Genomic DNA, 57,671 nt, shown 5'->3' on the forward strand with positions numbered 1-57,671 from the left:
GAGGTCACGTCGCACCAGCGGCGCGCGGCGGCGAGGGTGGCATTGCCGTTACCGGCGGCGACATCGAGCACGCGGCTGCCTGCGCGCAGATCGAGTGCTTCGCACAACTGCTCACCGACGATCTGCAGGGTGGTTCCGACGACCGCATAGTTGCCTGTGGACCAGGCGGCTTGCTGGCGGGTCTTGACTGCGGCGAGATCGACAACGGGTGAGGAAACGGATGCGAGTTCGGACATGACTGTACTCCTGGTGGATTTGGACGGGAACCTGCTTTTCGTACGGCAGCGCGGCACCTTTGTCCGTCCTGCTGGCTATGGCCTGCAAAGAAGAGCCGGCAGGACGGCAACTGGGGCCGCTCGGACAATGGCCCTTGATGCGTCAAATGGGCTATTCGGCTGCCGTGATACCCGAGCCACCCAGTTCTTTCGAAACGTCCTTCATCTTCGGCAGGCCGTCCTTCATTCGAAGTTTCGTCTGCTGATAGTGGACATGGACGGCGGCGTCGTAAGGGAAGTCTGGAATAGCCGCTGCATACATGTCCGTTGACAGGTCCCGCCGACCAGCTCCGACATGAATCGCAATGGCAATCGCCCATTGCGGCTGGCTCACCACTGACCGTGAGTTGAACCGCGCCACAAAAGCAACCGCCTTTGTAAGTGCTCTCGTTACTCACGATGTGTCGTCCTGGTGGTTTGCAGTGAATCGTCCGCTTCCGTCGTCGAAACCCTGAAAGGGATTTGTTATGCGATCACGTGGGTGCTAGTATCAGCTCGTAAGTCATATCGATGAATGCCCAGGCGTCCAGATCTCTTGTGTAGGACGCCGGGATTTGCGGACGCTGTTAATGGATGCCCTTTCCGACGTCCTTCGGGTTGTGCGGCTAAGCGGTGCCGTGTACCTCAACGGAGACTTCACCACACCTTGGTGCCTGTTTGGCCAGGCGGATGCGGCCCTTTGCGCTGCCTTTCTGCCAGGATCAGAACGCGTGGTTTCGTACCATCTGATCACCGAAGGCAGTTGTTCAGCGCGACTGGCAGATGAACCCGGCTCGGCTATTCACCTCAATGCTGGCGAACTGCTGGTGGTGCCACAGGGCGAACCACATATTTTCGGAAGCGCATTAGACCTTTCCCCTGCGCTCGCGGGCCCCCTTCTGGCCATTCAGATGGAGACGGCACCAGGCCAGGTGATGACACTCTCCTATGGCGGGGGCGGGCCACCAACGCGTGTGGTGTGCGGCTTTCTGGCCTGCGACGGTACGTTGGGGAACCCGTTGCTGTCCTCGCTGCCGCGGCTCTTCAAGATCGATATGCGCAACGATCCTCAATCGGCATGGCTTGAATCATCACTTCGATTCGCTGTCGCCGAAGCGGCGCGGTGGCGCGCTGGCAGTGCGATTGTTCTTGCCAGGCTATCCGAACTACTCTTTGTCGAGGCGGTGCGCCGCTGTATCGATACGTTGCCCGCAGACCGGAAGGGATGGCTAGCGGGCGTGCGCGATCGCTTTGTCGGGCCTGCGCTATCGATGCTTCACGCTCAGCCAGCACACTCCTGGACCGTTGATGAACTCGCGCGAAAAGTGGGACTATCACGCTCGGCGTTAGCGCAACGGTTCACTGACCTGTTAGGACAGCCCCCAATGCAGTACCTGGCGCGGTGGCGTCTGCAACTCGCCTCGCATGAACTCCTGATCGGGAGCAAGTCGCTTGCCGCGCTAGCGGAGCAGGTCGGCTACGATTCGGAGCCGGCGTTCAATCGGGCATTCAAGCGCGAATTCGGGATGCCGCCGGCTGCATGGCGAAAGAGTCATATGGCGCAAATCGATACCGCGTCCGCGAATGCGGCGGGACCCAATGGCGAGATGACGTCTGTTTAGCTCGCGAAAATTCGGGCCATTCGTGTGCGTTGGCAGACGTCAACGCGTGAGAGAGAGCAGGTGATTTTCGCCAGTGACCGCTTCGCTCGCCTTGAGACTCTGTCAAAGTTCAACAACGGCCGTTGTACGCCGTTGCGCTGAATGCCCTGACGTTGCGATCGTGACGATGCACCGCGCTGCGCTGTCTTCGCGGTTCGTTGGCGAACGGTTGCACGAAGTTGAATCGCTGGGCGCGGTCGCCGAAGAACATGGCGCCGGCGCACCGGCGTTCCTCTTCTATTTGCTCGCCGCGCCTCGCGGCGCAAGCGGCAGGCGGACCTGGAACGTCGTGTGGCCCGGACGCGAATCGACGCGGATCTCGCCGCTGTGCCGCTGGACCACCGTCTGGTATGAGATGTCGAGACCCAGTCCCGTGCCCTGGCCCAACGGCTTGGTCGTGAAAAACGGCTCGAACAGGTGCGGCATCACTTGCGGCGCGATGCCAGGCCCGTTGTCGGTGATTTCGATCACGGCTTCGTTCGCGTCGCGGCCAGTGCGGATGACGATCTCTCCCTTGCCCTCCATCGCGTCGATGGCGTTGTCGATCAGGTTGGTCCATACCTGGTTCAGCTCGCTGCCATACACCACCAGCCGCGGCAGGCTACGGTCGTATTCCCTGCGCACGGTGACCCCGTGCTTGAGCCGGTGGTGCATGATGGTAAGCGTATCTTCGATGCCGTCGTGGAGATCGACCGCCTGCTGCGGCGCCTGGTCCATGTACGAGTAGGACTTCATCGCTTTGACGATCTCAGAGATGCGTACCGCGCCGCGCCGCGTTTCCTCCACCAGCGAACGCAGCTCCAGAGTTGTCGCGAGCCACCGGATGCCGGCCGCAAACTGTTCCTCGTTCAGGCGGGCCGCAAGCGGTTCGAGGTCCGCGGGCCCGATCCCGATTCGTGCGAGGCACGGCGCCATCAGCCATGGCTTCGCGATGCCGAGCTTCGCCAGCCAGTCGAGAAGCGCGTCCTCGGCCTGGCTCTGCTGCAGCGCGTCGGCGGCGGGGCCGTTCCCCGGTCCCTTGCGCGCGCCGAGGCTGTCGAGCGCGCTCATCGCGTCCGGCGGAATGTCGCTGTGACTGAGCGCGACCGCCGCATCCTTCAGCATCGCGAGTGTTTCGACCGCGCAATCCGCCGTGCGCGCCACTGCCGCCGACGGATTGTTCAGCTCATGCGCGAGCCCGGCCGCGAGGGTGCCTAATGCGGCCAGTTTCTCCCGGTTGCGCACGGCCGCCTCCAGGGTGGTGAGACGATCGAGGGAGCTACGGAAAATCGACCGGCTGAAGGCCTCGGAGGCCACCAGCAGTTCCTTGAATGCGCGTTCCGGAAGCAGCGCCAGGTGGCCGTCGGTCACGGCGGCGATCGTGCCCGGAGAAGGCGTACCCGCGAGCAGGGATGCGCCCCCAAAGAAGCTTGGCGCGATGAAACGGTTAGTGGGAATCTGCTTCGCTCCAGAAAACTTCGTGGCCTGGCACTCTCCTTCGAGCACGACGAAAAAGACGTGCTTCGTATCGCCTTCACGTGCGAGAAGCTCCCCCGCTTTGACGTCGACTTCCGTCAGGTGTTCGGCCAGCCAGCGCAACTGTTCGTCCGCCAGATCCGCGAAGGGCGGCACTTCGCGCAGTTTTGCAAGGTCGATCATAGGGTGGCCAGGTATTGATGAACCAGATGCACGGTGATCGAGCCTTCGCCCACGGCTGCCGCGACGCGCTTGATCGAGCCGGCGCGCACGTCACCCGCTGCAAAGATGCCGGGCACGCTCGTCTCCAGCAGGAAGGGGTCGCGAGCCAGCGGCCAGCCCCTCGGGCGCTTGCCGTCCGTGAGCAACGCGCGCCCGGTCACCACGAAGCCGTAGTCGTCGCGCTCCACGACATTGCCGAGCCATTCGGTGCAAGGCTCGGCACCAATGCAGATGAACAGGGCGCCAGCCGGGACGACTTCGATCGCGCTTGTGTTGACATCGCGCAACGCAATTTCCGATAGATGGCCTTGTCCGTCGACGCTGTCCACCAGGGTATGAGGGCGCACGCTGATGTTCGGCGTCTCGTCGATCTCGTCGATCAGGTAGCGCGAGACCCCGGCACTGAGCGACGGGCCACGGCACACGATCACCACATTGCGCGCGTACTTGCAGAGGAACATCGCGGCCTGGCCGGCCGAATTGCTCGCGCCAACCACGTAGATGCCCTGATTCGCGCAGCAGACCGCTTCGGTCATCGCCGCGCCGTAGTAAACGCCCGCTCCCGTGAGACGCGCCACGCCGGGGGCGTCGAGCTTTCGGTACGACACACCGCTCGCCACCACGAGCGCGTGGCAACTCACCTCCGAGCCGTCGGAAAGGGTGACGAACTTGTAGGGACCTTCCACCCGTGTGCCGACCGCCCGCTGGGTCAGGATGATCTCGGCGCCGAAGCGCTTCGCCTGGGTGAGGGCGCGCCGCGACAGCTCCGCGCCGCTCACGCCGGCGGGGAACCCGAGGTAGTTCTCGATGCGGGAGCTGGTCCCCGCCTGTCCGCCCGGCGCTTCGTGCTCGATGATGGCCGACTTCAAGCCCTCCGACGCACCGTACACGGCAGCCGCCAGTCCCGCCGGTCCGCCGCCCACGATCAGCATGTCGTAAAAGGGCATGGTCGAATGGGTGACGAGTCCGACCTTGTCGGCGATCTGCGCAATCGTCGGGCGGCTCAGCGCCGAGCCGTCTTCGAAAATCAGCACCGGAAGCTGGCTCGCGGCGGCATCGAGTGAACTCAGCAAGACGTCAGCCTCGCCGCCGCTCGCCACGTCCAGCCATTTGTATGGAATATGGTTGCGCGCCATGAAGTCGCGCAGCTGGTGGCCCAGCGGCGACCAGGGATGGTCGATCAGGCGGATCCCCTTAAAAGTGCTGCGCCACGCGGTCTGCCAGGCTTCGAGCAGATCGTCGAGCACCGGGTAGAAAGTGAGCTCCGGCGGGTGCCAGGGCTTCAGCAGGTAATAGTCGAGCCGTACCTTGTTGATCGCGCGGATCGCGACGTCGGTGTCGGCGTACGCCGTCAGCAGCACCCGCTTGGCTTCGGGAAATAGCGCGATCGCCTGCTCGAGGAACTCGATGCCGCTCATTTGCGGCATGCGCTGGTCGACGAGGAACAGGGCGACCGAGCGGTTCAGCAAGCGCAGCTGATGAGCCGCTTCGAGCGCTGCCTGCCCCGATCCGGCACGCACGATCAGATAGTGCTCGCCGTATCCGAGCCGCAGGTCGCGCGCGACTGCGTCAACCACTTCCGGGTCGTCGTCGACCGCGATGATGACTGGCTTGTCCATGTTGTTTGCGGACTCGATAGCGGCGCCGGCCAACGGACTGGACATGATCGGATGCGGGGTCGGCCGGGGAACGGCTGATCTCATGCGGCCCGCCGCAGTGTACTTATGACTCTACAAGCCTAGCACTTTGGCCCGGCGTTGCCAGATCGGTCTTTGCGGCGTGCTTTACCGCCTGCATCACGGCCCGCCTTGCGGCCGGCACTTCCCGCCGGCTTTTGCGGGTTTCCGCCCGATTCGGAATCGAAGAGCAAGTATTTGAACATGCATGCAGCGATTGATTGATGCACTGCACACCGCCGAAACCTGCATCAATCCAAGGCCTGCCTGCGCGCGCCGGATCGAACGACGTCTGATGTGAACCGAATATCTGGCATCACCCGGAATGCATATGATAGGTATAGGCGGGTGGCTTCCAACACCCAATCATGGGAACAATACACGGGACCATTCGCCTGCTGTTTCGCCGCGATGCGCAGTCAATGGGGCTGACCGGGCAGATGTCGTCCTGGCTGGAGGCCGCGGCCGTGCGCTCGCGGGAAACGACCGGATGACGGCACCGCTTCCTCGCCTGTATTGACTCGCGAGGCGGGAGCGAATCATGATCGAACTCGACGAGCTTGGCAGGATGCCGGTCTTTGCGGACCTTCCGCGTGAGCGTCTGCAATGGCTGTGCGACAACCTGACCGAATTCGCCGCCAAGGCGGGGGACGTGCTCCTCGAGGAAAGTGAGATGAGCACCAGTCTGCTTCTTCTGCTTGAAGGAGAGGTCAGGACGACGAGACGCGCCGAAGGCGAGCTTTCCACCGAACGCTTCGTCGCACCCGAAATCTTCGGCACACCATGCCTGGTTGCTTCGATTCCCTATCCGGCAACGCTCAGGGCTGCGACCGATTGCCGGGTTGCGCGGCTTCCGGAAGCGGCCTTCCGCGATTTGTTCGTGTCGTGCGGCTCCTTCACGCGCGTCGTCGCCCGCGTGATGACCGACTGGCTTACCGCGCTCGAAACGGCTGGACGCAATCGTGAGAAGCTGGCCGCCCTGGGGAAGCTCTCGGCGGGGCTCGCGCACGAGCTGAACAATCCCGCGTCAGCCATGACACGGGCACTCGACCACATGCTTGGCGGACTTGCGGCGATCGAGGATTCTGCTCTGGCGCTTGGCTTGCGCGCAGTCCCTCGCGAGGCCGTCGATGAACTGAGAGCCCTGGCCGCGCGCGGCGCAAAGCAGGCCGGCGTGAGTGCCGCGGATGCGCTGCGGCAAGGCGAAGCGGAGTCGCTGCTCGGTGACTGGCTTGCTACCCATGGCGTGGCCAAGCCGTGGCTGGCGGCTCCCTGCCTTGTCGCGCATGGGATCACCTCCGATGCGCTCGGGCAACTGGCTGCCCGCCTGAACGCGGAGCAACTCGATGCGGCCGTTTCGTGGATCGCCCAGGTCCTGGAGCTTCGCTCGGTGATCCACGAGGCGATGCGCGGCGCGGCCCGGATCTCCGATATTGTGAAGGCCGTGAAGTCCTACTCGTACATGGATCAGGGACCGCGGCAGGAAGTCGACATTCACGACGGCATCGAAGATACCCTGACCGTGATGGCGCATGAACTCAACCCTGGCATTGTGACTGTGCGCGACTACGACCGCAGCCTGCCGCGTCTTCCGGTGTATGGCAGCGAACTCAACCAGGTGTGGACCCGGATCATCGAAAATGCCGTCGAGGCGATGAACGGGCACGGCGAACTGACTGTTCGCACGCGCCGCCATGCGGACCATGCGATGGTCGAGATCATCGACACTGGGCCCGGTATTCCGCGGGAAGTCGTACCGCACCTGTTCGAGCCTTTCTTTACGTCGAAGCAGGCCAGTCAGGCGCAGGGGCATAGCCTGGGGATGGGGCTGCACGTCGCCTATCGTATCGTGGTCAACCGGCATGGCGGTACGATCGAAGCCTGCTCACGTCCGGCCGAAACAGTTTTCCGCGTGACATTGCCGCTGGGGAAGAAGGGGACAGACATCATTTGAGCCGACGAAGGAGTTCTGCTCTTTGATTAGCGGAAGACCGTTTGACATCGAAACCTGCGGTTGCCGCTACGATCCCTCAAGGGGCCGCTCGGGGTCCCGCAGCCGCCCTTCAACAAGGCGAAACGAATGACCGAAGTTCGTCTAGCATCTGACGGTCGCCCGGCGCGCCCTGGCTAAACGCTCTTCGGTCGTGGCGGGTCGCATCATCCCTATTCGATACCAGGAAAGCGACCTCCGTTCTCAGCGTCGGCGATCAACCTACTCGACAAACAGATTTCGCGCCGGCGCATGCGTACGTTGCTGCGTCTCCCACCCCTCGGCAAAGCCCACGTCGGCGGTGGACGGCGGCAACATGGAAACGCCGCGTACCAGATCCGAAGCTCGCTCCGCGAGCATGATAGTCGGTGCATTGAGGTTGCCGTTGGGCTCGGTCGGGAATACCGACGAATCGATCACCCGCAAGCCTGCGATGCCATGCACTCGCAACTCGGAATCGACCACCGCCATGCCGTCCTCTCCCATGCGGCACGATCCACATGGATGCATCGTACTTTCAAGATTTGCTCTGACGAAGACGTCGATCTGTTCGTCCGTTTGAACGTCCGGACCGGGAGCGAGTTCGACATCGCGGTAGCGATCCATCGCCGGCTGTCCGATGATTTCTCTCGTCAAGCGGACGCAGCGTCGAAATCCCTCGCGATCCTCTTCGCGATCCAGATAGTTGAAGCGGATCTCCGGATGCGTATAGGGATCGGCCGATATCGACCGTACGTAGCCTCGGCTCTTCGGCTTGTTCGGTCCGGTCAGCACCATGAACCCATGTCCCTTGAACGGCTTGTCGCCGTCATAGCGCATGGCGGCGGGCAAGAAATGGAACTGAATGTCCGGCCAGCGCAAACCCGCCTCTGACCGGATAAATCCGCCGGCCTCAAAGTGGTTACTGGCTCCCAGACCATCCTTGAACAACAGCCACCGCAGCCCGATCATGAATTTGCTGAACGGGTCCATTTTCGCATTGAGGGTGACGGGCTCCTTGCAGGCATACTGAATATAAATTTCCGCATGATCCTGCAGATTCTCCCCCACGCCGGGTAAGTGATGCCTGACCTCGATCCCCGCTTTGCGCAACACCTCAGCCGGCCCGATTCCAGAGCGTTGCAGCAGGTGAGGCGAACCGATCGGGCCGGAGGCGACCAATACTTCAGCACGGCATCGCGCGATGTGCGTGCTCCCGCCCTGATCGTACTCGACCCCAACGGCGCGCTTGCCCTCGAGAATCACGCGGCGTGTCATCGCATTCGTCACCACGGTCAGATTGGGCCGCTTCATCGCGGGGCGTAGGTAAGCGTTGGCGGTGGACCAGCGCACACCATCCTTGACAGTCATGTGCATTGCGCCAAAGCCCTCCTGCATATGACCGTTGCAGTCTTCTGTCTTGATGTATCCGGCCTCCGCCCCCGCCTCGATCCAGGCGCCGTACAGCGGATTCGCCATGTTGTTTCCGTTGTTGGTGCACAGCGGCCCGGCTGCGCCCCGGTACTCGTCGCCTCCAAACTTGTAGGTCTCCGCACGCCGGAAATAAGGCAAGCAGTTGCGATAGCCCCAGCCTCGAGCACCCAATTCCTCCCATTCGTCGAAGTCGCAAGCGTGCCCGCGAATATAAACGAGGCCATTGATGGACGACGATCCACCCAGCACCTTGCCGCGCGGGCAATGCAGCTGGCGACCATTCAGATGAGCTTCGGGGGCCGTCTGATAGCGCCAGTTGTACTTGGACGTATTCATCGGCATCGAAAACGCGCTCGGCATCTGAATGATGACGCTGCGATCGCTTCCGCCGTATTCCAGCACCAGAACGCGGACCGCTGGGTCCTCGGTAAGCCGGTTGGCCAATACACACCCGGCCGATCCAGCACCAACTATGATGTAATCGAATTTCTCGGTAGCCATGATATTTGCCTGCTTCCTGTATCTTGACGGGGTCGTCTGTGGTTCAGTAGCGACCTTTGTCGCCGGTGGTGTATTGCGGTGACGTCTTCTCGATAGACGTGATGACAGACTCTTCGTGCTTCAGGTCGAGCGAGCGCGACAATGCGTAGTACGCAATGCCCGAGACGAACAGACCGACCAGCCAGGCCAGATCGACGCCGCCCATCGCGCGGGAAAGCGGCCCGACATACACCTCGTTAGCGCCGTCGAGCACGCAGAAGAACGGAATCATCGAGACGAAGCCGATCGCGTAGGCAATCAGACCACGCGCGCCCCATTTTCCATACAGGTTGTTGTGAGGCAGGAAGAAGTGTGGAATGGCATAGCGACCCTTGCGAACGAAAAAGTAGTCCGTCAGATTCACAGCCGTCCAGGGGACCAGAAAATACAGCATGACGATCAGGTAAATGTTCAGGACGGAAAGACCCTTACCTGAGGTATAGATGCTGATGGCCACGCCGAGCTGAAGGATCACTACAAAGAGAATCGCCAGAATCCGAGTCCTGGGAGTCGTTTGGACTTTCCGGAACGAATCAACTGCCGTGATAGTCGTCAGTTTTGCGCTGTATATATTCATCGCGATGACCGGTAGAAACGCCAGAATCGTGACGCCAACCACAACGCTTCCCATCCCCGGTGAGAAGTCGCTACCCACCTGATTCAACGCAACTAGCACATCGGTCGCGTGCAGATGGTCCGCCAGCCAGCCGCCAATCGCGATCATCCACGCCCCCGACAGCGATGCGCCGAGGAACACGGCGGCAATCAGTTTGCCGCTCGGCGTGTTTTTCGGCAGGTAGCGCGAATAGTCGGATACATAGGGTGCGTAGGCGATGTTGTAGCTGGCGGCTGCTGCGAACTGCGCAATGAAAGCGATCCAGCCGAAGCCCAGCGGTGGCGTGGGCGCAGCGCCCGGCGCGACTGCGGCGAGTGGCACGTCATGCACCCAGTGCATCAGAACAGCTACCGTGACGAGTCCGTAAAGGGGTAACGACAGATACAAAGCCCATTTGAAACTCCGGTGCATCCAGTCGTGGCCGAGAATCGCCAGAATCGAAGCCGGTAAGGTCACAGCCAGTGCCACCTTGACGGGGTCCCAGTTGAACAGTGCTTTGAGGCCCTGCATCATCAGCACGAGGTTGACGATGTTGAACCCAGCGAACACGAATAGTGTCGCCAACAGGACGACGATAACTCCGCGATAGCCGAACTGCGCTCGCGACTGAATCATCTGCGGTAAGCCAAGGTGAGGACCCTGCGATCCGTGAAAGGCCATGAACAATGTGCCGAACATGATGCCCAGCGTGCCGGCTACAGTGGTCCATAGCGCGCTCAGTCCAATGCTGGGGCCGACAAAGCCAATCGTCATGGTGAAGAAAGTAAAATTGCCCAGAAACCAGAATGGTCCTTGTCTGGATAACTTGTCGGTTCGTTCGTTATCCGGAATAAAATCTATCGAATGACCCTCGATGGCGCCGTGCTCAACCGCGGCTACGGTGCCATTCACTGTTTCGTCTGCTGCTTGCATCATGTACCCCTGGCTCGAATGAGAGGTTGATGGAACGAGGATAGAGCGGTCATGCATGCCGGCCGCGACACCCACTCGTCACGCGGCGCTGGCTCACGTTCGTTTGGGGCGTCGCCGGCGGATTGACGGCTCAGTGCAGCGTGATCCAGACCGCCTTGCTCTCCATCAGATGATCGAGTTGTTCGGGACCGAGGTCTTTGCCAAAGCCGGATTCCTTGAATCCACCGAATGGCATCGACGGGTCGATAGTGCTGTGCGCATTGACGTAGACCGTGCCGGCGCGCAAAGCTGGAATCAGCCTATGCACGCGGTTCAGGTCATTGGAGTAAATCGCGGCGGCAAGGCCGTATGGCGAGTCGTTCGCCAGCGACAACGCATCGCTTATATCGTCAAAGGGCGCCGTCACCAGTACCGGACCGAAGATTTCTTCGCGGACTATCGTCATTTCGCTGCGGCAATGCGTAAAGATGGTCGGTTCGACGAAGTAGCCTGGCCGGTCCAGTGCATGGCCGCCATATGCAACTTCCGCGCCTTCGCGCCGCCCGGCTTCAATATAGGATTCGACACGATCCTTCTGGAGCGCAGATACGAGCGGGCTGATGAAGCAATCCCGATCAAGGCCAGGCGCGATCTTCATCTTGCGCGTATGTTCGATCAACGCGCCAATGAACCTGTCGTGGATGCCGCGCTGGATGTAAACCCGTGCCCCCGCATCGCACACCTGTCCGGAATTGAAGAAGATGCCGTTTGCTACCGCTTGGGCAGCCGCCTCGATGTCGGCGTCTTCCAGCACCAGCACCGGCGATTTTCCGCCCAGTTCGAGCGTGACGCGTTTGATGCCGCCCACGGCCGCGCGCCCGACAGTGCGGCCCACTTCGGTGGAACCGGTGAATGTGGTCTTGTCGATACCTGGATGGGCCGCCATTGCCGCGCCAATGTCGCGCCCTCGTCCCGTGATGACGTTAACGACGCCGTCTGGGATCCCCGCCTCGTGCACTAACTCCGCGAAGCGAAGCGTGGACAGTGACGTGAGTTCGGCCGGCTTGATGACGGTGGTGCAACCCGCGGCGAGCGCGGCCGCCACCTTCCACGCCATCGTTTGCAGCGGGAAGTTCCAGGGGACGATGACGCCGATGACACCGACCGGTTCCTTGCGCGTGTAGGCAACGTAGTCGCCAGGCAGGGAGGGTTCTACCGTGCGGCCGTGGAGCTTTGAGGCCCAGCCGGCAAAATAACGGAAGGTGTCGATCGTGCCTTGAACGTCGACGTCACGCGCATTGGCGACAGACTTGCCTACGTCGATCGACTCGATCTCGGCCAACTCCGTTGCATTCGCCTCGATCAGATCGGCGAGACGATGGAGAAGCCGTTCGCGCTCGAGGGGCTTGAGCCTTCGCCACGGTCCCCCGTCGAACTGCTTTCGGGCAGCTTCGACCGCGCGATCCAGATCGGCGGCCGTGCCTAAGGGAATGTGCGTGATCACGCCTGCGGTGGACGGTTCGAGCACCGCGCAGGACTCCCGGTCTCCTTGCGCAACCCAGGCACCCCCGATAAACATCCTCTGCGGCCTGGTGAGAAAGCGTTGTGTCTCTTCCCGGATACCGAATTTCTCCAGGTAATTTTGTACGACCTTATCCATCATTGTCTCCTGTGTTACGGATTAACTGCTGCATGGCCTCTGGTGAGCCAGTTTCGTGCGCGTGGGTGCGTCTGATCCTGCAACGCTTTGACGAGCCCCTGACGAGATCGACGGGAGTCTCATCAGTTCACAACCCATCGGAGCCATCGATATAAATGCGGCTTGTGGCAGCGCGGCCTTTTGAGAGACTATGGACGACATCGCCGCGGGTAAAAATCACGTGGTTCAGATGTTCATATCGGAAATATCGAAGCAAACGGCGCAAAGGGAGCGACGACGGTGATCCAGTTGCAGGACGTGGACCTCAAGCTACTGAGGGTTTTTATGACAGTGGTGCGGTGCGGCGGCTTTTCAGCCGCCCAGGCGACCCTGAACGTCAGCCAGTCGACCATCAGCGAACAGATGACGACGCTTGAAACGCGCCTGGGGCTCAAGCTTTGCGAGCGGGGGCGTGGCGGCTTCCGTCTCACCGAACACGGCGTGGCGACTTACGAGGCGGCGCAGCGGTTGCAACTGGCGGTTGAAAACTTCTGTGTGGATACCGATGCATTAAAAAAGTACGTCTCGGGGAGGCTGTACCTCGGCATCATCGACAACACGGTGACCGACTCGGCTTCGCCCCTGCCGCAGGCATTGCAAGCGTTCGTATCGAGGGGGCACGACGTGCATCTGGATGTCTACGTCGGCACGCCTGCCGAACTGGAGGAACGTGTGCTGGATGGCCGGTTGCACATCGCAGTCGGGCATTTTCCGCTGCACGTGCCGGGGCTGACCTACACGGACCTCTATTGCGAACCGGATGGACTTTATTGTGGGGAGGCTCACGCGCTCGCCGGCCGATCGCCAGGCGACGTCGCGCTCGACGAAGCCATCGCATCCAGCCGTGTAGTAGCGCGGGGGTACCTGCAGCAGCACGACCTGCGAATGCTCAAGGTCAGTAAAGCTGCAGCAACCGTCGACAATATCGAGGCGCAGGCGATCCTTATTCTATCGGGCGCTTACATTGGATTTTTGCCGATTCACTACGCTATGCGATGGGTCGCGCGCGGCGAGATGCGTCAGATATGCCCGGAGCAGTTCGGTACCCATTGGCCATTTTGCGCGATCACACGGCGGGCCGCCGTGCCCCCGACCATCCTGCAGGTATTCATGATCGACTTGATGGAAAGCTACCGTATGGTCCAGCGGACAGCGCACACGGTGTAAGGCTGTCGCAGCGTCCGTGCCATACCGCAGGGCCATCACCTAGGGGGCGTGACAGGGACGGCGGCAAGACGCCTCACGCACCCCACGCTGCGCATGACGCGGCTGCAACTGCAGCAGTGTCATGCATCGCGATCCCTCGCCCGGGTTGGGCGACATAAGCCTAGGGCTGTGAAGATGCCAGCGGCGTCGGCTCACCATTGCGATAGGTATAAATCGTGATTGGCGAGTCCGTCAGGTCGCGGTTCCTGTCAAACCGGTAGTGTCCTGAAACGCCGTGAGCATCGATGCCAGCCAGCGCACCACGATACTGGGCCGGTTCGATCGAATCGGCTTTCTGCATTGCCTGCGCAACGATATTCACGCCATCATATAGGGACGCGCTGTAGGTCAACGGGTCGGTATGAAAGCGTTGCTTGTAGTCCGCCTTGAACTGTCGGCCTTGTGGCGTCTGATCGAGCACGGGGCCGCCTTGCGGGCAATATACGCGTGTATCGACCGCATCGCCGCCGAGTTTCGCCAGTTCGGCATTGCACATGGCATCGCCGCCGAGCAGATAGCCGTTCATCGCAAGGCGCTTCATCTGTTTGCGCAGCGCACCGGCCTGCGCGTAGTAACCGCCGTAGAAAATGCCTTCCGCGTTCGCACCCTTGACGTGTGTGAGGATCGAGACGAAGTCGGTCGCCTTGTCGGTTGTATATTCCCGATCGACAATCTCGATGCCGCTGGCTTTAGCGGCATTGATAAATTCATCGGCGACGCCCTGGCCATATGCGGTGCGATCGTCAATCACCGCAATGCGCTTGACCTTCAGTTCCTTTGCCGCAAATTCACCCATGCGGCTGCCAAGTTGCGTGTCACTGGCGGAAATGCGAAACACGAACGAATATCCGTGCTGCGTGATCGATGGATTCGACGCGACGGTCGCCATCACGATTCCCGAAACATTCACCAGATTAGAAATTGGAATCGCGACCCCCGAATTGAACGGCCCAAAGATGACCTTTACGTTGGCGTCGACAAGGCTTTGCGCGACCGTCACGCCGGTACGCGGATCAGCGGCGTCATCCTGCGAAACCAGTTCGAAACGGATCTTCTGGCCGCCGATCACGAGCCTCTCGGCATTCAGATGCTCGATCGCCATCCTGACGCCGTTTTCGTCGTCCTTGCCGATCGCGGCCTGCGGGCCGGTTAAGGGTCCGGTTAAACCGATTTTGACAACCTGCTCGCCCGCCGTCGCGCCCACAGACAGCATGCTCAAAGCGACGGCTGCCAACCAGCTTGCACCTGCATACGGCTTTTTCATCGTGCTCTCCTCACATCGTGACGTGCCAGATTGCCCTGCCGCCGGAAGTGGCGAACTCGTTGCGCTTCGGCACAGAAAACATCGCTTTGGGACCCCGCTGTCCGCCTGCCTTCACCGAACTTCTGGCAGTGGGGTTGACAGCAATTCTGGGTGGCCAGATTCCCCAATAAAATGCACCATTGATGAAATAAGCTTCGGTCATTTCCGAAGTGATCGAGAGGCGGCGCGATGCAAGTTCAGGACACGGATCTCAAGCTGTTGCGGATCTTCGAAACCATCGTGCAATGCGGTGGCTTCGCCGCAGCGCAACCGATTCTCAACATCGGCGCATCGAGCATTAGCGAATACATGTCGCAACTGGAGACACGCCTCGGACTGCGACTGTGCGAACGCGGACGGGCGGGTTTCCGCCTTACAGAAGAAGGTGCGGAGCTGCACGCCGCCGCGCAGCGTCTGCTTGGTGCGGTCGACACGTTTCAAATGGAAGCCGGCGCGTTGCGCAATCAGCTTTCCGGCGTGTTGCGCTTCGGCATGATCGAGGCGACGTTGACTGACAAAAACTCGCCGCTGCCGGCAGCGATTCGCGAGTTCGGCCAGATGGCGCCCGAAGTCCGCCTGCATGTGCAGATCGAAACGCCAGGCAGCATGGAGCAGCACGTGCTGGACGGGCGCCTGCATCTGGCCGTGGGTCCATTTCCCGCGCGGATTCCCGGTCTCGACTACATGCCGCTCTATCGGGAGGAGCAGGGGCTTTACTGCGCATCGACCCACCCGTTATACGAGAGGGCGAGTGGCCGTGTTCCCGTTTCGGTACTCAGCAAGCAGCGCCTGGCTGCGCGCGCTTACCTCGGCAGCCAGGAGCTCAAGCTGCTGCACACTGTGCAGGCCGCGGCCTCGGTCGACAACGTCGAAGGCCGCGCGATGCTGATCCTGTCGGGCAACTACATCGGCTTTCTGCCGCCTCACTACGCGCAGCCCTGGGTGGAACGCGGTCTATTGGCCCGCATCGATCCCGAGCACTACGTGACACATCTGGACTTTCAGATCATCACGCGCAAAGGCGGCGAATCGGCGCGGGTCGTGCAGGCCTTTTGCAAACAGCTGCGGGCTGCGGGCAGGGAAGTGAGCCGCGCCGCGCGAAGCGGCAAATAGTTAGCGGGAAAGATTCCGTTTGACTTTGCGCTGATGCATCACCCGGCCAATCGTGTTCAGCAGCAATTGCGCCGCCAGGATCGAAGTCGAACCCGAATGGTCGTAGTCAGGCGCGACTTCCACGAGGTCGATGCCGATCACGTCACCTTGTTGCGCAAGGCCAGCGAACAGTTCGAGTCCTTCGTAGTACAGCAGGCCGCCGTGGCTCGGCGTGCCCGTGCCGGGCGCAATCGACGGATCGAAGCCATCGATATCGATGGTCAGGTAATAGCGCACGCCCTTCGGGATGCGGTCGAGTACGCCCTGGATGCCGAGGCGCCGAAGGTCGCGCACCGAGATAATGTCCGAGCCCATCTCGCGTGCCTGTGCATAACCCTCGCGCGCAGTAGACGATACGTTGCGAATGCCGATTTGCGTCATGCCCGATACAACGCTTTTTTCCGCCGCACGCCGCAGCGGATTACCGTGGCCATGACGCACGCCATGGCGCTCGTCGACGAAATCAAGGTGGGCGTCGATATGGACGATATGAAACGGCTCCTGGCCTTCGAACGCGTTGATGCACGGAATGTTGATCGAGTGATCGCCTCCCATCACCACCGGCAACGCGCCCGTCGCGAGGATCTTGCGCACGCCGTACTCAATATTGGCGTGACTCTTCTCCGTGTTGGTGTGCACCATGTCCGCATCACCGATATCAACAATGCGCACTTCGTCGCTCGGCAGATAGACGACGTCGTCTTCGAAATCGTATGCGCCGCCGTGTCCGAATGAGAATAGCGTCGACGCATCGCGAATCGAGCGCGGACCGAACCTTGCGCCCGCGCGCCACTGCGTACCGCAGTCGAATGGAGCGCCCATCACCGCGACGTCCGCGTCGATCTTGTCCCAGTCAAGACACAGCGGAGACTTCGCGAACGTGCAGATTCCCACAAACGGCAAATTGAGCCGGCCGGTTTCGTAGCTGTTTTCAGACATGATTGCCTTCGTCCTGTTATGGGTTCAGATAGGTGCGGCGCACCGGGCGCCCTCTTCGCTGCTGCAGCGGCGTCCGTTGTGACGGGCCAGCGGTGCATCTGAAACGGAGTCTAGGCAAACAAATTCAACGGAAAAATGCCAATGATCCGATATACACATCGGGAGAGTCCGAAGCAATCCCTGGACGGCGCCAGACCGTGATTGAGCCTGTCACGCATGCGAGGGGAAAGTTGACTTCGTCTATTTGAAAATACTTGCCGTCGTTTCTTTGAACGAGTAGCCTTGCGCTGTTCTACAACGAAGTACGGGAGAGATCGTCCACCCGCGACGACGCCGACGGAGCAACCGCCCCGGAAACTCTCAGGCAAAAGGACCGTGCGGCGAGAACATCTGGAGAGCGGCGCATGCGCGCCCACCGAAGGGGAGCCAATACCGTAACCGGTAGTGGCGAAACTCTCAGGTACATGGACAGATGGGGCATTGGTGCCGGTCAACATCGGCCGGCAATGCTCAACGAACACTGGACCATGTCATGTCCCACATTGCCATCATTGGCGCCGGAATTACGGGCGTCACCACTGCTTACGCCCTCGCTCGGCGCGGTCACCGCGTCATCGTTCTCGAACGTCATCGCTATGCGGCAATGGAAACGTCATTTGCCAACGGCGGACAACTCTCAGCCAGCAACGCCGAGGTCTGGAACAGTCGCGCTACCGTATTGAAAGGCCTGCGCTGGATGTTTAGCCGCGACGCGCCGCTCCTCATGAACCCGCGCCCGAGTTGGCACAAGTACAGTTGGATCGGCGAGTTCCTGCGCCAGATTCCGAACTATCGCAGCAACACGATCGAAACAGTGCGGTTAGCCATCGCGGCACGCCAGCATATGTTCTCGATTGCTGAGCGGGAACAGATCGATTTCGACCTTGAACGACGCGGCATCCTGCATTTCTATGCCACCCGTAAGGAGTTCGATGCGGCGACGAAGGTCAATGCATTGCTACGTGAAGGCGGCCTCGATCGACGCCCGGTGACGCCTGACGAGATTCGCGCCCTTGAGCCGGCGCTTCAGGGGCGGTTCCACGGGGGCTTCTTCACCGAGTCAGATTCGACCGGCGACATTCATAAGTTCACGCGTGGTCTTGCAGAAGCCTGCGTGCGTTTGGGTGTCGAGTTCCGCTATGACACGAGCGTGCAGTCCATCTCTGAGACTGCGGATGGCGAATTAAGGATTGCGTTCGCGCGCGACGGTCAACCTGACACGGATAGCTTCGACCAGGTGGTGATTTGTGCGGGCGTCGGAAGCCGTGCTCTGGCCGCGTATGTAGGAGACCACGTGAACGTCTATCCGGTGAAGGGTTATTCGATCACGGTCTGCCTGGACGATACAGGAAGCCAGCAAGCTGCGCCCTGGGTCAGCCTGCTTGATGACAACGCGAAGATTGTCACCAGCCGTCTCGGCGCCGATCGCTTCCGTGTTGCCGGAACGGCCGAACTGAACGGTATGAACCGTGACATCCGCTCGGATCGAATCCAACCCCTCGTCAACTGGACGCGCAATCATTTCCCGGATATGTCCACGGCGCGCGTCATTCCGTGGGCTGGCCTGCGCCCCATGCTTCCGGGCATGTTGCCCAAGGTTGGCTCCGGTCGTCGACGCAACATTTTCTACAATACCGGTCACGGGCATTTAGGGTGGACGCTCTCGGCAGCGACTGCAGAAGCTGTTGCGGAACTTGTGGTCGGCAGTATGCGCAATTCAGCGAGCGCGAAGCCCGCGACGAAGCGAAAAGACCTTCCGGTCAACGTCTGATAAGCGTTTAAAAGACGACATCACAGACCCTGCGCTGCAGGGTCTCGAGACTCCAGAAGCCTTCTCTCTCCAGAGATCGTCAAAACTTCCAGGTTCTTTGCGGCATCGAATAACGCCGTGCCTCCGAAGCGAAGCAAAGCGCGTTGAGGCGTGACGAGGTGAACCCGCTAGGGGCGCGCAGTTGAAATGTCGCGACGCAATTCCACGCAAAGCACTGGCTGGTTGCGGCGACTGAAAAAGGGTGGGGACTTTCGGCGCGGTCAGTTATTGCGCAGGATGGCGCGTCGAGGCGACGTGCGGTCCGCGCCATCGCACCGGATGAGGACGCGATCTTTCAATCACGGTATACGTCGGTGCGTGACGCCGTCGAGCGGGTCACTCATGCGCCCGACCACCAAAGTTAAACGGCGACGCGGGCACGCAAGGCGGCGCATACGCAACCGCCGCCCGGCAGGTGACTGATTTAGAACAGTCCGCGGCGCGACTCAGCGATCAATTCGCAGGTACGCAGATGGATTGCCCATGCATGTGCGCAGTGGGCGCGAAAACGTGCAAACCAGTTGGATTGGGTACGTACTGCGGCAGCGGCGGTATTCATGACAGGCCTCCCGGGTAATTGCCTAGGTATAAACCCTATTATACCGGTGCCATACTGCGGCGCAACGTGCCAAAATTGTCCAAGGGCCGAGTTGACCGCCCATTTACGGATAAAGCTTGCCGAAGCGCTGCTCGACATACTGGGGGATGTTGACCGGCGTCACGACGACCACCGACGACGAGAGACCGACGGCCGAAGCAGGCAGCAGCTTATGGAAATGCATGATGTGATGGCAGGCGGTTCGCATGTCTTGCCGGAGGTCGTGATGCAGGACCGCACTGATCTTCCCCTCGCGCAGCAGGTGAACGTTGTCCCTGTCGAGGTCGTGTCCGATGAAGCACTCCGGCATCTGGCCTATCGACTGCAGCGCGCGAAGTATCGCGACGTTGCCGCCGCCCATCGAATAGACGGCTGCGATTTTCTTCCTTCGGCCTACGGCGCGTTTTACGCGTTCTTCTGTTTGCGTGTCGAGACCGTGCCCGCCGCTAGCATCGACGAGTTTCAACTTCGGAAAGCGTCGGCGTAATTCCTCGCGAAAACTGACTTCACGCTCTTCCTCGCCTTTGAAGCGTTCGTTGCTCATCGTAACGAGAACGTTGCCCTCCGGGTGCACGAGCCATTGGCCAATGAGATACGCCGCCGTCGCCCCTGCCATCCGGTTGTCGAGTCCCGCATAGGCGATTCGCCCGGACTGTGGAATGTCAGTGAAGATGGTAATGACGGGGGTGCCGCGCTGCTGCAGTTCCGCGATAGCGTGCGAAATCTCGGGGACATCCCGCGCCTTCAGGAATATCCCGTGGCTGCCTCTGCGGCCGATCGCTTTCAAAGCATCGATGACCTCGGTGGTCGTCATGGTGTCGCGCATCAGAAAGCGCGGCCTGAACACCGCGGGATGCAGACCCGGCAGCTCCGACTCCAGCGCTTCGCGTATCTCGTCGGAAAACCTGGGCGGCGCCTCGACAACGACATCGACAACCAGCTTGCGTCCGCTGGTTGCCAACTGGAACTGCTGTTTCTCCAGTTCCTTGATCGCGTGTTCGACGCGCTGACGCGTGTGCTCGCGAACATGTTTCCGCCCGTTCAGCACCCGGTCGACCGTGGCTAGCCCAAGGCCTGCCTGGAGGGCGATTTCCTTCATCAGAAATCGATGAGCCACGGTTGGCGCCTCCCTGATTGATGTGTTTTTGAGGTGTTTATGGTACCGCAAGCGCCCGCTGGAGGACTATTGTCGATACCAGATAAGGAGGAGGCGCCATGAACAGCACCGACGAGCGCAACGATGCGCCGGCACGCCGTGGGTATCGCGAGCAGGATTGTTCGCTGCGGGACTTTGTCGCCGTGCTGAAGGCCCGGCCGGAAGACGGCGATCTGAAGTTCGCCGCCGACATATGCGAGCACGTTCCGATCTACGACTGCCGCGAGCCTCGCAATGACCTGGAAGACCCGTTGTGTCGCGCTGACCTGCAAGCGGAGTGGGCAAACGTATTCAATCGTGGGGCGGGCGTGCTGGTGCTGAAGCGGGTCTATGCCGACACCACGCCCGTTGATGACGCTACAAAAGTCTTCGAATCGATCATCCGCGAAGAGCGCGAAGCGGGTGCCGCGGCCGCTGACCACTTTGCGAAAGCGGGAGCAAATGACCGGATCTGGAACGCGCAGGAGAAGCTGTGTCTGCGTGCTCCATCGGTGTTTGCCCGCTACTATTCGAGCGCGGCGATTCTCGCCGTGGCCGAGGCGTGGCTCGGTCCTCGCTTTCAGGTCACGTCGCAGGTCAATGTCGTGCGTCCCGGCGGCGAGGCGCAGCAGGCCCATCGGGACTACCATCTCGGCTTTCAGACCGTAGCGGAAGCCGAACGTTACCCAGCCCATGTGCACGCGATGTCGGCCTTTCTCACGCTGCAAGGCGCGATCGCCCATAGCGACATGCCGGTGGAAAGCGGGCCAACCAAGCTTCTGCCGTTCTCGCAACGATATGCCGAAGGCTATCTTGCGTGGCGTCGCCAGGACTTCCGCGATTACTTCGAGACGCACTTCGTGCAATTGCCGCTCGCGAAAGGCGATGCGCTTTTCTTCAATCCGGCGCTCTTTCACGCAGCCGGTTCAAACCGGACGGCGTCGGTGCAGCGGATGGCGAACCTGTTGCAGATTTCATCGGCCTATGGCCGTGCAATGGAGTCGCTGAATCGCGCGAGGATGTGCGAGGCGCTGTACCCGGTCCTGCTGGAGTGCCTCGGGACATCGAGCATGACAAGAGCTGAAGCCGATGCCGTGGTTGCTTCGTGCGCGGAGGGCTACCCCTTTCCGACGAACCTCGACCGGGACCCACCGCTCGGCGGCCTTGCGCCGGAGAGCCAACAGGGCTTGTTCTCCCGCGCACTCGATGAATCGTGGACCGTTGACAGATTTCGCGCGGCAATCCGCGAACAGGTTTTGCGCCGCGAAGCCTAGACGCCGCGAGCAGGCCGTCGCCTGACGGTTCGGTTCCAATGGGCGGAAAAGAGGTTCATCACCGGACCAGGTTCGAGACGGTTCGAGAGATTCGACACAGCCGCTGGGATCATCGACAATCGGCAAACAAACACCGGATCGCGATCCTCATCGAGAGAACGGTCAATTGCCCGTCAGCTTCTTTGACGACCTCGAACGGGATACGGGTTGGGACCGACGCGCGCCCACGCCGCCAGTCCAACTGCCCGGCGTGGGCGCACACGAACGCGTGGGCTGTTACTGCGCGACCGGTTGAGTCACGTCGGTGCCGAACCAATGAAGGGATATCTTTTTCAGCGTACCGTCCTGCTTCAGCTCGGTCAGCGCATCATTGATCGCTTTCGCAAACTTGGGATTGTTCTGGCGGAACGGGATGCCCATTTCCTGATCCGCTCCCTTGAGCACTGCGCCCGGACGAAGCGGCAGTTGTGAGGTCTTGATCATATACGGCAACATCAGCCGGTCGTCGATCGTCGCATCAATACGTTTGCTTGAGAGATCACGCAGCTTTTCCGGCGCACCGGGGTAGGTCTGCACGTTGATGCCCGGCACGGCTCGTGCCATCTGGTCATAGTTGGTGCCGAGCGTCACGCCCAGCTTCTTGTCGCCCTTGAATTCATCTAGCGACTTGAACTCGCGCTTGTCGTCTGCCCGCTGGATCAATTGCGCAGCCGAGTACGTGTACGGCTGGCTGAAGTCGAGAGACTGCTTGCGTTGCGGCGTGATGGTGACCTGGTTGACGATCACGTCGAATTTTCCGGCCTGAAGCGCCGCGATGATGCCGCTCCACTCAGTGGGAATGAATTGCGGCTTGACGCCGAGCTTGGCCGCCACAGCCTTCGCGACGTCGACGTCGAAACCTTCGAGTTCACCCGCGGTATTGCGGGAATCGAATGGAGGATAGGTGCCCTCCAGGCCAATCCTGAGTACTCCAGCCTGCTTGACGCTGTCCAGCAGATCTTCAGCATGCGCGGCAACAGAAGTCAAGCCAATGGCCGATAAGGCAAACACGTTCGCGAGCAGGAGCTTCGACAATTTCATTTGATGTCTCCTCTTTGATTGAGTGTCGGGCTGCGCAACTATTCCACCGCCCGGGAAGGGATTCCGGCCGTTCTTGCAGGTTGCTTATTCCGGCAAGAAGTCTCCCATGAGGATCAGCAACCCAGGCGGTGCTTTGCGAAAAAGACTACGCTTCGCAGGCGTCATCCTAGCACTCGCGGTGTCATCTGAAGACGGTTTCAAAAAATCGCAGCTACCGGCACTGGACGTGGCACTGGCGCCTACCTGCTCACGTTTTGACCGGTTCCGCGAAAACCATTCCACAAACGCTTCTTTGCTCTTCGCCGCGTCGACGGCTAGATTCAATAAGGATGAATCGAATCGATGGAGGCCGCATGATGGCAAATTCAGCGCTGGCTATCTGGGACGGACTTCGGCACACCCGTACTTTTCTTGTGGACCGGATAACGCGAGGACGCGCCCCGTCCGCGCGCGCGCCGCAAGCCGGGCCGCCGCCACAATCCGCATGCAATTCGCCCGACAGGCTTGAACGCATTGCGGCCTACGCGCAATCCGGCTACTTTCATACGGAATACACCGCCGGCATGTTCGTCGTGCCGCTCGATATTCCGTCCGACTGACGCTGGTGATGGGTGGTGGGGCGGCCACGCAAGCACGCAGTCGTTCCGACGCGCGCACGCCACGCCCGAGCGAAGAACCCGATGCCGCCACGCGTCGCGTGCCGCGGCTGTGGGCAATGGAGATTCCGATGACCGAACCCCAAGAGCAGAAACACGAGCCCACGCGTGTTGCGTGGATAGCCGGTGTCGGCGCGAGCGCCGGACTGGGCGCGGCGCTCGCGCGACGCTTCGCGCGCGAGGGCCTGACCGTTGCCGTGACCGGCCGTTCGCGCGAGCGGCTCGACGCGCTGGCCGACGAAATTCGCGGCGCTGGCGGCAACGTGATCGCATTGCCCGGCGATGTCACCAGTGAAAGCGATCTCGCCGCGATCACGCGGCAGTTGGCCAGCATAGGCACACTCGAAGTTGCCGTTTTCAATGCCGCCGCCGCGACTCGCGCGGCGACGCTCGAACTGACCGCCGAGCAGTTTGAAGCCGCGTGGCGTGTCACGACGCTCGGCGGTTTCCTGTTCGCCCGGGCGGCGTTGCAGCCGCTGCTGGCGAGCGGGCGCGGCTCGTTGTTCTTCACCGGCGCCACGGCGTCGCTGCGGGGGCGTCCGCCTTTTGCAGCATTCGCGTCGGCGAAAGCCGGCTTGCGTTCTCTCACGCAGAGCCTCGCGCGCGAATTCGGGCCGCGCAATATCCACGTTGCGCATGTCGTGGTCGACGGCGGGATCGACGGGGAGCGTCTGCGCACGTCCGCGCCGCAACGTGTTGCCGAGCGTGGACCAGACGGCCTGCTGAATCCCGACGATATCGCCGACGCTTATTGGTTTCTGCATCGGCAGGGCCGTAGTGCATGGTCGCAGGAAATCGATCTGCGCCCCTTCAATGAATCGTTTTAACGTGATGAGGACTTGAACATGAGCGATGTCGTCATCGATACACCTGCAACGGCCACGGCGGTCGAAGCCGAACTGAATTACCTTGAATTTACCGGCGAGAAGCCCGTCTCTTACCAGTACGAACCGCCGCCGGGCGTGCCGAAACGCAGCGGGGTGTACCGGCCGCATCGCGTGAAGATTTCGAATGCGCGCGTGGCGCCGCCGCCTGGCCGCTTGTCGCTCGATCGCAACGGCTTTGAACTGCATCGGCATGCGAGTGCGCTCAGCGATTTCTCGCACCCGGCGCAGATCGAAGCCGTCTACTACCCGGAGGCGGAAGCACTGCTCAAGCAGGCGACCGGAGCGAAGAGGGTGGTCGTGTTCGATCACACGCTGCGCGACGGCAAGCCTGAGCGCGGTGAAGGCGTGAGGGAGCCGGTCAAGTACATCCATAACGACCAGACGTTCGTGTCGGGGCCGCGCCGGGTGCGAGATCATCTGCCAGCGGGAGAAGCCGAGCGGTTGTTGCAAGGCCGCGTGGCGATCGTCAACCTGTGGCGGCCCATTGGCGAGACAGTGCAATCGTCGCCGCTGGCGTTATGCGACTCGCGCAGCATCGCGCTCAACGATCTGGTCGCCTCGGACCTCGTCTATCCGGACAAGGTTGGTGAGACCTACGCGCTCGTGTTCAACCCGCGGCACCACTGGTACTACTTTCCGCACATGACGCCGGACGAATTCCTGCTGCTGAAAATCTACGATTCGGCGGGCGATCCGATTGCACGGATGACAGCCCATTCCGCGTTTGACGATCCCACTTCCGCGCCGGACGCGCCAGCACGCCGAAGCATCGAATTGCGATCGCTGCTGTTTTTTTAAAGGTCCGCCTCTTCGTTATGCGCCCGACTGCTAAGCATAGCTAAAACGCTCGCTTATCCGCGCGAACCGGCATTGCTACGATGGCATATTCATCGTAGTTCACAGACCGGAATATCAAGCCGTGACACTTTCTCTCTTTCGCTTGCTCGCGCGCGCGATGCTGACTTCACTGCTCGTCGTCGGTGTTGCTCACGCGCAAACCGCTGCCAGTGCTTCGGCGCCGGTGAAACTGCGTATCGGCTATCAAAAGTCGTCGACGCTCATCACGATTCTGAGAGCACGTGGCTCGCTCGAGCAGGCACTAGCGCCGCTGGGCGTGAGCATTACGTGGAATGAGTTTGCAAGCGGCTTGCCGCTGACCGAAGCGCTCAATGCGGACGCAGTCGATTTCAGTGCCGATGTCGCCGATACGGTCCCGGTTTTTGCGCAGGCCGCTCACGCACGCTTCGTGTATGTCGCACAGGAAGCACCGTCGCCTGGCGCTCAGGCCATCATCGTGAAACGCGACGGACCGCTGCATACACTCGCAGACCTGAAAGGCCAGCGCATCGCCGTGACCAAGGCCGCAGGCAGTCACTATCTGCTGCTAGCCGCGCTCGCCAAAGCGGGGCTGACGCCGGCCGACGTGCGCATCAGCTATCTGACGCCTGCCGATGGACGGGCCGCATTCGAGCGCGGCAGCGTGGATGCGTGGATCACGTGGGACCCGTATGTCGCGGCGGTCGACCAGGCACCGCACGTGCGCATTCTGGCCAATGGCGAAGGGCTCGCTTCCTATCAACGGTACTACCTGGCGTCCAGCAACTTTGCCGCGGCCCACGTTGACGTGATCAATACCGTGTTCGCGCAGTTGACGGCGGCGGGCGTATGGGCTCGAGCCCATCCGGACGATGCGGCGAAGCTGCTGGGGCCGATTTGGGGATTGGACGCGGCGACGATCGAGCGCGCAAATGGACGCCGCAGTTATGTCGTGCGCGCGGTGGACGCGCAGAATTTCGGTGAGCAGCAAAAGATTGCCGATACGTTCTATCGCGCGGGTCTTTTGCCGGCGCCGGTCGATACAGGCTCGGCGCAACGCTGGAACTTCAGCACGAAGCGGGCTCAAGCCGTGCTCACGTCGACTAGCGCTTCTGGCGGATAGGACGGTGGCAGCAGGCTAGTCATCGGGCGCGGTCCGATCTTCAAAAATAGGCAATGGGCACCGAGATGCCGCCGCGTTGATGCCCAATGATCGACGAAAGCAGCAGCGTGCATGCCGGCGCGCTGCCACGCCACCCGCGCCGCCGCCTGGCAATCAACTACCGATCGAAACATACAACAACACCATCGGCGCCTTCGATCCACCCGGGGTCGGCGCGCGCAGCGGCACGCCATAAGTGCAGCGAAAGTCGACGAATCGCGACCACTGAAACCGCACGCCCGCGCCGACGCTGGCGAGTGAACCGCTACTGGTTTCCGCGGGCTGATCGATGCGATTCCACACATGCCCGGCATCGAAAAAAACAAAAGCTTGAACGATCGCGCTGCTTGCGCCGAACGGCAGTCCGGGCGCGCGCAATTCGGTCTGCACGTTCCAGCCGCGATCGCCGAGCGCGACGTACGGGGTGTACCCTCGCACGCTGGACTCTCCGCCGAGTCCCATTTCTTCGCTGGGCAACAACGTGTTCGGTGTCCACTGGAATGCGCCGCTTGCGCTCAGCGTGACGCCAGCGCCGAGCGCGAACGTGCGCAGCGCGGACAGTTGCAGATACATGTAGCGAGGGGTCGCGCCTTGTCGCGCGGCGTTGAACGCGGCGTCGTCGTTCGCGCTATCCAGTGCCCCCGGACTGCCGACGAGCGTCGCCGATGCGTGCGCGGCTCCCACATCGGTCGGCTTGCTGATGTCGTAGGTCAACAGGAATTGATGCACGTGGGTGTTCGAGTTGAACACCTGAAAGCCGCCGAATTCCAGATCGTTGTTGCTGCGCTTGAAGTCGTAGCCGAACTGGATCTGCTGCGCCGTGTCGGTCGTGCCCGGCAGACGCCAGTCGTAGCGCACACTCATCTGCGCGGAGATACCGGTCTGCCCATAGCTCTCGGGCAGCCGTGGCGTGCTTTGCGCATAGACCCCGAACAGTTCGATGCTGTCGCCCCACGGCAATGGCGCGACGTAGTTCAGCGCATGCGCGGTGAAGCGCGCGCGATCAGGCCGCCCTTCGATGTCCGGATTGCCGCTGAAGAAGTCGTTGCTCGCGGTGAATTGATAGGCAATCTGCTGGTCGAGCCCGAACAGGTTGCCGTAGCCGATGCCCGCGAAGAAGCGATCGCGGCCGAGATCGGGCACGCCGGCGTTGTCGTAACCCGCGTTCACGCGCAGCGGCAGGCGATCTTCCGTCTGCAGGATCACGTCAGTCGAGTTCGCCGCATCGCCGGGTGTAAAGACCGCGTCCACCCGCCGATACGGGTTCGCGTTGAGCACGGTCAGTCCCGCCGACACCTCCGACTGCAGGATCGCGCCGCCGGGTTCGAGCGGCATTTCGCGTTCGAGCAACGCGTCGGAAAAGTAGCGGTTGCCGCGAGCGCGAACCTGGCCCAGCCGGAATTCGGCGACGGCGATATGCACCACGCCCGCGCTCACGTCCTGCTCGGGCACGTAGACATCCACCAGCGGTTTGCCCGCCGCGCGATAACGCTCGACTACCGCGCGGCGGATCTCGGCAAGGCGCGCGAAGCTCAGCGGCTTGCCGAGATCGGCCTCGAAGGCGTTTAGAAATTGGGCGTCGAGTACCGGCAGATCGTTGGCGGCGATGCGTTGCGACGGCGCCAGCGCTGCTGGCGCATTGGTACCCGCGGGTTCAAAGATCAACCCTTCGAGCCTGCTAACGGCGATCTGCGCGGCTTCCGTGTCGGCTTCGGGAGACTGCTGGGGCGGCGCGCGGCGCGGCGTCGGCGGGGCAGGCTGCGGCGCGAGGTCCCGCCACGCCTGCGCCGATGCCGGAGAACACTGAACGGCGGCTGCAATACCTAGCGCGATCAGTGGACGATGCAGAGGCACGAACACGCGTCGCGTTACGCGCGCCGGTTCGGCGGCGGACGACCCGACTCGCCTAGTGCGCAAGCTGCCAGCGCAGTACGGGGTGGGTGGCGCCGGCCGGCATCGCCCATACGCCATTCGGACCCAGGTCGTAGCCGGCAAAGCTCGCGGGGTTGCTCATCTGCGCGGTGGTGAGCCCGTTCGACAGCGGCAGCGTCCCGCCGCTCAAAGGCTGCCCCGTCGTTTGCGTGTTCCAGTAGACATCCGGCGCGAGGGTGCCGGAACCAAAGGCGATCACGCCGTGGGTCGCCATCAGGCGAGTCTGAACCGCACCCGTGGCGAACGACTGGCTGATCTTTCCATCGTTGATGCCGGCCAGCCCGCCGCCGAAGCCCGTCGAATAGGTCGGGCTGACGCTGCCCGTCGCATACGACTGCATGATCGAACCCAGGTTGTAGCCCACGAGCCCGCCGTTCGCGTCGGAACCCGAGACTGTGGCGCTGCTCCACGAGCGCTCGACGGTGTTCTCGTTTCGCCCCACCAGGCCGCCGAACGTGGTGCCTTCCTGCGTCGCTTCCGCGGCCACGCCTGTCGTGTGCGCGGAGGTGATCAAGCCCTGGTTGACGCCGGCCAGAATGCCGCTGCCCAGAAAGCTCGTGCTGACCGAGCCATTCTCAACGCCCACATCACGCAGCACGCCCGCCTGTCCAACCACACCGAACAAGCCGGCCGAGTAGTCGTGACTGAAATCGGCGATCTGGATCGTGGCGTTAAGCACGCTATGCCACATGCCGTCGAACTGGCCCGTGAAGGGCGTCGCGTGATTGCCGATCGGCGTGAGCGCGACACCCGCCGCGTCGACATCCTTGCCGAGCGCGTAGTTGCCCGCCAGGTCCTGCGAAATGTTTTCCAGGTCGGTGACGTTGTTGATCAGCTTGTACGCGGTGATCTGCGTGATCTGGCCACTGCCCGGCGCGCGGGTCCACGCCGAATTGGCAAGCAGCGTGCCCGCGCTGTAGGTCCCGTTCATGTCGTATAGCGCATCGACGATCCCGGTGCTGCGCGACCAGTCAACGACGCCGTGGTTGACGACGCCGCCGCCGTTGTCGAGGCTCGCGGCGTCCGCGCGCAACGTCAGATTGCCGCTGCCCTGATTGCCGATGGTTGCGCCTTGTCTGACTGTCAGCGTGTGATAGGCCGCGAGTGTCAACGACGCGCTGCCTCGCCAGGTGATCCCCGAATTCACGTTGAGGTCGCCGCTATTGCCGCTCGCGCCCGTCGTTTGCACATCGACTGACGTGCCGTTGCCGAGGCTCGCCGAAAGCGCGCGTGCCGCCTTGCCGTCGACCGTGAACCCCGCTGTCGAGATGTTCCATTGGCCGGCCTTCACCGACGTGCCGCCTCTGGGGAAGGTCACGGTGTCCGCGCTCATGTCGACGGTGCCGCCGGTCGCCTCGATCGAACCGCCGGGCCGTACCAGACCATGGCCGGCGACCAGCCAGACGTGACCGTCGCGCGTGGCCGTGCCGGTTGCGCGGATGGCTTCGTGATTGCCGGCGAGCGCGTAGATGTTGCCGTCCATCGCTTGCAGATTGACCTGCGCGGCCCGAATCATGCCGCTATTCGACAGCAACCCGCCCGTGCCCGCCCGAACGAACACCTGCTTGCCCGACGAGGAATCCTGCAGCAGCACCTGCTGCGCGACGGCCAGTTCCGCCGTGCCGTTGGGCGCACGGACGGTGCCCGCGTTGGTCACGTCGCTTCGCGCGATGAGGAAGACGTCGCCCCCGCTCGACGCGATGGTGCCGAGATTGACGATGCCCGCGCTCGAGTTGCCGGACAGTGTCAGAGGTCCGCCGTTCATGAAGGCGGTGGTGCTGTCCACGTCGAGTGTCGATGCGACGAAGCGTCCATTGGTGGAAATCACGCCCTTCGGTCCGACCAGGACGCCTTGCGGGTTGATCAGGTAGACGCTGCCGCTGGCGGTGAGGGTGCCGAGAATCGCCGAGGGCGAGCCGCCCGTCACGCGATTGAGCGTGGCGCCATTGGCGTTAGCGAAGACGACGTGATTGTTGCCGCCGATCGAAAAGCTGTCCCAGTCGACCACGCCGCGGCCGGAGCTCTGGTTGATCGTCAAGGTGGCGCCGCTGCCGCCGATCGACCCTGTTCCGCCGACGAAGTGTCCACCGGCCGGCAACGGTCCGGCCGCTCGCGCATGCAGTGGCGTGACGCAGCAAAGGACGGCGGCGGCAACGGGAAGCAGCGCGACGAGCGCGTTGCGGCGACGTACATCAGGTCCAGCATCTGATACCGGCGAAACATGGTTCATCACGTCTCCTTGTCGCCTGTAGATCGCGTCGCTTGCCACGCTGGACGTGCAAAGCGCGGCGCTTCCTGCTTCCCGCTCACGTTGCTCCAACCGGCTGCACGTTCACGGGATTATCTACGACCAATCCGGACATCACAGGGTGTGATGCGGATCCAATACCAACGTTTTCGGCCTAAACATCTGCGGAATAGGACATGAGCCGGCATCGTTGCCGGACCTTGGGGAAAGCCCGCAGCCGTTCGGTGATTGCGGACATCGCCGTTCACGGGACGCAGCGTAGCATTTGCGGAGCCGATGTTGACGGAGCCTGTCATATCGGCACAGACATAAAGTTGTCCGCAAGTTTGTCGATAGCACGACAGAGAGCATGCCGCGTGCGCTGACCTGGCACGCCGCAGGACAAACAGTCACACAAGACTGCTACAGAACAAGCGAGAGGGCCGATGACTGGTGTCTATAACCCGCTGCTGGTCTGCCTGTCGCTGGTAGTCGCATTCCTCGCGTCCTGTACGGCCGTGGAACTGTCCGCCGGACTGAATGCGCTCGCGAGCGCGAAACGGCGGCCGCTTTGGCTTGCCGGCGGCGCCCGAGGCGTCGTCCGCCGAAGCGCTTGCCGCTGGTGCGCTGCGGCGGCTGAGCGAGGAGATCGTCGTCGATGGCTTGCCGCTGCGGGTGAGTGCAAGCATCGGCATCGCGTTTCACCCTCGCGACGGCGGCAATGCCGACGAACTGCTGCATAGCGCGGACGCGGCGATGTACGCGGCCAAGCAAAGTGGGCGCAACACGTTCTGCGTGTTCGAGGCGCAGATGAACCAGAGCGCGCTCAAGTCGCTGATCCTGCAACGCGACCTGCATCGGGCGTTGAGCGACGGCGAACTCAGCATGTCGTTCCAGCCGAAGTTCAGCGTCGCATCGCAATCAGTGACCGGTGTCGAGGCGCTGATCCGCTGGCGTCATCCCGAACTCGGCGAGATTGCTCCGCTCGAATTCATCCCTCTCGCGGAACGGCCGTTGCCTGCGTCGGAGTTTCTGGCGTTTCTGCGTTGCTCCGCGGACCGGATCGTGGGCGCCGGGAGTGCCTGCGCAGCGCCCGCGGGATGACGAGCGCGCCGCCAGAACAATCGGATGGGGGTTCGAATTACTTCAATCCGCCCAATGACCGATGCGCACCGGCATGCGTATTCGTGGTTTGCCGGCCGCGAGCCATCAGCATCAACATCAGCGCGGAGAACGCGGCAGGCACCGCGACCGCCATGAACAGATCGGCATTGGGCCAGTTCATCCGGATCAACTCGCCGCCGATCACCGGCCCCACGATGGAGCCGATGCGCCCGATGCCCAGGCTCCAGCCGATGCCGGTGGAGCGCAGCGAAGTGGGATAGTAGGTGGCCGCGAGCGCATTGACCGCCGGTTGCGCGCCGATGATCGACAAGCCCGTCACACCCACGACGGCGATCAGCACCCCCAGCGGAAGCCCCGGCCGGCCGATGGTCGCGATGGACACCGCGGCCAGCAGGAACGCAGGGATGAGAACCTTGAAGAAGCCGACACGATCGATGATCGGCCCCATCACCACCGTGCCGGCCACACCGCCTAGCTGAAGCGCGGTGCCCACCAGGATCGCCGTCGAAGTCGACAGGCCTGCGCTCCTGGCGATCGTCGGCAGCCAGTTGGACAGGAAGTACAGATTCAGCAGATTCATGAAGTTGACGGCCCACAACAGCAACGTGGTCTTCGCACGTCCCGCGTGGAACAGCTCGACGACGGGTGCCTGGTTCGGGCGCGACTCAGGCACTACGTAGCGCGTATCTCGCGTCACGGTCATGGCCGGATCGATGCGGAGCAACGTTGCTGCCACGCGTTCGAGTCGCACGCCGCGCACCACTGAGAACACCATGGATTCCGGCAGATACAGGAACATCAGAATCGCAAGCACGAGCGGCACGATGCCGCCGACGATGAACACCGACTGCCATCCCCACAACGGAATCAGGTTCGCGGCGATCAGTCCGCCCAGCACTGCGCCGAGAGTAAAGCCGCATGACACCCACATCATCAGCGTGACGCGCTTGCGCTTCGGGCTGAATTCGCCGGCGAGCGCCATTGCATTGGGCATGATGGCGCCAAGGCCCAGCCCGGTGACGAAGCGGATGATCAGCAATTCAGTCATCGTGCTCACCTGCGATGTCGCGAGCATGCAGACCGAAAACGCGAGCGTCGCGCCGATCAACACCGGACGCCGTCCCACCTTGTCTGCGACGACGCTCAAGGCCAGTGAGCCGAACAGCATGCCCAGCAGACCGGCGCCAAATACCGGCCCGAACGCGGCCTTGTTCACGCCCCACGACTGGATGATGGCGGGCGCGACGAAGCCCATCGATTGAACGTCGAACCCGTCAATGACCACCGTCAGGCCGAGCAGTATCAGAAGCCCGATCTGAAAGCGGCTCACACGGTTCGCATCGATAAAGGCGGGGAGGTCTATGGCCTCTCGCTGAGTGTCCATTGCTGCGTCTCCTGAGAATGCATATTGGAACTGTCGAAGCGGGCCTCGCGGCTGCTTCAATTCTGCGGTGGTCTCTCACTGTTTGACAGGCACCTCGCGCACACGCGAAGAGCCAGGTTGTTGCCACGTACTCTAAGAGAGGATCGCGTTTGTCAGGAAGCTGTCCGGCGGCATTTCATTTATGCCGCCACGGCACAAATGCGCGTATGGTGACGGTGAACGTTTCTCGTGCGGGAAACGGGACGGCAAGCCGCACGGACGGGCGTGTCTGTCGATCGGTGACAAGAGGGGACGCAACGCATGAAGAATTCAGGCCTGGACCAGCTGCATGCGATCGAGTTGTTCTGTGCCGCAGCGAAAGCTCAGAGTTTCACTGCGGGCGCGACGGCGTTGGGAGTGACACCTTCCGCTATCAGCAAAGCCGTGCAGCGGCTCGAAAACCGGCTGGGACTCAAGCTCTTTCAGCGCACGACCCGTGCGATTCGCCTGACCGAAGACGGTCTCGCCTACTACAAGACCTGCCAGGCGGCGTTGGAGAGCATTCAACAGGCGGAACGGGTGCTGACGCGGCATGGAATGCCGCGCGGGGAATTGCGGATCAGTCTGCCATACAGCTACGGCATCAAACGGGTGATTCCGTTGATACCGAAGTACGTCAAGCGCTACCTGGGGCAGGTGAACGTCGTCGTCTCGCTCAGCAATGCGCTGGCGGATTTCGTCACGCAGAACTTCGACCTCGCGATCCGGTTGGGACACGTCGCCGATTCACGACTTGTCGCGCGGACGTTGCACGAGGCGCGCTATCGTGTAGTCGCCTCGCCGGCCTATTTGCGCGGGCGCGACGTACCCATGCGGCCGGAGCAATTGCGCGACTACGATTGCCTCGGTCTGCTCATGCCCGACACCGGACGCGTGCTGTCGTGGACTTTTTCCGCAAACGCAGGCGCTGCGTATGAAGTTCCGATCCGGCCGAAGATCGCATTCGATCACCCGCTGGCGACACTGGCCGGTGTGCTGAACGACGGGGGCTTCGCGCAACTGCTCGATTTCACGGTCGACGACGAACTACGCAGCGGGCGTCTCGTCGAAGTGTTGACTGATTGTGGGCCGCCACCGCAGGCGGTGTCGGTCGTCTATCCGAGCAATCGACATACGTCGACGAAGGTGCGGACGTTTGTGGATTTTCTGGTGGAGGCGGGCGGCGCGGGGCAGGGTTGAAACGGAAGTCACCGCGATGGCGCAAACGCAACCTCAACCCTGTAGAACGCCTGAAAAAGTGCCGGACAGACGTTCGCCTCATACGCAGCCCGTCACTGCGACGATCAGCCAAGCCGATACACCTTACTCACGGTGCCTCGGAACAACGCTTCGCGCTCATCGGGACTCGCCTGCGCAGTCAGGCGTTTGAACGCATTCCAGCCGTTGCTGTACGGGTATGAGCCCTTGTCGACCGGGAAATTGCTCTCGAACATGCAACGGCCGGCGCCGAACATTTCGATGCAACTGTGCATCCACGGTTTCCAGGCCTCGGCGAGTTGGACGGACGAGGGCGGTAGTTCACCCTTCTCGAAGTCGAAGCCGTTGATTCGCATCCCCAACCCACCGACCTTCACATACACATTAGGCAACTGCGCCAACTCGCTCATGGATCGTGACCAGCTTTCGAATACTTCCTTGTGTTGATCCGCGTAGCTGGCGATACGCACGACGCCGCCGCAGTGATTGATGATGACGGGTGTGTCCGGGTAAGCCTTGGCAAGATCGAACAGCTCCGGGAGTTGCGGGAAGAAAAGCCAGGCGTCGTAAGAAAGACCCAGCGGCCCCAACTGCGCCACACCCGCGCGATAGTTCCGATCGAGCAGCAATCCGCGCGGCGCGGCCGAGACCGGATTCACGAGGGTCTGGTCAGCGTCCCAGGTCACGAGATGCCGCACGCCGCGGAACCGGCCCTGTCCGGCCTGGAGATGCGTTTCGAGGACAGCGCGCGCCGCCGCACCGCGACGAAGGTCCGCATAGCCGACAATGCCCTTTGCGACCTGCGGCTTATCGCGCTGTATCGGCGCCGTCGCACCGGCAACATATTCAACTTCACCGACCGGCCGCAATTCGTCAGGCCCTGACTGCCGGTAACGGGTCAGTGCCTGCATATAGACCGACGCCGTGATGTTATGTCCGGAGTGTGCGTCGCGAAGATATTCGTCGAGCAGATAGGTCCAACCCGGCCGATCGTAGAAGTGATGATGGGCGTCGATGATCGGAATCTCCGGTTCAAGCGCGGCTTCGGTCCCGGAGGCGAGCCAGTCGGAGCGAACGGGCAGATAGTTGCTGGTCGGATTCATGGGACGCGCTTCTTCCTTGGCGAATGCCTGCGTGGCGGTGATGGCGGGAATGGCGATCGACGCTGCGGCGGCGCGCAGAAGCTGGCGGCGCATCGGCGAATGAATCGGTCCTGTCATTTTGCCCCCCGATTGAAGGCGTAAAGGGAGAGCGTCAACAGCGTCGTGATGACGAGCACGACAGCCAGACCGAACATACCGGCAGTGTATGTACCGAAGCTGTCCTTCAGGTGGCCGACGAGATAGGGGCCGGCGAACCCGCCAAGTGCCCCGATCGAATTGATCAATGCCAGTCCGCCAGCGGCTGCCTGGCCGGAGAGGAAGCGGGCGGGCAGCGTATAGAAAATCGTGCGTCCCGCAATCGTGCCGATCAGTGCCAGCGTAATGCCGACCATCGCGGGCAATAGTTGATTGAAGTACGTTGAAGCACCGAGCGCGACAGCGCCAATCAGAAGGCCTGCGGCGAGGTTTGCAATGGGTCCGCCGCGACGATCGACACGTCTGGCCCACCAGAGCAGGGCGATAGTGGCGAAGAAGTACGGCACCGCAGACATCCAGCCGGTCTGCATCACGCTCATGCCGTGGGCTTTGAGCATCTGGGGCAACCAGATGCCGATACCGTAAGAGCCCATCGTGAAGCCAAACGAGATCATCGCCAGAAGATACACACGGACGTCCTTGAGCACGGCACCAAAATGTTTCTCTTTCTGACTCGACGAATTCTCGCGGTCGAACGCGCCCTGCAGGGCCTGACGCTCGACTGGCGACAACCAGCTGGCGTCGGCGGGCTTATCTGCAAGCATCCGGAGCACGAGGTAGCCGATCACGCACGCTGGCAACCCCTGGATGATGAACATCCATCTCCAGCCCGCTAATCCGAATGTGCCATCGAGTTGGAGCAGCCACGTGGAAAACGGGCCACCGATCAAAGAAGACAGCGGCGTCGAGACGGTGAACCACGCAAGCACGCGAGTGCGATATTGAGCTGGGAACCAGAGGGCGAGGAAAAAGATCACGCCGGGAAAGAAACCGGCTTCGGCGATGCCTAGCAGGAGCCGGATCGCATAGAAGCTGTTAGGTCCGACGGCAGCCGCAGTCAACGCAGCCATCATGCCCCACGAAATCATGATCCGCGCGAGCCACCGTCGCGCGCCGAAGCGGTAAAGCGCAAGATTGCTCGGCACTTCGAACACGCAATATCCCGCGAACATGATGCCGGCGCCCCAACCAAACTGGGTCGCGGTCAATCCGAGGTCATGGTTCATCGTCAATGCGGCAAAGCCGACGCTGGTGCGATCCAGGTAGTTGAAGAAATATGCAAGGGCAAGCAGCGGAATGAAGCGCCACGCCGCTTTTCGCACCGCCTGCTGTTCGAGGCTGGAATCGGCAGACCTATCGGCCGTCATTCCCGGGGAAATGGATGTCATTGTCGTCTCCAAACATGGGCTGACCGAACCGGCGCTCGCCGATCGGTTCAGCGTTTTTCGCATTGCGTTCCGGCGTCAGGCGCTCGCAAGCTCATTGGCCGAAGGACTCGACTGACCGCCCGACTGCCGGTTCTGGCATCTGACGACGCCGGCATCGATCAACTGCGAGAGTTCGTCATGGGTGTAGCCGAGCTGCGAAAGCAGCTCCTGCGTGTTCTGCCCGAGTGCGGGCGGTGCCGCGCGCAGACGTAACCGCTCGCCGTCTAGCGTCAGAGGGAGCAATGCGGTGCGCGTGGAGACCGGCTGACCCGCGCCACTGGCATCGGGCGGCAAGGTCACGTCGGCCAGCCCGCCGGTAGCGAGCAGGTGCGGATCGTCAAACAGATCTTGCGGCCTGGTGATCGGCGCGTACGGCAAGCCGATGCGTTCGAAGGTCGCGCTGATTTCCGCCGCGGTGAACGCTTCCATGTGCTGGCGCAGTTGCGGCAGAAGCCAGTCGCGCGCCTGGACTCGCTGGTTGTTGGTGGCAATGCGCTCATCCGACTTCAGCCCGGTCAGACCGAACGCGTCACAGAACAAGGCCCACTGCGTGTCCGACACAACCGCCAGGAAAATCTGTTCGCCGTTCTTGACGGAGAAGACGTCGTACACGGCCCATGCGGAGATGCGGCTTGGCATCGGTGCTGCAGCCTTACCCGTCACGGCGTACTGCATCATGTGCTGTGCTACGAGGAACACGTTGTTTTCAAACAGTGCACTCTGGACTTCCTGACCTTTGCCCGTGCGCTCGCGCTGGGCCAGTGCGGCCATCGCGCCGATGGCGCCGAACATGCCGCCCATGATGTCGTTGACGCTGGTGCCGGCTCGCAGCGGCCGTCCTTCTGGCCCTGTCATATAGGCGAGGCCGCCCATCATCTGCACCACTTCATCCAGCGCGGTCCGATGGTCATAAGGGCCCGGAAGAAATCCCTTGTGGGAGACATACACGAGACGAGGGTTGAGCTTCGACAGCGCCGCGTATCCCAGCCCGAGCTTGTCCATCGTTCCGCTCTTGAAGTTCTCGCTGAAAATGTCAGCGCCGGCGAGCAGCTTGTGAACGATCTCGATACCGCGAGGATCTTTCACGTCGACGGCAATGCTTTTCTTGTTCCGGTTGAAGGTGCTAAAAAAGCCCGCGCCCGATCCACGCAGCGCTCGCGTGCTGTCGCCGGAAATCGGCTCGATCTTGATGACTTCAGCGCCGAGGTCTGCCAGCACCATGCCGCAGGTCGGCCCCATGACCATGTGCGTCATTTCGATCACACGCACGCCGCTGTACGGCAGGGCTTGATTCGACCGAACTTCACTCATTGCGCCACTCCCAATAAACACCCTTCCGGTTGCGGCGCACTCGGCGCACGCCCATCCGCATACCGGAACCCTTTTGGCAGACCGGCGTCCTGGACATGTCCGTACAGCGCTTCGCCCGGAAGCGCTTCGGCAAGAATCGCGCGTGCAGCGATGAGAGCGTCAATGTCGATGCCCGTGTCATAACCCATTGCTTCGAGCAGGAACGCGAGGTCTTCGGTAACGATGTTGCCGGTCGCGCCTGGCGCGTAAGGACAGCCGCCAAGACCCGCCTGGCTGGCGTCGATGGTCGTGACGCCTGCTTCGAGGGCCGCGACGACATTCGCCAGGCCCTGACCGCGCGTGTTGTGGAAGTGCGCGCCGCCTGCCTTGCTACCGAGTTCGGTCTGCAAACGACGGAACAGGCGGCGGACCTGGGTTGGGTTTGCATAGCCGCTGGTGTCGGACAGTCCAACTTCGTCCGCACCGGACTCGGCCATCGCCAGACACATGCGCATCGTCTGGTCGTCGCTGACCGTGCCCGCGATCGTGCACCCGAATGCGACGGAGACGCCCGCTTCGATCTGCACGCCGGGGAACTGCGCATTGCGCAAGGCAACGATCTCGCGCACTTCGTCGATCATCTGCGCGGTCGTCTTGCGGATGTTCGCCATCGAGTGCTCATCGGTCACCGATACCGGCAATGTGATCTTGTGCACGCCTGCTTCAAAGGCGCTTTGTGAACCACGCAGGTTCGGCGCGAGCACTGCCACGTGGAGACCGGGGATCGTCAATGCATGGGCTACCACCTCACGAATGTCGGCCATCTGCGGCAGCAGCTTTGCGGGCACGAAGGAGCCGACCTCGATCTCCTTCAGCCCCGCAGCGGCAAGAGCGGAAATCCAGCGAAGCTTGGCCGGCGTGGGCATGACGGTCTTGATGCTTTGAAGGCCGTCACGCGGGCCGACTTCACTGACAAGAACCTTGGGTGTTGGAGAAATATTCAAGGGGAACTCCTTCATGTGTTCTATCGGAGAGAATGATGTTCTGTCGAATAGAACTATAGAAGCAAAAATCGTTGAGTTAAAGTTGGGTAAACCCGTCTTTTGGAAGAATTTTAGAACTTGTGTTCTGCGTGATAGAACGGTACAGTCACCGCTAGGGAAACTTGATAGGGAAAATGGCCGTGGTCAGCGAGATGCAGGAATCGACGTCTTCGGAGTCGGCGCGGCCGAATGAGGGGTCTAGCGGCGTCGCGGTGCTCGATCGCGCGTTCGCGATTCTCAATGCATTCGGGCCGACCGACGATCACTTGTCGCTGGCTGAACTGTCGCGTCGTACCGATCTGTACAAGAGCACGGTGCTGCGCTTGCTGGGTGCCCTCGAACACGGCGGATTTATCCGCAAGCTGAGTGACGGGCAGTACGCAATCGGACCGCAACCACTGCGCCTCGCTGCGCTCTACCAGCGGTCGTTCCAGGTGGGGCCAGTGATCGAGCCGATCTTGCAGCAACTGAGTCGCGACCTCGGCGAAACTGCATCGCTGTATGTGCGGCAGGGCAGCCAGCGACTGGTGCTGTTTCGGGTCGAACCCGCTCGGGCCGTGCGTGTTTCCATCCGTATCGGCGAAGAATTTCCGATCGACAAGGGCGCGTCAGGCAAGGTGCTGCTGGCGTTTACGGAGACTCAGGACCCTCGCTGGGACGAGGTGCGCGAACGATTGTGGGCTGTGTCGCATGGCGAGCGCGATCCGGAAACAGCGTCGGTATCCGTGCCGATTTTCGGCGCGACGGGTGAACTGGTGGGAGCGCTCGCCCTGTCGGGGCCGAAGGCCAGATTTGACATGACGTCGACAATCACAGCCGCGCTGACCACTTTGCTCCAATGCGCAAAACGGGCGACCGTCGCGCTTGGCGGCATGGGCGCGCGATTCGATGCCAGCATCGCGAGCATCGTCGAGAAAGGATTCCCTGCGAATGGGAATCCGGATGCACAGAATCCAGCGTAAGAGTACGCGAACACGCCACCGCGCTCGCTTTCGGCGCTGAGCACGGCGCTTGCCTCACCACAGGCTGATAGCGGCACTCCAAACATGCACACGTTCGACCTGAAGTCCGGCGCACTCCGGCGCACAATGTAGCCTGCCGGGCGCATTGCTCGCGCCGCGTGCGAGTACCGCGAGCACAACGAGCCAGCAATATTCACTTAGCCCTTTGCAACAGGTCCGGCGCTAACCTATCTTGAATCACTGAGCCGAATTTGCCGGCCGGCTCATCACAAAGGCCAGCAAGGACTTCACCTTTCGAGTACCAACGGCAAGCGTCGAGAACCCCAATGCCCGCATCGCACTCGAAAAGCCAAGGCTCGCCACCCGTTGCGGCCGGTCCTCATAAGCGACTTTTTCAGGTTCAAAACAGCACGGAGGCGCGGCTATGACGACACCGCTGCATGGACAGATGATGGACGTGCCGCTGACGGTTTCTTCGTTGCTGGCTCATGCGTCACGCTACTTCGGCGCGACGGAGATCGTGTCGAAGCGCATCGAGGGCGACGTGCATCGCTACACGTATCGCGACTGCGAGAAGCGCGCGAAGCAACTCGCGCAGGCGCTGATCGCGCTGGGCGTCGAGCCGGGCGACCGGATCGGTACGCTCGCATGGAACGGCTACCGGCACCTGGAAACGTACTACGGCACGACCGGCTTCGGCGCCGTCTGCCACACGATCAACCCGCGTCTCTTTCCCGATCAGATCGCCTACATCGTCAATCACGCCGACGACAGCTACGTGTTGTTCGACATCACGTTCGCGTCGCTGGTCGACGTGCTCGCGCCGCAATGTCCGAACGTGCGCGGCTGGATTGCGATGACGGATGACATGCACATGCCGCCTATGTCGACGGCGGCATCGAGCTACGAAGCGCTGCTCGCAAAGCACGACGGCAACTTCGACTGGCCGCTGCTCGACGAGCGCAGCGCGTCGAATCTATGCTACACGTCGGGCACGACCGGCAATCCGAAGGGGGTGCTGTACTCGCATCGCTCCACTGTGCTGCATGCGCTCGGCGCGTCGCTTCCTGGCGCGATGGGGCTGTCCGCGCGCGATTCCGTGCTGCCCGTCGTGCCGATGTTCCATGTGAACGCGTGGGGCATTCCGCACGCCGCGCCATTGACCGGCGCGAAGCTGGTGTTCCCCGGCAAGGACCTCGACGGCAAGTCGCTCTACGCGCTGATGGAAGCCGAGCGCGTCACGTGTTCCGCGGGTGTGCCGACGGTGTGGCTTGGGCTGCTCAGCTATGTGCGCGAAGCGGGTGTGCGCTTTTCGTCGCTGGAGCGCACGGTGATTGGCGGTTCGGCGTGCCCGCCTGCGATGCTCAGGATGTTCAAGGAGGACTACGGCGTCGAGGCTATCCACGGCTGGGGCATGACTGAGATGTCGCCGCTCGGCACGCTGGCAAGACTCAACTGGGAGCAGACGCAGCGCTCGCCGGACGAACAGCGCAGGCTGCTGGAGAAGCAGGGACATGTGGTCTATGGCGTCGACATGAAAATCGTCGGCGCGGACGGGCAGGAATTGCCGTGGGACGGCGTCGCGTTCGGCGATCTGCACGTGCGCGGGCCGTGGGTGATCGACCGGTATTTCCGCAAGGACGACTCGCCGCTCGCGGACGGCTGGTTTCCGACCGGTGACGTCGCCACCATCGACCGCGATGGCTTCATGCGCATCACTGATCGCAGCAAAGACCTGATCAAGTCCGGCTGTGAATGGATCAGTTCAATCGACATCGAGAACATCGCGATCGCGCATCCTGCGGTGGCGGAAGCGGCGTGCATTGCATGCGCGCATCCGTTATGGGTCGAGCGGCCGTTGCTGGTGGTCGTCAAGCGTGCCGGCCTGGATGTCACGCGCGAGGAACTGCTCGCGTTCTACGAAGGCAAGGTCGCCAAATGGTGGATTCCCGACGACGCCGTTTTCGTCGACCAGTTGCTGCACACCGCGACCGGAAAACTGCACAAGCTGAAGCTGCGCGAGCAGTTCCGTGATCACGTTTTGCCTTCCGCGCGCGATGTTGAGAACTGTCCGCTTACCGATCGAATGACGGCGGGATCCGGGCCAACACCTGCGCCAGAATGATTGGAACAGACTACGGAAGGACCGGTACGGCGATGCAAGTTTGCATGGTTGATTGACCGTGGCCGGCTTTTGGAATTTGATGACCGGTTGCGCAGGGTGCCAGCGAGCACTAGTCGGACGAGCAGAAATCGGGCACGGCAATCTGATTCGTTTCGGCGCCAAGGCGGACTTCGGATACGCCCGCATTCGAACTGATCGACAACGGCAGCGCCGACAGTCTGTTCAGAACTTACAAAACCTGGTTTGATCGGCTATTCACGAGCGCGACGCCGGTATAGCGATTCCCGTTGCCGGAGATTTTCTTCGACTGATCGGATCACGATCCATCCCGACAACGGGAGATGGGACGTGGCCCAATGGTTTCGGCCGCTGAAGAACTGCGATACCGCCCAGTTGCATCAGCATCGCGCGACCGTCAGAAGTCCACTCGCGCATTAATGGAAACAGTCCGCGGTTCGCCCGGCTGAATATAGTCGGCGTACTGGAATGCCCAGTAGCGGCGGTTCGTCACGTTATCGAGCGCTGCGCGCACGCCGACGTTATGACCCGCGATGCGCGTCGTGTAAGTCGCGCCGAGGTTGAAGATCATATAGCCCGGCACGTTCAGATCGCCGGACGGGCGCAAGTTCGTATTGCCGGTGAATTTCGCATCTGCGCCGACGGTCAGGCCTGGCATGGCTGGCACCGAGTAGTTCACGTGCGCCGCGGCGACGAAACCCGGTGCGCCCGCGACACGATTGCCGTCGTTGCTCGAGCCTTTCTCGTAGTGCGTGGCGATCCACATGATGTCACCGCCGACCGTCCAGTTGTTGCCAAGCCGCACGTCCGTGCCGGCCTCGATGCCCTGGAAGATCGATTCGCCATCCTCGACGAACACGTTGTCGCTGTTCGCATACTGCGCGCCCCGTTCGATGCGAAAGAGCGCTGCGGTCGCGCTCCAGCGATCGTTCTGGCTTTTCACGCCGAATTCGTACTGCTTGCTGCGCAGCGGCTTGAGTACCGCGCCGGCGTTGGCATAGCTTTCACTGACGACATTGCCCGCTTCGAGCGATTCGACATAGCTCGCATAGAGCGTCGTGGTCGGCGCGAGCTTGTACATCAGCGCGACGCTCGGCGTCACCACGCCGTTTTGCGTGTAGGTCGAAGTGGTCGCGCCGTCGAGGTCGTAGCCGTGCTGTTCGTAATTCGTATAACGCACGCCGCCGAGTACCGACCAGCGCTGCGTGAGCGCAATGGTATCGCTCGCAAAGAGCGCCTTCTGCGTGATGTCGGCGTTGCGGTAGGTGTAGAAGCCTTGACTGTCGTAACGATTGACGTTCGGCTGATAGATGTTGCCCGTGCCGATCTGACCGTAGAAGCTGTTCGCGGTGTAGTCGTTGGTCTGCTTCTGATACGCGGCGCCGAATACGAGCTGATGCTGCAAGGGGCCGGTCTTCACGAGGCCTTCTGCCATCACCTGCCACGTGTTGAGCTGATGGCCTTCCTTGCCTTCGAAGCGCGTGTCGTTGTAGTCGCCTGCCGGATTGAGCAGATAGAACGTACTCTCATTGCGATAGCGCGTGCTTTTGCTGAAGCTGTACGTCGTGCTCAGCGTCCAGTCCTGGTTGAGGTCGTAGCGCAGACCGGCAGTGTAGATCTGCAGGTTGGTGTCCAGATGCTGGTCCGGCGTGACGAGCGTGCTGCTCCCGCCGCTCAAGGTCGGTGGCAGTGAGGTGCCGGTGTATTGTGCCGTCGAGATTGCGGTGGTGATACCCGACGCATGACGATCCTGATACAGCGCGCCGAAGGTCGCGGTGAGGTCTCGCGTAATCCGGGCATCGGCGGCAAGCGAGAACGAATTGCGGCGCACGTTGCCGCCGTTATAGGTCGTGCCTTCCTCATGCGTCGCGTTGAAGCGATAGCCGAACATGCTGTCCGGACCCACGCGGCCGCCGAGATCGACGTGGCTCATCCAGACCGCGGTCGATGCGTAACCGACATCGACGCTGGCGATCTGCTTGTCCGTCACGGGCGGCTTCTTCGTCACGTAGTTCACGATGCCGCCTGGCGAGCCGAAGCCGTACATGAAGCCCGACAAGCCCTTCAAAAGCTGGACGCTCTCGAGCTGTTCGTAAGGCATGGTGATGCCGTAGGCGTTGAAGGGCTGACCGTCGATCCGGAAGCTGTTTTGCCAGTCGAGCTGCATGCCGCGCACGGTGATATAGCTCGCCCATGCGTTATACGGATTGCTGTTGTCGGACACCGACGCATCTTGCGCAAAGACGTCGCCCAGTTTCTTGACCTGGCGGTCTTCGAGTTCCTCGCCGCTAACCACGGTGGTGGAGTAGGGCGTTTCGAGTTGCGTGCGGGTACCGAGTGCGCCGCTCGACACGTCCTCGTGCAGATGCTGCAACGGGTCCTTTGACGCGGTGACGGAAACCGCAGGCAGTGTCGCGTCCTGGGACGCTTTGTCCGTCGTGGTTTGATCAAGAGCTGGCGTCTGTCCGGCGGAGTTTTGCTGTGCCAGCGCGGGTTGGCCCATCGAAAGCAGCAATATTGCAGCACACGCCATGGGCCGCATCCGGAAACCGCCACCGGTTCCGCGGCTGCATGTACTTGATTTCATACGTTTTTCTCAGTCTTGTGTAAATGCGAACTATTCGCATTTAGCCGCGCGCATTCTGCACGATAGTTAGTGACTTGTAAACTTGCGAATAGTCTTGCTATTGCTTGGCCGCGTCGGTGGGCGACGGGGTGAAGATGCTGTCCGCGGCCTTCAGGTTCATCCGACTGGTGCAGGAAAGATCTGCGGTGCTGCACGTGAACACACCGTCTGTCGCCGTTAGTGAATCCGGTCCCGCGCCGCAGGCATTACTCGACGTGCTGCTGGCTTGCAAAGTCGTAGTGGTCGCCGGAGCAGGCGTTTCGGTGCTGCAACCTTCCAATTTGCTTGAGCGGCCGGTTCATCCGAACTGAGCCCGTCGTTCAGGGGAAGACAGCGCATTCCTCGACTTTACGTTGACCGATTTCATATCTCTGACTAAAGTCAGAGATATGAGCGCATCCGACATTCTCCAGATCCGTAGCTTTAACCGCATCGTCGCCGAAAGCATTGGCGCTATCGATGACCATTTCCTCGGACGGGGCCGCCCGATGGGTGAATCACGCCTGCTATGGGAGATCGGAGTCGAAGGTGCGGATATTCGTACTCTTCGCGCGCGGCTAAATCTTGATTCGGGCTATGTCAGCCGGACGTTGGCGTCGCTTGAACGGCAAAAACTCGTCGCTGTCCTCACTCATTCGAGCGACCGCCGGGTACGCCGGGTTTGCCTGACTCAGGAGGGCCTCATGGAACGGGCCGAACTCGAACGGCTCTCTGACGCGGTCGCTTTACGCGCGCTCGAACCGCTCGGCGATGAGCAGCGTCGGAGGCTGGTCGCAGCCATGTCTGAGGTTGAGCGTTTGCTGCAGGCATCCCTTGTGAATTTCGCGCTCGAGGATCCAGATAGTGATGACGCGCGATGGTGCTTTGAACAGTATTTTGGCGAGCTTGATAAGCGCTTTGAAGCAGGATTCGACCCGTCCAGCAGCCTGTCGGCGGATGCGCATGAACTGAAGGCACCGCAGGGCGCGTTGATCGTCGCGAGACTCCGTGGAAGCCCGATCGGCTGCGTTGCGCTGAAGTTTCATAAGAAGTCCCCGGCCGAACTCAAAAGAATGTGGGTGAGCCCTTCCGCTCGCGGTATGGGTGTAGGCCGCCGATTGATGGTCGAGGCGGAGAAACGTGCTCGGCAAGCCAAAGTGCGCATTATTCGCCTGGAGACAAATCGAACTCTGGGCGAGGCGATTTCGCTATACCGGCAATCTGGTTACGTCGAAGTCGATGCGTTCAGCGCGGAACCGTATGCGCACCACTGGTTTGAAAAGCGACTGGTCTGAACGGCCGTAACTCTTTGCTCCACGGACTTTCGAATGTCGCTGATGATCGTCTCATGCGGGTCGATCGAAGCCCGTTGTCGTCGGGCTCAGTCCGGCCAGAAGTGTTCATTGGACATCAGTACCTGGATGGTCGACAATCGGCGAACGTGCACCGGCGATCTGACCGAGCCTGGACTACGTAAGTTGCCCAAGAAAGGAGCGCACCATGGCGACCCTATCCCTTTCGAGCGGTACAACAATCGACGAGATTGCGCAACGCATCTATCGCATCTCGACTCCAGTCGTGACCCCTGGTGGTGGCGGATTCTCGTTCAACCAGTACCTGATCGACGACGACGAGCCGCTGCTATTTCATACCGGTCTGCGCAGGCTGTTTCCGGTCGTCCGGGAAGCAGTCGAGCGGATAATACCAATTGATCGTTTGCGTTATGTCGGTTTCTCGCATTTCGAGGCCGACGAATGCGGCGCACTCAATGAGTTTCTCGCGGCCGCGCCGCGTGCGGAGCCACTGTGCGGCCAGATCGCGGCCATGGTCTCGGTTAGTGATTATGCCGACCGGCCGCCACGCGCGCTGGATGATGACGAGACGATCTCGCTCGGACAGCACAGCGTGCGCTGGCTTTATACGCCGCATCTACCGCACGCGTGGGAATGTGGATTCCTCATGGAGACCGCGTCGGCAACGCTGCTTTGTGGCGATTTGTTTACCCAAGGCGGTTCGCATCACCCGCCACTTACCGAGGGCGACATCCTCGAACCGAGCGAGGCGTACCGTCACAAGATGGACTACTTCTCACACACCAGGGGCGCCCGCGCAATGCTGGAACGCCTTGCTGCATTGCAGCCGACAACGCTGGCCTGCATGCACGGCAGCGCTTGGCGCGGTGATGGCGCGGCCTTGTTGCGCGCGCTCGCCGAAAGCGTCGAACGCGCCTAGGCTCTATGCTGATGGGTATGGGACAGCAGTCGGCCAGTTTTCGCCATTCGCGACCGTCCGCTATCGAGCCGACATTGATGCGGGAAAACGATTCTGGCTAGGCTGCGCTTCGTGCACTAGTCTTTTGCATACAGAGTAGGCGCCTCACTTCCACAGGCCGCTCTTGTGCGGGGCTCATCGAGCCTATCGCCACGCGCCAACGGCTCCGATCGGCAGTCGTCATTCGCGACGGCTGAACAGCCATTGAAAGCGGCCCACGCCTAGTAATTGGAACTGGCCACGCGGTCACGCGCAGAGGCTGCACAGATCCAGCAATACCATTTCGGGCCGGGAAGAGCGACCGATGTACGGGCCAGCGCAGAACTCAACCGTTGGAGATACTGGTATGAACGGTAAAGCTCTCGTTACCAGCGTATTGCTACTGGTCGGATTATTCTGCCCCGCGTCGCCTGCATTTTCTCAGTCATCTCCCCCGACGTCCGAGACAGCAAAACAAACCGAAGCACTGGTCGACAGAGCCGCGGCGTTGATCGGCAGTAAAGGCAAGGTCGCGTTTTCCGAGTTCAGAATCAAAGGCAGCGAGTGGTTCCACGGCGACACCTATCTGTTCGTTTACGATCTGAAGGAAAATGTCTTGTTGAATCCGGCCTTCCCTGCCCGTGAGGGAACCAACGTCAGCGGTCAGAAAGATACCAACGGCAAGCCGTTTCATGACGCCATGATCCAGACGGTTGAAACGAAGGGATCGGGCTGGGTTGACTACATGTTCCTGAGACCGGGGCAGAGTCAGCCATCGCATAAATGGACCTATGTGAAGGCAGTCAAGATCGACGGAGTTCCAGGCCTGGTGGGTTCGGGCTTCTATTCGGAGTAGGTTCTGGCTAGCCTCGGTTGATCGCCGCTCAACCATGGCAGAACCCGTTTTGGCAACTGGTGTCGAGCGACCGCTTTCGGCCTTCGAATTCCACAGCTTGTCATTCCGCTTTGGGTCGGTTTTTCCCTTTTGCATGGGTTACGCGCTTGAGACGATCGTCGGGCCCGGTCGTGGGACGCTGTGACATGAAGAGACAGTCAACGGCTATGCCTGCATGATTGACGATACACGCTAAGGTATGGATCACGCTTTGTCTGCAAATTGGAGAAGACTCGTGTCAAATTCCTGGAAAGGGCGTTGTCTCTGTGGCGCTGTGCAATACCAGGCTGACGGCGCGTCGCTGGCTCAACTCATCTGTCATTGCAGGGATTGCCAGCGTGCGTCGGGCTCAGCAGGTTTGCCTGTCGTCGTCGTGAGTGCTTCGGCGTTTTCGTTCAAAGGTGAAACCAGGACGTATACGAAAACCGGCGGCAGCGGGATGCCAACAACCCGGAATTTCTGCGCACATTGCGGCAGCCTGCTGTTTGGAACACCAGCTCATGCGTCGGAAATAGTGACGATCTATGCGGGCACCCTTGATGAGCCTTGGCGATTCAGTGCCGAATTCATTCAATTTTCCTCTGGTCGGCATCGACTCGACGGACATGAGCCCGGGGTAACGCAACATGCGGGAAGGGCACCCTGAGAACCCCGCTTTCTTGCTCCCCAGTCAGAGATGTCGGGTTTCTGCAGGGAGACTGCCCAAGTCGTTCGACAAACCATTCTGATAATGAATCGGCGCATCCAGAGCTTCGTTCAAATCGAGTTCGTCGTTGCACATACTGTTCACGTTGATATAGGGGTATCCCGTTCCATTCGGCAAATTCACACGGTCAAATACGTGAACACCACATCGCTTGCAGAAAGGAAGGCGAGCGACGGGTTATCGCCCTGATATTGCGTCAGTGCGCTTTCATCGGAAAGAAGGACGAAGTTTTCCGGTCGGACAACAATCAGCACCGACTTGGAATGAGCGACACGCCGAGCGTCGTCCGGCGCTTTCGGAAATCGGGTCACTATCGCGCCATGCAGGCGGCTGGCAGTTTGATCGTCAATCTAGGCAATCGTGAAAAAGACAACCAAACCATCGTGGATTGATATCAAGGGACATCAATCGGCATTCGATCGCGCGGGTTGACTTGCGCTCGTTCAAGACCTGTACGCAACTCACGAACGGCGATGCAGGAAGTCGACGACCACGTCTGTCGTCGCCTGCGGCTGCTCTTCCGTGATCCAGTGCCCGCAATCCGGGATGATCACATGTCCGACGTTATCGGCGACACACTGCATCACCGCGCCGATCATGGGGCCGAATGTAGCTTCGCCACCGAGGGCCAAGACCGGCATCTGAAGCTTGCCCTGCGCAAGGAACGTCCCGTTGTCGGCGGCATCCTGGCTGAACGCCAGGAACTGGGCAAAGCTCGCTCGCATTGCGCCGGGTCGCGCATAGAGCGCCGCATAATGCTGGCGCTTCGCTTCATCAAACCGTTTATGGTCCCGGGAAAGTTCGTTCCAGAAGCGGTCGAGATAAATGCGCTCTCGGCCGGCGACCAGGCGTTCCATGTCCCGACCACCGAAGCCAAAGTGCCACATGGCCGGATCCTTTGTGATCTGATCCCAGGGGCCGATGCCGGGCAGCGGCGCATCGATCGCCACCCACCGGCTCACGCGCTCGGGGTGAGTGGCGGCGACTGCGAAGCCGACCATGATGCCGATGTCGTGCGTCACCAATTCGGCCGTACGCACACCCAAGGCGTCCAGCACGCCCACCAAGTCTGCCGCCTGATTCTTCTTGTCGTAGCCGCCATCAGGCTTCGACGAGAGGCCCAACCCACGCAGGTCGGGCGCGACAACCATGTGGTCTTCGATGAGTCGGCTCGCCAGATGACCCCACATGTCGCCCGTTGTGCCGAAGCCGTGCAGCATGACCACTGCCGGGCCATGACCACCGACCCGCACATGGAGGGATGTGCCGTTGGTTTCGATCGTCCGCGTCTGCGTCACAGCCGGGAAGGGATAAACCCCATCTACGTGTGCATGCTCGCTCATCTGTGTACTCCAGGTTTGCTGCCAGTTGGGGGCGGCTCGTTGCGCGGGGGCGAACCACCCGGTTAGTGGTTATAACAACGTAAAAATGCAGTCTGACGCCTGCGATTAAGTCAGGACTGGTTGTTATCGCTTTCGTAGTATTGCTGTTTGCAAGTCATAAGAACTGCCTTATGAATTAGGCAACGGGACACTGTCAACCTCTCCTGGACAAACACCAGCGACGGCAACTCGAATGACCGCACATCGATGAGGATCCGCCGGGGCGCGACCATCAGACCCCGCCCGACTCTGATCCAGTTTTACTCCGTGGGAACACATAGCAATCGCCCGACGAACCTGCGCACCAGTGCCGCTACCTCATCAGTATTCTCATTCAATGCAAAATGGCCTGCATTCATGCGGTTATCCTATCCGGGTGACTTGACGACGACAAGTGAAAAGGTTCCTTATTCTTTTTCCACCAGCGCAACAATGTTGACTAGGTGTAGAGGCCCGATAACATAGATAGTTCGGCCCGATTAAATCGGTTTGAAATCACATTCAGCGCGAATGCTGGAGCGGCACTCCGGCGGCTGCAACTGGTCCTGCCACGTAGCTGAGTTAAGTCCGGCGGGAATCGGCAGCCGGCATAGAATAGGCGTCGTTGGGAGCTGCGTCGTGTTGAAGCGCAGTTCGTTTCATAACCGCAATAGTCGCGGCATTTCCTGCAACATGCAAACAACGATAAAGTACCGTTTGCGCAAGAGAGTCAACGATGCACCCGGCCAGCTGGTACCGTTCAGGAGCCGCCGAACCAGTTGTAACCCTGGTTCTCCCAATAACCCCCTGGATATTCGTTCGTCACACTGATCGCGACGATATGCTTCGGATTCTTGTAGCCGAGTTTGGTCGGAATGCGCAGCTTCATCGGGAAGCCGTATTTCGGTGGTAGCACTTCACCGTCATACGTCAGTGTGAGCAGGGTCTGCGCATGCAGCGCCGTTGGCATGTCGATGCTGGTCCAGTAGTTGTCCGCGCAGTGCAGTGACAAGTACTTCGCTGTCGTGTCGACGCCCGCGCGCTTCAGGAAATTGGAGAAGCGCACGCCACCCCATCGGCCAATCGCACTCCATCCTTCGATGCAAATGTGACGCGTAATCTGGTCTTCCTGCGGCAACGCGCGCAATTCGTCGAGGGCCCAGTCGCATTTGCCATTCGCCAAGCCACCCACCTGGAGCCGGTAGGTAGCGGTGTCGACTTCGGGCACATCGTCGATGCCATAAAACGCGTTGAAGGGAAACGGCCGCGTGATCATCGACTCCGGATAGGTCGGTGCCATCTCGTTCGGATTGAACAGCAGCGCTTGCACGTTGTCGTTGAACGACGACATTCTGCGCAGCATGGTGTTCACCGACTTGTCATTGGACAAATCGCAGCCTGACATCAGCGCAATGCCGCCGAGCGTGAGAATTCGCCTTCCGAGCAGGCGACGTGCCGGATCTTTCAGTTCATTGCGCGCATCTTTAATGATGGATTCAGCGTGAGACGAAAGAAACGTATCGGGTTTCTGAGTCCTTTTTCGAGAAGTCATGGTTACCGTCCGCGAATCATCAGAAGCAATGAGCGCGGCACCAGCGCGATCATGACGACGTGCACGACGAAGAACGCAACCAGCACGCTCATTGCGAAAAAATGCACGACGCGCGCATTGTCGTATCCGCCCATCAGCAGACGCAGCAGCGGGAATTGCACCGACTTCCATATCGCCAGCCCCGACAGGATCACGAACACGATATCGACGATGACGACCAGATAGGCGAGTTTCTGTACCGCGTTGTAGCGTGTAAGGTCTTCATGCCCGAGCGTGCCGCGCAGCGCTGCAACCAGATCGGTGGCGATTGACCTGAAGCTGATCGGCAACAGTTTCCGGCGCAGACGTCCGGAAGCAAGATTCATCCCGAGGTAGGCGAGGAAATTCACGACCAGCAGCCACATGATCGCGAAGTGCCACAGCAATGCACCACCGAGCCAGTCGCCCAATGTGATGGCGGACGGAAAGCGCAAGAATGAGAAGATCGGCGAGGCGTCGTAGACCTGCCAGCCGCTCATCACCATCAGTACGATAGCGAGCGCGTTAATCCAGTGCGTGATGCGGACCCAGGCGGGTTGAGTCGTTACATGGCTCAAAGCGATCTCGTGATTGATGAGGTTGCCCATCGTTGGAAACGCCAACCCGGCGCCCTTAGATTTGTTGTCAACTACGTGACGCGGCTTGCGATCAGGTCGGCAGCATGCCCGTGACAAGAAGAGCGTCCAAAGCACGACCATTCTGGTCACGTGCATACACACCGCGATCGTAAGAACAATTGCTTACTGGCCAGACTGCTGTGCCGCCTGTTCGATCAGTGCAGCGACTTCCCGCGGATGGGATTCAAACACCGCATGGCTCGCGCCGTTGATCTCGACCGTAGTCGCGTGAGCACGCGCTGCATACATGCGTTCGAGATCCGGATTGATGATCTTGTCGGCTTTCGCGACCATATACCAGTTGGGCTTTGTCTTCCATGCCGGATCGGAAATTTGCGTCGAGAACACAGATGCCGCGAGCGGTATCTGCGCATGCGCTTCGAATTCGGCCTGCGCACGGGGCAGGTCGGGTGCGAACTGCAACGGATAGTCGGCCGGTTTCAGGTAAACAAAATTATCCGGAGTTCCGATGATGGATATGGGTGCGCCCGGGTACTTCTTGCCGTTGTCCGCCATGGTTTCACCGGCGTCGAGCGCGTGCGCGGCGATGTAGACCAGCGACTTCACGTGATCGTCGTTCCCGGCTTCACTAATGATCGCACCAGCATAGCTGTGACCGACAAGCACGCAGGGACCGTCGAGGCTGTTCAGCACGCGTTTCGTGGCAGTCACGTCGTCGTTAAACGACGTCAGCGGTTGTTGCACCAGTGTCACGTGATAGCCATCCTTCGTCAGAATGTTGTAGACAGGGCGCCAACCTGCGGCATCGGCGAATGCACCGTGGACCACCACGATGTTCTTAACAGGTGTGGCAAAAGCAGGCGCAGCGGCGGTGGCAAGCAGGCAGAGTGCAGCAGCAGTTTGCAAGGCGGCGGATCGAAACGTCGGAAAACGCATGGTGAATCCTTGAAAAATAAAGGGAAACAATCGATTAGGATAATTGAATGAATGGAAAATAAGACCGCACTGTCGGCGGCGCGAGGCGACTTGCAGTCGTTGCCGTAGTCATCTACGATGCCAGCACATCAGGCGGGTACTGCGGGCGAGCGCGCCTGACCGGAACGGGGCGGGTTCCATGAGCGGCCACAGTGGACCGACATCACGCGTTAGAACTGCGGCGCCAAGCCGTCCTTTTCGACGAACAGCACGTGAGCGTCATAAACACCGTTCGCACCCGGTGTTACCACGAGGAACACCTTCTTTCCTGCCGTCAGATCCGCTTTGCTCGCCGGAACCGGCGTCACGACGGGCACGTTTGCCGGCACTGTCACCGTGCTGGTACCGCCCTTGTATGACAGATTCAGTTCACGGCCGCTGGTGCCGGTGACAACCGACACCACGTTTGCATTCGTCATTGTGCTGTTGGGACCGAAGTCATAAGCGAAATGCCCTTCGGCGGTACCGCGTGCCGCCTCAGGAAAGACGATCATCGAAGTGGCCGTCAATTTCCCATCGCTGCCCGTGAGCGCTGGCGTCCCCACGTACGAACCGACTTTGGCGTCGGAAAGCTTGGCGGGCTTGAATGCCGACACCCCCACGTCCGGCTTGACATCGATCGACACGGTGTCGCCGCTGTTGCGGTGTACGGTCAGTATTTCGCCTTTGAACGACACGACATCGCCACGAATCCGTTCCGGTTTGACGTCAGGCGTTTGCGCAAAAGACGCACTCGAAAGCGCAAGGGCGGCGAACAAGGCAGCTAGTTTGTACTGAATCGACACGAGTTACTCCATCTATGTGAATGCGATTGAATCGGGGTGCAAACGACTCACGCCAGTTGATTCTTCATGCCCAGGACGTCGATCGACTCGATCGACGGGGCGCTTGCCAGCATCTCGTCGGCGTGCGCCGCCAGGGCGTTGGCAATACTTCCATGCAGATGTGCCTGACGATCCTCTTCATTGGCAAAGGCGTCGAAGATGCCAAACGTTGTCGGCGACAGCTTGAGGGCAAACCAGATCGGCGTGGTCGCCTCCCGGCCTGCCATTTCAAGGCCGGCGGCAAGGAAGTCCGCTACCGCCTGCTGCTTTCCCGGTCTGGCTTCAAGTCGGACAAATAAAGCATTCCTGATCATCTTCGTTCTCCAGTGTCCGCGCGAGGGTTCATGCGGTGAGTGACACTGTACAAACATAGTGCGCTGGAGAATACTGTCTCAATCGACAATTTTGGTATCAATTCTGCCATGCGAATTTTTGTCCTCGCGCTCGAGGGGGTATTCGATACAGGTCTTACTACTGTGCTCGATGGCTTGACGATGGCCAACAGCCTTGCGTGCGCGACAGGGATAGCCACAGCGGGCTTCGACATCACTGTAGTGGGGATGCGGCCCCAGGTGCGCACCGCGCTTGGGCTGCAAGTGCCCGTCCGCGTGGTGATTGACACCCCTGCACCGGATTGGGTCGTCGTACCGGCGCTTAACCGCACGACCGCCGAGGATCTCGTGCCCGTGCTCGGCCGGGACGACGTGGTCGATGCGCTTGATGCTTTGCGCTCGTGGCACAGCGGCGGCGCCCGCATTGCCGCCGCCTGTACGGGCACGTTCGTGCTGGCTGAAAGCGGCTTGCTCGACGGTGGTGAAGCCACGACCACTTGGTGGCTCTCACCGCTGTTCCGGCAGCGTTACCCACAGGTGCACCTGGATGCCCATCGCATCGTCGTTCCCAGCGGCAAGGCGCTGACGGCAGGGGCGGCCCTGAGCCACGTCGACCTTGCACTCTGGCTGATCCGCAACAACAGTCCTGAGCTTGCCGCACTCGTGGCCAGGTACCTCGTATTCGATTCGCGGCTGTCGCAGTCTGCGTATGCGATCTCCGATCACCTCGCCCATTCGGACCCGCTCGTCGAGCGTTTCGACCGTTGGGCGCGTGAACACCTCGGCATGGCCATCTCGCTCGATGTCGTCGCCGATGCCTTAGCGACCAGCAAGCGGACCTTGACGCGACGTCTGGATGCGGTGCTCGGTAAAACGCCCGTCGAGTACATTCAGGATCTACGGGTGGAGCGCGCCGTACATCTGCTCAAGACGAGTAAGCTCACGGTTGATCGCATTGCTGAACAGGTCGGGTATGCGGACGGCCATACTTTGCGAACGTTGCTGCGGCGGCGGATAGGTAAGGGAGTACGTGAGTTGCGAGGGGCTTGAGCCGCAGTGGCCATGTTCCAATATGCCGGATGTCTTGAAGACAGTTGATCTGGCTCAGGCTCATTAATCCCGTTGCCGGTCAGTGTGGATGCGGCGTCGAACTGGGCATCGAAAACGACTCGCTATGCAATGAGGCGCATTAACTGAAACCGCTTCAGATCTCTCCGCTGGTTTCTGGGCAACGTTCTTGCCTGCGGGGTCAGGATCGGACACGGCCTGTGCAGTGGCAGCGGATAGCAGACCAACCGGCGATGGCGAGTGACAATAATCCTTGCTTGAGCCGCGCACTCAAAATGGCGCCTCGTCAAAAAGTAGGAATAAAGGCGGCGTCACGTAGTCGAGCATCACTTTGGTTCAGGCGGAGTGATGTGCCACATGCGCCACGTAATTTTTCATTTGCCGACTTAGGCCGCCCGTGCAAGCGCTACTGCGTGCTCGCGTGCAGCCTGTCTCGCCGCGTAATCGACTTCGGGACCAAGGAGTGTTTTCTCGACGACAATCGATCTAACATCGGTCACGCCGACGGATCGCAGCCACGCTTCCACATATGGCCGCTGAAAATCGAACGAATGGGCGGGCGTGCTCGAGCCCACTGAATAGTCAAGGCCTCGCGCATAGATGACCACCGCTTTCTTGTCTTTCAGCAAGCCCTGTAGCCCACGCTCATCGAATGAGAACAAAATGCCGCGCTGCGACACGACGTCGATGAAATGCTTGAGCTTGTAGGGAATGGAAAAATTCCACAGCGGCACGGAGAACAGCAACGTGTCCGCGTCGTGCAATCGCTGCGCGAGTTCTCGGATGCTCGTCCACGCCTGCTGCTGGCGTTCGCTGAGCGATGTGCCGTTTAGGTCTGCGTATTTGGCATCGAGCGCGTCGCCGTCGAACTCCGGCAGTTCGGCCGACCACAGATCGAGCACGTCGAGCCGATGATCCGGATGCGCGTCGAGATAAGCGTCCAGATATGCGCGTGCGACGTCGAGCGACGCCGAGCGCCTCTTACGTGGTGACGATTCAATATGCAGCAAGGTAGGCATGGAAATGCTCCGAATAGGTTGACAGAGCCCCCATCACAACATATTTCGATTCAAAATATAAACGAAGTATCATCGCCATATTCAGTCTGATTCGCACTATATAAAAGAGGACTATCCATGTTCGATACCGTCCTGCTGCGATCTTTCGTGGCCGTGGTGCAGGAAGGCGGCTTCACGCACGCGGCCGCCCGTCTCAATCTGACGCAGTCTGCCGTCAGCGCACATCTGCGGCGTTTGGAAAAACAGACCGGCCGCGACCTGCTCGCGCGCACCACGCGCTCGGTCACGCTCACAGCGGACGGCGAGCTGCTGCTGGGTTATGCGCGAGCGATCCTCGCACTCAATCATGATGCGCAGGCGCAACTGTCGCGCGGACCGAGCGAGGGCGCGATCCGCGTCGGGCTTTCCGAAGACCTCGCCAACGTCAGGCTCATGAACGTCATGCAGACGTTCGCGCTGCGCTACCCGCGCATCGCGTTCAGTGTCAGGGTCGGCATTCCCGCCGAACTGTTGCACGCGATGGATCAGGCCGAACTCGACATGGTGATCGGCGGTCGCTGCGAGGGTGCCCGCTCTGGACGCGTGCTCTGGCGCGAGCCACTAGTGTGGGCCGGCGCGGAATGGGCATCGCTTACGCCTGGCGCTCCGGTGCCGCTCGCGCTGTTGCCGGAACCGTGCCCGTATCGTGAGGCTGCACTGGCCGCACTCGCCCGGGCCGGCGTCGACTACCGGATCGCGCTGGTGTGCTCGAGCGGCGCCGGTCTGTGCGCCGCAGCGCAGGCCGGCTTTGCGGTCGCGCCGGTCGTGCAGACGCAACTCGTGCACGGCTTGCGCGTGGTCCCGCCGGATGCCGGCTTGCCTTCACTGCCCGATGTCGAGTTCACGATTTTCACTGCGGCGGGTGCATCCGCGCCCATCGCCGACGAACTGGGTAGCGCCGTCGTGTTGGCATTCGCGAACAAAGGTTGACGCAGAAGGAGCGCAAGGTGGGCTGCCGGGAAAGGGAATCAAAACATCGGTCGACCGACGCTAGCCGATGAGTCATGGGGCCGCGATCCGATTTGTTCCGCTCACGCAAAATAGTT

Annotated in this window: 50 protein-coding genes, 2 pseudogenes and 1 riboswitch (1 of these 53 cut by a window edge); of the genes and pseudogenes, 22 read left to right on the plus strand and 30 right to left on the minus strand. The window is 61.0% G+C overall.

All coding sequences use genetic code 11. The annotated features are described in order from the left end of the window. The 3 genes and pseudogenes from FVF58_RS35280 to FVF58_RS55205 all read right to left on the minus strand — a co-directional run. Positions 1–236, minus strand: partial view of a class I SAM-dependent methyltransferase gene (locus FVF58_RS35280; RefSeq protein ID WP_149674349.1) — the start only. The gene continues 598 nt to the left of window position 1, outside the view; 236 of the gene's 834 nt are visible here — the first part of the coding sequence; it begins with the start codon at positions 234–236; its stop codon lies beyond the left edge, outside the window. Positions 237–387: 151 nt separating this feature from the next. After that, positions 388–609, minus strand: coding sequence for a hypothetical protein (locus FVF58_RS35285; RefSeq protein ID WP_246217308.1), 222 nt, complete (start codon positions 607–609; stop codon positions 388–390). Next, a pseudogene (locus FVF58_RS55205) lies at positions 596–673 on the minus strand (GFA family protein); the annotation flags it as partial. The gene FVF58_RS35285 and the pseudogene FVF58_RS55205, both read right to left, overlap by 14 nt. 171 nt (positions 674–844) lie before the next feature. Here FVF58_RS55205 and FVF58_RS35290 point away from each other — a divergent pair. After that, positions 845–1,876: an AraC family transcriptional regulator gene (locus tag FVF58_RS35290; RefSeq protein ID WP_149674350.1), complete on the plus strand. Its 1,032-nt coding sequence runs from the start codon at positions 845–847 to the stop codon at positions 1,874–1,876. A gap of 276 nt (positions 1,877–2,152) precedes the next feature. On the opposite strand, the gene FVF58_RS35295 is transcribed toward FVF58_RS35290, so the two are convergent. After that, on the minus strand, positions 2,153–3,553 hold the full coding sequence (locus tag FVF58_RS35295) for an ATP-binding protein (RefSeq protein WP_149674351.1): 1,401 nt from the start codon (positions 3,551–3,553) through the stop codon (positions 2,153–2,155). Continuing rightward, the gene (locus FVF58_RS35300) at positions 3,550–5,256 is read right to left on the minus strand and encodes an NAD(P)/FAD-dependent oxidoreductase (protein WP_246217309.1); all 1,707 of its coding nucleotides are present in this window, start codon (positions 5,254–5,256) and stop codon (positions 3,550–3,552) included. Before FVF58_RS35300 ends, FVF58_RS35295 begins: the two co-directional genes overlap by 4 nt. A gap of 553 nt (positions 5,257–5,809) precedes the next feature. On the opposite strand from FVF58_RS35300, the gene FVF58_RS35305 reads away from it, so the two are divergent. Next, positions 5,810–7,222, plus strand: a complete 1,413-nt coding sequence (locus FVF58_RS35305) for an ATP-binding protein (RefSeq protein WP_149674352.1) — start codon at positions 5,810–5,812, stop codon at positions 7,220–7,222. A gap of 258 nt (positions 7,223–7,480) precedes the next feature. Here the strand turns inward: FVF58_RS35305 and betA are convergent, their stop codons facing one another. The 3 genes from betA to FVF58_RS35320 form a co-directional block, all read right to left on the minus strand. After that, the gene (gene betA / locus FVF58_RS35310) at positions 7,481–9,172 is read right to left on the minus strand and encodes a choline dehydrogenase (protein ID WP_149674353.1); all 1,692 of its coding nucleotides are present in this window, start codon (positions 9,170–9,172) and stop codon (positions 7,481–7,483) included. 43 nt (positions 9,173–9,215) lie between these two features. Further along, positions 9,216–10,742, minus strand: a complete 1,527-nt coding sequence (locus FVF58_RS35315; protein ID WP_149674400.1) for a purine-cytosine permease family protein — start codon at positions 10,740–10,742, stop codon at positions 9,216–9,218. Between the two features lie 127 nt (positions 10,743–10,869). Then, the gene (locus tag FVF58_RS35320; RefSeq protein WP_149674354.1) at positions 10,870–12,378 is read right to left on the minus strand and encodes an aldehyde dehydrogenase family protein; all 1,509 of its coding nucleotides are present in this window, start codon (positions 12,376–12,378) and stop codon (positions 10,870–10,872) included. Positions 12,379–12,657: 279 nt separating this feature from the next. Here FVF58_RS35320 and FVF58_RS35325 point away from each other — a divergent pair, with 279 nt between their 5' ends. Next, positions 12,658–13,584, plus strand: coding sequence for a LysR family transcriptional regulator (locus tag FVF58_RS35325; RefSeq protein WP_149674355.1), 927 nt, complete (start codon positions 12,658–12,660; stop codon positions 13,582–13,584). Positions 13,585–13,744: 160 nt separating this feature from the next. Here FVF58_RS35325 and FVF58_RS35330 read toward each other — a convergent pair whose 3' ends face one another. Continuing rightward, a complete protein-coding gene (locus FVF58_RS35330; protein WP_149674356.1) occupies positions 13,745–14,887 on the minus strand; it encodes a branched-chain amino acid ABC transporter substrate-binding protein in 1,143 nt (380 codons plus the stop codon). Between the two features lie 10 nt (positions 14,888–14,897). After that, positions 14,898–15,089, minus strand: coding sequence for a hypothetical protein (locus FVF58_RS35335; protein WP_149674357.1), 192 nt, complete (start codon positions 15,087–15,089; stop codon positions 14,898–14,900). Between the two features lie 26 nt (positions 15,090–15,115). Between FVF58_RS35335 and FVF58_RS35340 the strand changes: the two genes are divergently transcribed. Further along, positions 15,116–16,039, plus strand: coding sequence for a LysR family transcriptional regulator (locus tag FVF58_RS35340; RefSeq protein ID WP_149674358.1), 924 nt, complete (start codon positions 15,116–15,118; stop codon positions 16,037–16,039). Here the strand turns inward: FVF58_RS35340 and speB are convergent, their stop codons facing one another. Continuing rightward, on the minus strand, positions 16,040–17,017 hold the full coding sequence (speB, locus tag FVF58_RS35345) for an agmatinase (RefSeq protein WP_149674359.1): 978 nt from the start codon (positions 17,015–17,017) through the stop codon (positions 16,040–16,042). Between the two features lie 295 nt (positions 17,018–17,312). Then, positions 17,313–17,403, plus strand: a riboswitch (glycine riboswitch). Positions 17,404–17,549: 146 nt separating this feature from the next. On the opposite strand from speB, the gene FVF58_RS35350 reads away from it, so the two are divergent. Then, complete coding sequence (locus FVF58_RS35350) at positions 17,550–18,827, plus strand: D-amino acid dehydrogenase (protein ID WP_149674360.1); 1,278 nt, start codon at positions 17,550–17,552, stop codon at positions 18,825–18,827. A 701-nt stretch (positions 18,828–19,528) separates the two neighbouring features. On the opposite strand, the gene FVF58_RS35355 is transcribed toward FVF58_RS35350, so the two are convergent. Next, a complete protein-coding gene (locus tag FVF58_RS35355) occupies positions 19,529–20,290 on the minus strand; it encodes a substrate-binding domain-containing protein (RefSeq protein WP_246217310.1) in 762 nt (253 codons plus the stop codon). Positions 20,291–20,317: 27 nt separating this feature from the next. Between FVF58_RS35355 and FVF58_RS53250 the strand changes: the two genes are divergently transcribed. Beyond that, positions 20,318–20,530, plus strand: coding sequence for a hypothetical protein (locus tag FVF58_RS53250; protein ID WP_246217311.1), 213 nt, complete (start codon positions 20,318–20,320; stop codon positions 20,528–20,530). Here the strand turns inward: FVF58_RS53250 and FVF58_RS54910 are convergent. Further along, positions 20,498–20,563, minus strand: a pseudogene (locus tag FVF58_RS54910) (hypothetical protein); the annotation flags it as partial. The gene FVF58_RS53250 and the pseudogene FVF58_RS54910 overlap by 33 nt on opposite strands. Before the next feature lie 116 nt (positions 20,564–20,679). On the opposite strand from FVF58_RS54910, the gene FVF58_RS35360 reads away from it, so the two are divergent. After that, positions 20,680–21,873 (plus strand): phytanoyl-CoA dioxygenase family protein, encoded by a 1,194-nt coding sequence (locus FVF58_RS35360; RefSeq protein ID WP_149674362.1) that lies wholly within the window; start codon positions 20,680–20,682, stop codon positions 21,871–21,873. Between the two features lie 276 nt (positions 21,874–22,149). On the opposite strand, the gene FVF58_RS35365 is transcribed toward FVF58_RS35360, so the two are convergent. Further along, entirely contained in the window at positions 22,150–22,953 is an 804-nt protein-coding gene (locus FVF58_RS35365) for a transporter substrate-binding domain-containing protein (protein ID WP_149674363.1), read from the minus strand. 353 nt (positions 22,954–23,306) lie between these two features. On the opposite strand from FVF58_RS35365, the gene FVF58_RS35370 reads away from it, so the two are divergent. The 4 genes from FVF58_RS35370 (at position 23,307) to FVF58_RS35385 (ending at position 26,435) form a co-directional block, all read left to right on the plus strand. Beyond that, on the plus strand, positions 23,307–23,552 hold the full coding sequence (locus FVF58_RS35370; protein ID WP_149674364.1) for a hypothetical protein: 246 nt from the start codon (positions 23,307–23,309) through the stop codon (positions 23,550–23,552). 128 nt (positions 23,553–23,680) lie between these two features. Then, the gene (locus FVF58_RS35375) at positions 23,681–24,436 is read left to right on the plus strand and encodes an SDR family NAD(P)-dependent oxidoreductase (protein ID WP_149674365.1); all 756 of its coding nucleotides are present in this window, start codon (positions 23,681–23,683) and stop codon (positions 24,434–24,436) included. An 18-nt stretch (positions 24,437–24,454) separates the two neighbouring features. Beyond that, on the plus strand, positions 24,455–25,294 hold the full coding sequence (locus tag FVF58_RS35380) for a CmcJ/NvfI family oxidoreductase (RefSeq protein ID WP_149674366.1): 840 nt from the start codon (positions 24,455–24,457) through the stop codon (positions 25,292–25,294). 157 nt (positions 25,295–25,451) lie between these two features. Next, entirely contained in the window at positions 25,452–26,435 is a 984-nt protein-coding gene (locus FVF58_RS35385; protein WP_149674401.1) for an aliphatic sulfonate ABC transporter substrate-binding protein, read from the plus strand. Positions 26,436–26,588: 153 nt separating this feature from the next. On the opposite strand, the gene FVF58_RS35390 is transcribed toward FVF58_RS35385, so the two are convergent. Then, entirely contained in the window at positions 26,589–28,445 is a 1,857-nt protein-coding gene (locus tag FVF58_RS35390) for a ShlB/FhaC/HecB family hemolysin secretion/activation protein (RefSeq protein WP_425468998.1), read from the minus strand. After that, entirely contained in the window at positions 28,381–30,636 is a 2,256-nt protein-coding gene (locus FVF58_RS35395; protein WP_149674367.1) for a two-partner secretion domain-containing protein, read from the minus strand. Before FVF58_RS35395 ends, FVF58_RS35390 begins: the two co-directional genes overlap by 65 nt. Positions 30,637–31,173: 537 nt before the next feature. On the opposite strand from FVF58_RS35395, the gene FVF58_RS35400 reads away from it, so the two are divergent. Then, entirely contained in the window at positions 31,174–31,737 is a 564-nt protein-coding gene (locus FVF58_RS35400; RefSeq protein ID WP_246217312.1) for an EAL domain-containing protein, read from the plus strand. Positions 31,738–31,774: 37 nt separating this feature from the next. On the opposite strand, the gene FVF58_RS35405 is transcribed toward FVF58_RS35400, so the two are convergent. Further along, on the minus strand, positions 31,775–33,142 hold the full coding sequence (locus FVF58_RS35405) for an MFS transporter (protein WP_149674368.1): 1,368 nt from the start codon (positions 33,140–33,142) through the stop codon (positions 31,775–31,777). 300 nt (positions 33,143–33,442) lie between these two features. Between FVF58_RS35405 and FVF58_RS35410 the strand changes: the two genes are divergently transcribed. Next, on the plus strand, positions 33,443–34,360 hold the full coding sequence (locus FVF58_RS35410; RefSeq protein WP_149674369.1) for a LysR family transcriptional regulator: 918 nt from the start codon (positions 33,443–33,445) through the stop codon (positions 34,358–34,360). Between the two features lie 104 nt (positions 34,361–34,464). On the opposite strand, the gene FVF58_RS35415 is transcribed toward FVF58_RS35410, so the two are convergent. The 4 genes from FVF58_RS35415 to FVF58_RS35430 form a co-directional block, all read right to left on the minus strand. Then, a complete protein-coding gene (locus FVF58_RS35415) occupies positions 34,465–35,598 on the minus strand; it encodes an amidohydrolase family protein (RefSeq protein WP_149674370.1) in 1,134 nt (377 codons plus the stop codon). Further along, a complete protein-coding gene (locus FVF58_RS35420; protein WP_149674371.1) occupies positions 35,595–36,905 on the minus strand; it encodes an MFS transporter in 1,311 nt (436 codons plus the stop codon). The genes FVF58_RS35415 and FVF58_RS35420 overlap by 4 nt, the downstream gene beginning before the upstream one ends. A gap of 75 nt (positions 36,906–36,980) precedes the next feature. Then, positions 36,981–38,255 carry a CaiB/BaiF CoA transferase family protein gene (locus FVF58_RS35425; protein ID WP_149674372.1) on the minus strand — a complete coding sequence of 425 codons (1,275 nt, stop codon included), beginning with the start codon at positions 38,253–38,255 and terminating at the stop codon, positions 36,981–36,983. Beyond that, positions 38,252–39,238 (minus strand): hydroxymethylglutaryl-CoA lyase, encoded by a 987-nt coding sequence (locus tag FVF58_RS35430; protein WP_149674373.1) that lies wholly within the window; start codon positions 39,236–39,238, stop codon positions 38,252–38,254. Before FVF58_RS35430 ends, FVF58_RS35425 begins: the two co-directional genes overlap by 4 nt. Positions 39,239–39,429: 191 nt before the next feature. Between FVF58_RS35430 and FVF58_RS35435 the strand changes: the two genes are divergently transcribed. Both FVF58_RS35435 and FVF58_RS35440 read left to right on the plus strand, forming a co-directional pair. After that, entirely contained in the window at positions 39,430–40,239 is an 810-nt protein-coding gene (locus FVF58_RS35435) for an IclR family transcriptional regulator (protein ID WP_188131021.1), read from the plus strand. A gap of 424 nt (positions 40,240–40,663) precedes the next feature. Continuing rightward, on the plus strand, positions 40,664–42,364 hold the full coding sequence (locus tag FVF58_RS35440) for a 3-(methylthio)propionyl-CoA ligase (protein WP_149674374.1): 1,701 nt from the start codon (positions 40,664–40,666) through the stop codon (positions 42,362–42,364). A gap of 415 nt (positions 42,365–42,779) precedes the next feature. Here the strand turns inward: FVF58_RS35440 and FVF58_RS35445 are convergent, their stop codons facing one another. Then, on the minus strand, positions 42,780–44,924 hold the full coding sequence (locus FVF58_RS35445; RefSeq protein ID WP_246217315.1) for a TonB-dependent siderophore receptor: 2,145 nt from the start codon (positions 44,922–44,924) through the stop codon (positions 42,780–42,782). A 173-nt stretch (positions 44,925–45,097) separates the two neighbouring features. Between FVF58_RS35445 and FVF58_RS35450 the strand changes: the two genes are divergently transcribed. The 5 genes from FVF58_RS35450 (at position 45,098) to FVF58_RS35470 (ending at position 48,778) form a co-directional block, all read left to right on the plus strand. Continuing rightward, on the plus strand, positions 45,098–45,319 hold the full coding sequence (locus FVF58_RS35450) for a hypothetical protein (protein WP_149674376.1): 222 nt from the start codon (positions 45,098–45,100) through the stop codon (positions 45,317–45,319). Positions 45,320–45,397: 78 nt separating this feature from the next. Then, positions 45,398–46,282 (plus strand): bifunctional helix-turn-helix transcriptional regulator/GNAT family N-acetyltransferase, encoded by an 885-nt coding sequence (locus FVF58_RS35455; RefSeq protein WP_149674377.1) that lies wholly within the window; start codon positions 45,398–45,400, stop codon positions 46,280–46,282. A gap of 205 nt (positions 46,283–46,487) precedes the next feature. Continuing rightward, entirely contained in the window at positions 46,488–47,219 is a 732-nt protein-coding gene (locus tag FVF58_RS35460; protein ID WP_149674378.1) for an oxygen-binding di-iron domain-containing protein, read from the plus strand. Between the two features lie 385 nt (positions 47,220–47,604). Then, complete coding sequence (locus FVF58_RS35465; RefSeq protein ID WP_149674379.1) at positions 47,605–48,093, plus strand: cache domain-containing protein; 489 nt, start codon at positions 47,605–47,607, stop codon at positions 48,091–48,093. Between the two features lie 238 nt (positions 48,094–48,331). Continuing rightward, positions 48,332–48,778 carry a GFA family protein gene (locus tag FVF58_RS35470; RefSeq protein WP_246217313.1) on the plus strand — a complete coding sequence of 149 codons (447 nt, stop codon included), beginning with the start codon at positions 48,332–48,334 and terminating at the stop codon, positions 48,776–48,778. A gap of 179 nt (positions 48,779–48,957) precedes the next feature. On the opposite strand, the gene FVF58_RS35475 is transcribed toward FVF58_RS35470, so the two are convergent. The 7 genes from FVF58_RS35475 to FVF58_RS35505 all read right to left on the minus strand — a co-directional run bounded on the left by FVF58_RS35475 (position 48,958) and on the right by FVF58_RS35505 (position 54,481). Continuing rightward, entirely contained in the window at positions 48,958–49,149 is a 192-nt protein-coding gene (locus FVF58_RS35475; protein WP_149674381.1) for a hypothetical protein, read from the minus strand. Between the two features lie 150 nt (positions 49,150–49,299). Next, positions 49,300–50,181 (minus strand): alpha/beta fold hydrolase, encoded by an 882-nt coding sequence (locus FVF58_RS35480; RefSeq protein ID WP_149674382.1) that lies wholly within the window; start codon positions 50,179–50,181, stop codon positions 49,300–49,302. A 778-nt stretch (positions 50,182–50,959) separates the two neighbouring features. Beyond that, on the minus strand, positions 50,960–51,751 hold the full coding sequence (locus FVF58_RS35485; protein WP_149674383.1) for a molybdopterin-dependent oxidoreductase: 792 nt from the start codon (positions 51,749–51,751) through the stop codon (positions 50,960–50,962). A 2-nt stretch (positions 51,752–51,753) separates the two neighbouring features. Next, a complete protein-coding gene (locus FVF58_RS35490) occupies positions 51,754–52,377 on the minus strand; it encodes a cytochrome b/b6 domain-containing protein (protein WP_149674384.1) in 624 nt (207 codons plus the stop codon). Positions 52,378–52,530: 153 nt separating this feature from the next. Continuing rightward, positions 52,531–53,304, minus strand: a complete 774-nt coding sequence (locus tag FVF58_RS35495; RefSeq protein ID WP_149674404.1) for an alpha/beta fold hydrolase — start codon at positions 53,302–53,304, stop codon at positions 52,531–52,533. Between the two features lie 209 nt (positions 53,305–53,513). Further along, positions 53,514–54,128 carry a hypothetical protein gene (locus FVF58_RS35500; RefSeq protein WP_149674385.1) on the minus strand — a complete coding sequence of 205 codons (615 nt, stop codon included), beginning with the start codon at positions 54,126–54,128 and terminating at the stop codon, positions 53,514–53,516. Positions 54,129–54,175: 47 nt separating this feature from the next. Beyond that, the gene (locus tag FVF58_RS35505) at positions 54,176–54,481 is read right to left on the minus strand and encodes a putative quinol monooxygenase (RefSeq protein ID WP_149674386.1); all 306 of its coding nucleotides are present in this window, start codon (positions 54,479–54,481) and stop codon (positions 54,176–54,178) included. Positions 54,482–54,589: 108 nt separating this feature from the next. On the opposite strand from FVF58_RS35505, the gene FVF58_RS35510 reads away from it, so the two are divergent. Beyond that, positions 54,590–55,549, plus strand: coding sequence for a GlxA family transcriptional regulator (locus tag FVF58_RS35510; protein ID WP_149674405.1), 960 nt, complete (start codon positions 54,590–54,592; stop codon positions 55,547–55,549). A gap of 404 nt (positions 55,550–55,953) precedes the next feature. On the opposite strand, the gene FVF58_RS35515 is transcribed toward FVF58_RS35510, so the two are convergent. Beyond that, positions 55,954–56,586: an FMN-dependent NADH-azoreductase gene (locus FVF58_RS35515; protein ID WP_149674387.1), complete on the minus strand. Its 633-nt coding sequence runs from the start codon at positions 56,584–56,586 to the stop codon at positions 55,954–55,956. 117 nt (positions 56,587–56,703) lie between these two features. Here FVF58_RS35515 and FVF58_RS35520 point away from each other — a divergent pair, with 117 nt between their 5' ends. Continuing rightward, positions 56,704–57,555, plus strand: coding sequence for a LysR substrate-binding domain-containing protein (locus FVF58_RS35520; protein ID WP_149674388.1), 852 nt, complete (start codon positions 56,704–56,706; stop codon positions 57,553–57,555). The last annotated feature ends 116 nt before the right edge of the window (positions 57,556–57,671 follow it).

It is taken from the genome of Paraburkholderia panacisoli (assembly GCF_008369935.1).
GTDB classification, from domain to species: domain Bacteria; phylum Pseudomonadota; class Gammaproteobacteria; order Burkholderiales; family Burkholderiaceae; genus Paraburkholderia; species Paraburkholderia panacisoli.

Bases quoted from the DNA above. Each gene is read 5' to 3' on its own strand.
- FVF58_RS35395 (WP_149674367.1), bottom strand. From the start codon at position 30,636: ATGAACCATGTTTCGCCGGTATCAGATGCTGGACCTGATGTACGTCGC.
- FVF58_RS53250 (WP_246217311.1), top strand. From the start codon at position 20,318: ATGCAGACCCGGCAGCTCCGACTCCAGCGCTTCGCGTATCTCGTCGGA.
- FVF58_RS35480 (WP_149674382.1), bottom strand. From the start codon at position 50,181: ATGAGCGAGCATGCACACGTAGATGGGGTTTATCCCTTCCCGGCTGTG.
- FVF58_RS35355 (WP_246217310.1), bottom strand. From the start codon at position 20,290: ATGCGCGACACCATGACGACCACCGAGGTCATCGATGCTTTGAAAGCG.
- FVF58_RS35485 (WP_149674383.1), bottom strand. From the start codon at position 51,751: ATGACTTCTCGAAAAAGGACTCAGAAACCCGATACGTTTCTTTCGTCT.
- FVF58_RS35365 (WP_149674363.1), bottom strand. From the start codon at position 22,953: ATGAAATTGTCGAAGCTCCTGCTCGCGAACGTGTTTGCCTTATCGGCC.
- FVF58_RS35410 (WP_149674369.1), top strand. From the start codon at position 33,443: ATGAAGAATTCAGGCCTGGACCAGCTGCATGCGATCGAGTTGTTCTGT.
- FVF58_RS35490 (WP_149674384.1), bottom strand. From the start codon at position 52,377: ATGGGCAACCTCATCAATCACGAGATCGCTTTGAGCCATGTAACGACT.
- FVF58_RS35495 (WP_149674404.1), bottom strand. From the start codon at position 53,304: ATGCGTTTTCCGACGTTTCGATCCGCCGCCTTGCAAACTGCTGCTGCA.
- FVF58_RS35290 (WP_149674350.1), top strand. From the start codon at position 845: ATGGATGCCCTTTCCGACGTCCTTCGGGTTGTGCGGCTAAGCGGTGCC.
- FVF58_RS35435 (WP_188131021.1), top strand. From the start codon at position 39,430: ATGCAGGAATCGACGTCTTCGGAGTCGGCGCGGCCGAATGAGGGGTCT.
- FVF58_RS35460 (WP_149674378.1), top strand. From the start codon at position 46,488: ATGGCGACCCTATCCCTTTCGAGCGGTACAACAATCGACGAGATTGCG.
- FVF58_RS35520 (WP_149674388.1), top strand. From the start codon at position 56,704: ATGTTCGATACCGTCCTGCTGCGATCTTTCGTGGCCGTGGTGCAGGAA.
- FVF58_RS35400 (WP_246217312.1), top strand. From the start codon at position 31,174: ATGCGCTCGCGAGCGCGAAACGGCGGCCGCTTTGGCTTGCCGGCGGCG.
- FVF58_RS35445 (WP_246217315.1), bottom strand. From the start codon at position 44,924: ATGCGGCCCATGGCGTGTGCTGCAATATTGCTGCTTTCGATGGGCCAA.
- FVF58_RS35505 (WP_149674386.1), bottom strand. From the start codon at position 54,481: ATGATCAGGAATGCTTTATTTGTCCGACTTGAAGCCAGACCGGGAAAG.
- FVF58_RS35420 (WP_149674371.1), bottom strand. From the start codon at position 36,905: ATGACATCCATTTCCCCGGGAATGACGGCCGATAGGTCTGCCGATTCC.
- FVF58_RS35335 (WP_149674357.1), bottom strand. From the start codon at position 15,089: ATGACCGAAGCTTATTTCATCAATGGTGCATTTTATTGGGGAATCTGG.
- FVF58_RS35470 (WP_246217313.1), top strand. From the start codon at position 48,332: ATGGATCACGCTTTGTCTGCAAATTGGAGAAGACTCGTGTCAAATTCC.
- FVF58_RS35315 (WP_149674400.1), bottom strand. From the start codon at position 10,742: ATGATGCAAGCAGCAGACGAAACAGTGAATGGCACCGTAGCCGCGGTT.
- FVF58_RS35360 (WP_149674362.1), top strand. From the start codon at position 20,680: ATGAACAGCACCGACGAGCGCAACGATGCGCCGGCACGCCGTGGGTAT.
- FVF58_RS35375 (WP_149674365.1), top strand. From the start codon at position 23,681: ATGACCGAACCCCAAGAGCAGAAACACGAGCCCACGCGTGTTGCGTGG.
- FVF58_RS35350 (WP_149674360.1), top strand. From the start codon at position 17,550: ATGTCCCACATTGCCATCATTGGCGCCGGAATTACGGGCGTCACCACT.
- FVF58_RS35385 (WP_149674401.1), top strand. From the start codon at position 25,452: ATGCTGACTTCACTGCTCGTCGTCGGTGTTGCTCACGCGCAAACCGCT.
- FVF58_RS35390 (WP_425468998.1), bottom strand. From the start codon at position 28,445: ATGGCGTATGGGCGATGCCGGCCGGCGCCACCCACCCCGTACTGCGCT.
- FVF58_RS35340 (WP_149674358.1), top strand. From the start codon at position 15,116: ATGCAAGTTCAGGACACGGATCTCAAGCTGTTGCGGATCTTCGAAACC.
- FVF58_RS35370 (WP_149674364.1), top strand. From the start codon at position 23,307: ATGATGGCAAATTCAGCGCTGGCTATCTGGGACGGACTTCGGCACACC.
- FVF58_RS35320 (WP_149674354.1), bottom strand. From the start codon at position 12,378: ATGGATAAGGTCGTACAAAATTACCTGGAGAAATTCGGTATCCGGGAA.
- FVF58_RS35330 (WP_149674356.1), bottom strand. From the start codon at position 14,887: ATGAAAAAGCCGTATGCAGGTGCAAGCTGGTTGGCAGCCGTCGCTTTG.
- FVF58_RS35305 (WP_149674352.1), top strand. From the start codon at position 5,810: ATGATCGAACTCGACGAGCTTGGCAGGATGCCGGTCTTTGCGGACCTT.
- speB (WP_149674359.1), bottom strand. From the start codon at position 17,017: ATGTCTGAAAACAGCTACGAAACCGGCCGGCTCAATTTGCCGTTTGTG.
- betA (WP_149674353.1), bottom strand. From the start codon at position 9,172: ATGGCTACCGAGAAATTCGATTACATCATAGTTGGTGCTGGATCGGCC.
- FVF58_RS35515 (WP_149674387.1), bottom strand. From the start codon at position 56,586: ATGCCTACCTTGCTGCATATTGAATCGTCACCACGTAAGAGGCGCTCG.
- FVF58_RS35295 (WP_149674351.1), bottom strand. From the start codon at position 3,553: ATGATCGACCTTGCAAAACTGCGCGAAGTGCCGCCCTTCGCGGATCTG.
- FVF58_RS35415 (WP_149674370.1), bottom strand. From the start codon at position 35,598: ATGACAGGACCGATTCATTCGCCGATGCGCCGCCAGCTTCTGCGCGCC.
- FVF58_RS35465 (WP_149674379.1), top strand. From the start codon at position 47,605: ATGAACGGTAAAGCTCTCGTTACCAGCGTATTGCTACTGGTCGGATTA.
- FVF58_RS35440 (WP_149674374.1), top strand. From the start codon at position 40,664: ATGACGACACCGCTGCATGGACAGATGATGGACGTGCCGCTGACGGTT.
- FVF58_RS35510 (WP_149674405.1), top strand. From the start codon at position 54,590: ATGCGAATTTTTGTCCTCGCGCTCGAGGGGGTATTCGATACAGGTCTT.
- FVF58_RS35425 (WP_149674372.1), bottom strand. From the start codon at position 38,255: ATGAGTGAAGTTCGGTCGAATCAAGCCCTGCCGTACAGCGGCGTGCGT.
- FVF58_RS35380 (WP_149674366.1), top strand. From the start codon at position 24,455: ATGAGCGATGTCGTCATCGATACACCTGCAACGGCCACGGCGGTCGAA.
- FVF58_RS35300 (WP_246217309.1), bottom strand. From the start codon at position 5,256: ATGTCCAGTCCGTTGGCCGGCGCCGCTATCGAGTCCGCAAACAACATG.
- FVF58_RS35405 (WP_149674368.1), bottom strand. From the start codon at position 33,142: ATGGACACTCAGCGAGAGGCCATAGACCTCCCCGCCTTTATCGATGCG.
- FVF58_RS35455 (WP_149674377.1), top strand. From the start codon at position 45,398: ATGAGCGCATCCGACATTCTCCAGATCCGTAGCTTTAACCGCATCGTC.